This is a genomic window from Pseudoalteromonas sp. OFAV1 (genome assembly GCF_021532595.1).
GTDB classification, from domain to species: Bacteria; Pseudomonadota; Gammaproteobacteria; order Enterobacterales; family Alteromonadaceae; genus Pseudoalteromonas; species Pseudoalteromonas lipolytica_C.
Genome location: NZ_JAKGBG010000007.1, coordinates 1 through 57,671, shown reverse-complemented (window position 1 = coordinate 57,671; position 57,671 = coordinate 1). Strand labels below are relative to the sequence as shown.

The following is a 57,671-nucleotide window of genomic DNA, read 5'->3' as shown; positions in this document are numbered from 1 at the left end:
CATTGAGCAAAAAGTTCAACATAATCATGCGCCTCTTCTGTGAATGGTGCTGTAGATTGTGCCGCTGAAAAGTTAACCGTACCAAACACGCTTTTACCAATGTGGATAGGCGCACCAATATAAGATTCTAATTGGAAGTTCTTGTAGCAAGGGTGTTCAGCTATGTAGCTCTGTGATGCATGGTTAAATGATAATGCTTTATCTGCAGCTAATGTATGTGAACAATAGGTTCCTGCTACATCAAACTGAGACCCAACAGGGATCGCATCGTTTGGAGAAACCACGTGAATAACTGTATATACTTGTTCTTCAACACGACTCACAATTGCAAAATCAAGATTGAATATCGCTAAGCCAAAATGCAGCAATTGCGCCACTTTATCATCAAAATTAGTTTGCTGATTCGATACAATATCGTGAAATTGGCGCAGAAAGTTCACAGTCACTCCTTGTCATTTTTAAGCTGCGATTTTTAAGTTTTTAGCATACCAGTAAAATAGCTATTACACACTTTAAAACTTAGAATATAGAACTAAGATAATAACATTTAGCAACCCAAAAACATTATTAGTAGCCTTTGTTTTTATTATAAATTGGTAAAAGCCCGCATCTTAAACAATACTTTATACTTAAAAAATATAACTTTCTTGTCGTTGGTTTTTCTATGTCGCTTAGAACCCAGTTTTTAGCTTTACTAATACTATTGCTTTTATTGGTTACCACTAACACTGTTTTAGTTATGCTTTTAGATAAAGAAGGCAGGCAAAAGCACGAGGCAGTTGATCATACACACGAAATAATTGACGAATCAGAAAAACTTTACACCCAAATAGTTCATGCCGAAACAGGCCAGCGTGGTTATCTTCTTACACAAAATACATCTTATTTAACGCCCTACTACGACGGTATAAAAAAAGCAAAAACACACTTTTTAACCCTGACTAAAATTACAATACATCAGCGAGAGCAGCAAGAAAAACTATCTCAACTTGATGTTTTAATAAATAAAAAGTTTGACGAGTTAGATTTAACTATTAATTTAGTGATGCAAAACAGTCCCTCTGCAATCCAAGCAGCAATGGAGGTTGTACAAAGCAACGAAGGGAAAGAGTACATGGAGCAAATTCGCAAATTAATTTCTGAATTTCAAAATATACAACGTGAAAAGTTAGATATAGAGATGTCAGATTTTCAACAACACAGTTTGTTGTTAACGTATCTAATTTCAATTCAAATTCCACTGCTTATTTTATTATGCGTTTTTTCAGCAGTTTTTATTAATAAAAAACTCTTCATTCCGTTAAAGCAATTACTGCATATTACTGAACAATTAGAAAAAGGAGATAAACCTAACGTAAGTATTGTTTACAGGCATGATGAAATAGGTCACCTCCTTAAACGATTTCAACGTATGAGCAATATCATCCATAAACGAACTAAAAGATTAAATTTTCAAGCAAAACACGACCATTTAACAGGTGCTCTTAACCGCTCAGACCTAGAACCCCATTTACGCCAGGCCATTAATACTTGTTCAGTAGACAACAAACTGGCACTAATTTTTATTGATATAAATAAATTCAAACAATTAAACGATAATTATGGTCATAGTATTGGTGACAAGGTGTTAATTGAAACAGCAAAACGTATCAGCTCTACTTTTCGAGCCGATGACGCCATCTACCGTTATGGTGGAGATGAATTTATCATCATCGTAGAAAACATCTCAAAGATTGAATATATAGAACCTATGCTTAATCATTTATTAAAGAGTTTTGAAGTCTGTTTTGAAATAGAACAACATACTTTTGACATCGATTTAAGTATTGGTGTTGCTCTCGCTCCTGATCATAGTGACGATTGGAAAACGTTAATCAACCTAGCAGATAAAGCAATGTATAACGCAAAATTAAGCCACAACGCCTCATATTGTATTCATGGTCAAGCTTGAATGAAAAACTAATCGATTCAGCTACTTTTTACGTATAGTTTGCAAATATCATCATCACTATGTATAAAAAATAGACCAACTGTCTTCTAAGGTGTCACAATGCATATATTATTAACGGGTGGAACAGGTCTTATAGGCAAGCATTTGTGCCCATTTCTTTTAAACCATCATAAAGTGACTGTTCTTACTCGTAACCCTATCCAAGCGGCCGTCTTGCTTACTCACCAAGTTGTGGCTGTTAAGTCATTAGACGAGGTCGATTTTGAACAGATAGACGCAATCATTAATCTAGCAGGTGAGCCTATTGTTAATAAGCGCTGGAGTGATTCACAAAAACGAGAATTATTAGATAGTCGTATTAAGCTGACACAACAAATCACAAAAAAAATCAACCGCTGCAATTCACCACCGCACACTTTTATTTCTGGCAGTGCGATTGGCTTTTATGGTCGACAAGGCGACTGCAAAATAGATGAAAGCTTTAATGACATTTACCCCGAGTTTAGCCACGTACTATGCCGAGATTGGGAGCACGCAGCAACCAAAGCTGAATCGGAAAAAACGCGCGTGTGTCTACTCAGAACTGGTGTGGTGTTATCAAAACATGGCGGTGCGCTCGATAAAATGTTACCCGCATTCAAATTTGGTCTTGGCGGCCCTATAGGTCATGGTAAGCAAGGCATGTCTTGGATACATATAGATGATATGATCCAGCTCATTTTATTTGTACTGTCTCATCAAGACATCTGTGGCCCTATCAATGCAACAGCGCCTAACCCTGTTGATAATAATGAGTTTAGTCAAACCTTGGGTTCCGTTATTTCAAGACCAGCAATGCTAAGAATGCCTGCTTGGGTTTTAAAGCTAATGATGGGCGAAATGTCTGATTTATTACTTCATGGACAATTCGTGATCCCTGATAAACTTTTAAAACATAATTATCGTTTTCATTATCCAGAACTTAAACCAGCATTAGAGAGTTTAAGGCTTTAAGTAAAAATCATTAGTTGATTTAATCAGCGTGGTACATAATAATTAATTATGTCGTAAAGTGGAATTAGGGATATTCATGGTGGACTTACCCACCATAATCAGCATTTCGGTATTACTGAATGTGGTTATTGGTGCCTTCTTATTGTCTCTGTATTTTTTGAGACAGCAACAAAGCTATTTGTATTGGGGAAGTTCGTGCCTGATTTTTGTATTAGCCCAAATTACAGCCACCTCACGAGTGTTTATTGACCTTCCAATTTTGACACACTTTATAGCCAATTTACTTATAATAGCCGCTCCACTAGCTGCAGTCTTAGGTATTCATGCCTATAACAATAGAGAAAAATACTACTTAAAACGTTGCTTATATCTTCTACTAGCTACTGCAATGCTATTATTTCCCATGTTTCAACTTGGTTTTGATCAATTCGTCACGACTGCAATTCTTGCCTTTAGTTTTCTCTACGCAGCAAATGCTTTACGTAGACTAAATGTTGAGCGAATTATCCACTTGGTGCTCTTGCAGCTATGCTTTTTCATTCACAGCGCCATCATGTTTGTTCAATTTGGTCTTTTAGTGATGGAGCACTTTAACTACATAAAGGCAGACATATCACAAGTGTTTGCCATTATTCTAATTAGCCATATCATCATCACTACACTTACAGCAATGATCTGGCCATTACTCATGTTTTTAGAATCAGAACAAGTACTCAGTGATCTTGCTAATCGAGATTCATTAACTGGATTACTCAATAGACGAGCTTTTATAACTATTAGCAATAACTATTTGGAACAAGCAAACAATAGCCTCAGTGAATTATGCGCAGTCATGATTGATATAGATTTTTTCAAAAGAGTAAACGACAAGTATGGCCACGAAACTGGGGATGAGGCATTAAAGTGGGTCGCAAATAAAATAAAATCACAACTTAGAGAACACGACTTAGTAGCTCGAATTGGTGGAGAAGAATTTGCAGTTATACTTCCAAGCACTAACCAATTACAGGGTGAAAACTTATCAGAGCGAATTCGCTTAGCCATCAATAACGACTATTTTACTTTCAATGATCAACGCATAAAATTAACCATCAGCGTGGGCATAATCACCCATCAGTCAGGAAGCAATAATATAAACGAGTTACTTGCCCAAGCAGATAAAGGACTTTACAAAGCAAAAGTAAACGGTAGAAATCAAGTCGTTACTATGGCTTTTTAAAAATACTTTACGCTAAGCTTGTATTCAATGTACTTAATTCATTATTGACCCAGTTTTTGTCTAAACATTGCTCAAGGTTAAGCTCTGCGAACTTTAAGAAGCTACGAGCAGCATGAGAAAGATGACGATCAGTGCGCACCACGAAGTACCAGTGACTAGCAAGCTGAACATCAACTACATCAAGGATGCAAAAAGAGCTATCGTTTGTTGGCAATACATGGCGCGATACCACACCAAGCCCCATGCCAGAGCCTACAGCGACTCTAATCGCTTCGTTACTAGCCATTTGCACTGTATTACTCAATACTAAGCCACGACTTTGCAGCTCACTCTCAAATAGCATTCTAGTTGCAGAACCAGGCTCACGTAATAAAAAACGCTCCTTCATTAACTCTTTTAAAGTCACTTGCTGTTGCTGAGCAAGTGGATGGTGCATAGGAGCAATAAAGACAAGTGGATTTTGCAAAAATCGCCCAGCCTTTGCATGTTCTAGTGACGGCGGGTGACTAAATACATAAATGTCATCTTCTCCTCTTTCAAATCGAGCAAGTACTTCTGCCCTATTACCAATTTCCAGCGGTAATTCTACGTGAGGATGTAAATTACTGTATGGGCCCAGTAACTTAGGTAAAATATATTGTGCAGTGTTTACAATGGCTATTTTGCAACGCCCTCGCTCTCCTCCTCTAAGCTCAACTAAATAATCTTGATAATCATCAAATTGTCCAAATACTTGTAGGCACGTTTGATAAAGCGCGAAACCCGCTTCAGTAATATGAATTTTTTGCTGATTAACAATAATTAAAGGTTCACTAATACTTTCTTGTAAGCGCTTAATTTGTTGAGAAACCGTCGGCTGTGTTAAATGTAACTGCCTTGCTGTTTCACTGATCGAACGAGTTTTAACAACTTGCATAAACACTTCTAATAGCCGAAAAGAAATATGTCTTAGATCCATAACCACCACCCATAGATAAAAACCTATAAGATACTAGCATTTATTTAATTATTTACTATGCTTCTTTTTGTTTAAAATGACGACATTTTAAATTCAAAGGAGAATAAAGTGCCTGATATTGTTGTAATGTTTTTTATTTTGGGTCTAGCTGCAGGGTTATTGCGCTCAGATCTTAAAATTCCACAAGCAACTTACGAAACGCTGAGCCTACTGCTTATGCTAACAATTGGTTTAAAAGGTGGCATGGTGCTGCACGGCAGCTTGCATTGGAAATTACTGCCTGAAATGGGCGCGGTGATGCTTCTCGGTGCAGGTATTCCTCTTCTTGTTTATCCTATATTAAATAAATTGCTTGGTTTATCAGTAGCAAATAGTTCAAGTATTGCAGCACACTATGGTTCAGTAAGTGCCGGTACATTTGCTGTTGCTTTGGCTTATGCTGAGTCAAATGCTTTAGATGTTGGCGCTGAAGTAACACTGTATCTAGTCATGTTAGAACTGCCAGCAATTATTGTCGGTCTGCTGCTATTTCGCAGCCTTGGTAATGGCTCAAGTAAACATTTATCACTTAAAGCACTGTGGCATGAAACATTAACAAACAAAAGCGTCATATTGTTAGTCGGTGGCGTAATAATCGGCATGATGTATGGGACTCAACAAGGTAGTCAAGTAACCAGTTTATTAACCAACAGTTTCAAAGTCGTACTGGCCTTGTTTTTACTTGAAATGGGCTTAATGGCAGCTCAAACACTACGCCCTATCCCATGGCATCACTGGCGCTTAGCACTTTTTGCTCTTATTACTCCTAGTATTCTTGGCGCGATTGGAGTCGGTGTCGGAACCCTTTTACAGCTGGAACTTGGTTCAGTTGTTATTTTGGCAAGCTTAGTAGCAAGTGCATCATATATTGCCGCACCAGCAGCCATCAAAGCAGCCATCCCAGAGGCTGACATTGGGTTGGCTATGCTCTGCTCCTTGGGCATAACTTTCCCATTTAATGTATTAGTTGGTATTGGCTTGTATCACCATATGGCATTAAATATTTGATAAACGTGCACTTTATGAATGCGGTTTCAGAAAAAGTCGTTTACTATTGGTAGAAAATAATGTGCAAGGATATGCCATGTTCGATCAAGAGTTAAATTCTGAGCAGCAACATATAAGTGCAATTTTTCAACGCTTATGCGAAGTATACCAAGTAACCAATAACACTGAGCTTGAGCAAGCTTTAGCTCTCAATCAAGGCTATAGCAAAGAATGCATTCAAAGCGCTATTGTCCCATATGAAGTGATTGATAAAGCGAGTAAACACGCTCAGGTTAGTTTTGATTATCTACTAAGTGGTAAGAAAGATAATTTAATTAAACTAGAAGGCCCATTGTTACAGGCAATTAATAATGGGCTTTTAAAAAGTATCAAAAAAATGTCAATAGCGGGGTTAATCAAGGGTGAAAACCAAACTCAAGATGCACTCAAACAGCTAGCTGATATTCAAGTTAAACAGATAAAAAATGAACTAAAACTACAAAGCCAGATAAAATAATCTGGCTTTTAATTTTTTCCTTTATAGAGCTTGTTGTAGATCTCAGAAATATTATTTTGTTCATCGTAATACTTCTGCAACTCACCTAAAGATAGCTCTTTTAATTGCTGGTTTTTAAGATCAGTTGCTTCTACCCACTGAAACTTTTGAGGGCTTGTACTGTTATCCATCAGGCTACATATTTCGTTTTTCAGAGCCTCCGCTCTATTAAACAGTTTTATGGCTTTGTTGATATCCGTTTCTTGCTCTGCCTGTAGCGTACACCACACCACCTCAACAGATTTGCTTCTGATTTGTTCTTCAAAAATATTTTTGCGTGCTATTAGCCACGTGCTTACAGCTAGCAAAACTGCTAATACAACAATGGCTATGTAAATTAGTTCAAGCATGACGATCCCTCGGTAAACTAAATGTTACTATACACCCAAACTTAGTGCGCAAAACATCAGGAAAAAGCATGATAAATGAAAGTACAAGGCTGATATACAACACAATAAAACTGTAAAGATAATGTATATGGGCAAATTCTTGCTGCAAATCTAATACAACAAATTTAATCCAAATTATTAAATGGGAAAACGTTAAAATGAGGAAAAGCTTTGAAACCTTAAAGAATAATTCATTAAATCTATAACTAAAAACTATGTGAATTCTATACATTGCTAACAACATAATTGAATTTGCGATTACAAAGCCAACATATACATTTTGCGCTCCTGCTGCTGAATTATGATTTTTTACATACTCTAAAGCATATTCCATCATCAGCGCTGTTAATAAATAATTTACACAAACACTTGTTATAGTAATAAAGTTACTAAAGTACTCCCTCTCTTTTAAGGCCTTTCTCAAAGAGTTTAACAGAGCAATCAAATAACTTGTTGCTATTACAGCTTGAAATGAAAATGTATCCGTATATGGCTTAATTACTAACCATTTATTATAAAGCTCTTGCAGGAAGTCCACAGACGAAACTCTTTTTTCTTTCATATTAGAGTGTTAGGTACAAAAAAACCAGCTATATGCTGGTTTTATCTATTAATTTTCTTTCTTTTTTGGATTAAGAATAATAATTCCACCCGAGTTCTTTAAGTTTTCTTGTTTCTTCTTTGGGTTAAGAATGATTATACCTCCAGAATTGCCAAGTTTTTCAACAGAATAATTTGAAGCTGGAGTTGCGTCGAATGCTAAAGTAGATAGTAATAAAGCTGATAAAGTCATTTTTTTGTTCCTTCATTGTTAAAGATAGTTTTCGTTAGCAAATACCGAGCCACAGAATACAAAACAGCTCAAAAACTAACGACACCTCACTATATAAGCATAAAAATTAACCGCAAGGCCATTTTTTATACAGCTCGTGTTTATAAAAGTTACACTAAACAGCCACATTACGTTTTACTCTATAAACTAGCTAGGCTCTATGCCATAATTCTGACAATTCAGAAAATAACTCAAAACGGCTCGACGCTTAGCAAGGTTTAATGCATGGCTTATCCAGAACAACAACAACCAACAATTTACTGGCACGACTACGAAACATTTGGCGCAAGTCCGCAAAAAGATCGTCCAAGTCAGTTTGCTGGCATTCGTACCGATCTTGATTTAAATATTATTGGTGAACCGTTAATTGAGTATTGCAAGCCGGCGGCTGATTACTTACCCCACCCCGAAGCATGTTTAATAACAGGTATTACCCCGCAAATTGCGATGCAAAAAGGCTTAGTTGAAGCTGAGTTTATGGCAAAAATCCATGCTGAATTTAGCCAACCTAACACCTGTGTTGCGGGCTATAACAGCATCCGTTTTGATGATGAAGTCACACGTTACAGCTTATACCGTAACTTTTATGACCCATACGAACGTGAATACAAAAACAATAATAGCCGCTGGGATATTATTGATTTAGTGCGCGCCTGTTATGCACTGCGCCCAGAAGGCATTGAGTGGCCGCTTAAAGAAGACGGTACACCAAGCTTTAAACTCGAACACTTAACCGTTGCCAATGGCATTGAACATGCTGCCGCTCACGATGCTTTAAGTGATGTAACGGCAACTATAGCACTGGCTAAATTAATTAAAGAAAAACAACCAAAGTTGTATCAGTTTTTCTTTAGCTTACGTTCTAAAAAAGCACTGGCAGATTTAGTTGATGTGTTTAACATGACACCACTAGTGCACACTTCATCACGAATTCCAGCAAATCAAGGCTGCACCAGCTGGATTGCACCAATGAGCTTTCATCCAGTTAATAAAAACGCCATTATTTGCTTTAATTTAACTGAAGATCCGCAAGTCTTATTAGATTTATCTGTTGAAGAGCTACGCACGCGCCTTTATACAAAACACAGCGATCTTGGCGAAGACGAAGCACCAGTAGGCCTTAAACTAGTGCATTTAAATAAGTGCCCTATTCTTGCGCCAGCAAAAACCTTGTTACCAGAGAACGCGGCGCGATTAGGTATTGACCGCGAAAAATGTTTACAAAATCTCGCTATTTTAAAAGCCAACACAGAACTTCGCGACAAAGTAACCGAAGTATTTAACGAACAGCGTGATTACGGCGAAACTACCAACCCTGACTATCAACTTTATGATGGTTTTACCAGCCATGCTGATAAAGCTAAATTTGCCATTATTCGAGATGCAAGCCCTGAGCAATTAGCCTCAATGCAGCTTGATTTTGATGATAAAAAGTTTGCTACTTTGTTATTCAGATACCGAGCTCGAAACTGGCCACACACACTTAGCCAAGACGAGCTAGCAAAATGGCGCCAGTATTGCCAAAACAAGCTAATGCATGGCGAAGATAACCCTTCAATCAGTGGCCAAGATTTCATGATCACCCTTGAGAATCTGGCTCATGAAAATGATGATAACGAAAAAAATCTGCATATTTTAAAAGCGTTATACAATTATGCACAAAGCATGTAATAAAAAACGCGACAATAATTGTCGCGTTTTTTATTGATATTACTTTTTATGTAGCGCTTCAATACGCGCTAATAAACTTGAGGTGTCGTAGCGGCCGCCACCTAAAGCTTGTACATCGGCGTAATATTGATCAACTGTTGCCGTCATCGGCAAAGTTGCGCCGTTTGCCTTTGCCTCATCCAAAGCGATGCCTAAATCTTTACGCATCCAATCAACAGCAAAACCAAATTCGTATTCACCTGCCCACATTGTCTTGTAGCGGTTTTCCATCTGCCATGAACCTGCAGCACCTTTTGAGATGGTTTCAATCACTTTTTCACCATCAAGGCCCGCTTGTTTTGCAAAGTGTAACCCCTCAGCTAAGCCCTGCACCACACCAGCAATACAAATCTGATTTACCATTTTACAAAGTTGACCAGAGCCTACTTCACCTAATAATTGGCTAAAACGGCTAAACGCAGCCATTACAGGTTGAACAACATTAAAATCAGCTTCGTCGCCACCGACCATCACAGTTAATACGCCATTTTCTGCACCCGCTTGGCCGCCAGAAACAGGGGCATCTAAAAATGCAATACCTTGTAGTTTTGCCTGAGCGCCTACTTCACGTGCCACCTCAGCAGAGGTCGTGGTGTGGTCAACTAAATAGCTGCCCTCATGCATACTTGCCAGTACACCATTTTCACCATAAACAACTGAGCGTAAATCATCATCATTGCCTACACACATGAAAACGATATCAGCCCCTTTAGCGGCTTCACTTGGCGTTTCACAATAATTACCTTGATACTCTGAAACCCACTTTTGCGCTTTAGCCGTTGTGCGATTATAAACTGTCACGGTGTGACCTGCGTTGGCAAGGTGACCCGCCATTGGGTAACCCATTACACCTAATCCGATGAAGGCGACTTTCATTGACATAAAACTGACCTATTTGAGTGATAAATTAGTAACAATTTCATTATCTCAACCGAATAACTAAAAAGCGAATGAAAAAAAGTTCATTTAAACCGTTTAAAAACACACAGGTAAAACATGGATAGTATATATCGTTTCAATGCCCAGCTTACATCTGGTGAAAACTTTAGCCTTGAATCGTTACAAGGTAAAACAGCGCTTATTGTCAATATAGCCAGCAAATGTAATTTTTCAGTGCAAATGGCAAGCCTTGAAAAGCTTTATCAAGACTATAAACAGCAAGGATTTACCGTACTCGGTTTTGCCTGTAATCAATTTGGCCACAATGAACCTCTAGATGGCAATGAGCTACAAGCCTTTTATCAGCAACACTTTGATGTTAGCTTTCCCATTTTTAACAAAGTGTTAGTGAACGGCCCAGAGGCCCATCCTTTATTTAATTATTTAAAATGTCATACCCGTGGAATAGCACAAAACCGCGCAATTAAATGGAATTTCACCAAATTTCTTATAAACTCAGAGGGTCAACTCGTTGCGCGATATGCCCCGCGCACCAAACCCGAAACCCTCAAAATGGTGATAGAGAGTAATTTAAATGATGAAACTGGCCTTATTCAGTGCGCAAAAGTATGAGCAACCGTTTTTTGAAAGGAATCTAACTGAATACGCTGAGTCTGTTTCGCTCAGTTATTTTGAGCAATCCTTAAACATCAATACCACCCCCCTTTGCCAAGGCTTTGATGCTGTGTGCGTGTTTGTTAACGATACAGTCGACAAACACGTCATTGCTGATATGGCTGCCCTAGGCATAAAGGCAATCTTATTACGCTGTGCAGGCTTTAATAATGTTGATCTTGATGCTGCCAAAGAGCATAACATCAAGGTTTGCCGTGTGCCCGCTTATAGTCCAGAAGCCGTGGCAGAGCATTGTATTGCCCTTATGCTAACGCTCAACCGAAAAACCCATAAAGCCTTTAACCGAGTACGTGAAGGTAACTTTGATTTAAACGGCTTGCTTGGCTTTAACTTATTTAAAAAAACCATCGGGATTATAGGCTGCGGCAAAATCGGCCTAGCACTGGTAAATATCTTAAATGGCTTTGGAGCGAAAGTACTCGTGTGTGACCCAATGGCTGGTGAAGGCCCTTACACCCTATGTGATTTAGACACATTACTCACACAAAGTGATGTCATCTCATTGCACTGCCCGCTCAACGAGCATACCCATCATTTAATTGATGCTAGCGCATTTAAGAAGATGAAAGACGGTGTCATGCTGATTAACACCTCTCGTGGTGCACTTCTCGATACCCAAGCCTGTATTCAAGCGCTTAAGTCTAAAAAGCTGGGACACTTAGGGCTTGATGTGTATGAGCAAGAGTCAGAGTTATTCTTTAAAGATCACCGTGAAGAAATCATGCAAGACGATATTTTTTCACGCCTTATTAGCTTCCCGAATGTGTTAGTGACAGGCCATCAAGGCTTCTTCACCCAAGAAGCACTTAGCGAAATAGCCTGCACTACATTGCAGAGCGCCAATGAAATAAGCCAAGGTTTACCATTAACTAACGAAGTTATTTAAAGCAAGCGCACCTTAAATTAAAAAAGGCGTGAGGTTTAAACCCTGCGCCTTTTACTTTTCCCTTGAAACTAGAGACTTGTAACTCAAGTTTCTATTTCAACAACGCCACGTTCACAAATACCGCCGTCATTAATAGCGGACAGACAAAGCGAATGTACTGGGCAAACCAATAATGAGGGCCACTCGATACTCGATGCAATTTATTACCACGCTGCCATAACCAGCCAACAGTAATGAAGTAGAACAGTCCCATTAAAGGTAATTGGTACTGTGTAAGCACCATAATCACTAAGCCAAATAACCAGTCAAAGTTTAAGATGATTAGTGATGAAGCAATAAAGACGACTAGCGTCACAAATAAGGTCGCTTTTTTTCGCTCAATACTGTGATTCTCAACTAAAAATGCCACTGGAATTTCGGTCGATGAGATGGTTGATGTCACTGAGGCAATCGACATTAATACAAAGAATAATAAGCCAACGAGTAAACCCACTTGGCCCATAGTGCTAAACAGCTCAGGTAAAATCGCAAATATTAACTGCCCTTCACCAACCAATTTACCACCGCTAAATACCTCTACACCATTATGCTGAGCAACAAAAATAGCCGGAATAATTAATAAACCTGCTAAAAAGGCCACACCGGTATCAAGCAGTGCCACAGTGCCAGTTAATCTAGGTAGGTTCGCATCTGGTTTTAAATAAGAGCCATAAACCATCATACATCCTACACCTAACGACAATGAAAAGAACGCTTGCCCCATTGCCGCAATAATTAAGTTTGCATCAAGAATTTGACTAAAATCTGGTACTAAGTAGGCTGCAAAACCATCCATCGCACCATCAAGTGTAGCGATATAAGCAATTAAAGCCACTAATAACACTAGCAATAATGGCATTAAGCGGCGTGACCAAGTTTCGATACCTGATTTAACGCCTTTTAAAATAATACTCGCAGTGAGAATAAGCATCAGCGGTGTAAACACAAAGTTGCGTGCCATGGAGTCGCTGTGTAAAAAGTTACTTAACTCAGTAAAACCAAAGAAGTTTGCGATTGGCTCAAGCGCATAAGCGAGCATCCAGCCTGCGACAATCGAATAAAAGCTTAGCATTACAATCGCACCAAAGAGGCCAATATAGCCAGCTGCGGCCCCCACTTTAGGTGCTGTGTCTTGCCATGCATTTGATAATGCTTTTACCGGATTAGCTTGTGCTTGATGACCTAAATATAGCTCAGTATAAAGAGCCGGAAGCGCTAATAAGAAAATAACAATAAAATAAACAAGTAAGAATGCACCGCCGCCATGGTTTGCCGCTTGTGTTGGAAAGCCCCAAATATTACCTAAACCTACCGCCGCACCAGAAGCTGCTAAAACGAAACCTAATCGACTTTGAAAGCCGTCACGAACTTGTGCCATACATCTACAAATCTGTTATTATTTTTCCTCATTAAACCATAATTACAGTCAACTGCGTAAACTATTTACGTTTGTTCGTGCCTATAAATGTGCATCTGCTGTAAAAATAAACAAAACTAAATACGAGCCTTCGTGTAAGCGTTAAACCATGAGCAGCCACTACTTTTCGAATACTCTTATCATCGAGCAGCAAAGCCAAACAACGGCCAAAAAAATTATGCTGATGGATGCAGCACGTATTGATGTTGCAAGTTTACCCGTTGATAAATTACTCAGTGGGTTTGAATTGAGCGTACTTGAAAAACGCAAAGTTCCTAGCGCCAAGCAAGAGTACTTAGCGACTCGCCTAACGTTAAAGTATTTGTATCAACACGCTTACCCTAATGACGATTTAGCCCTTAATGAAATATCGAGCCAGTTTGATGACAAAGACAGTAAGCTCAAATTATATACAAAACGCAGAGAACCTGTGTGGGCCTGTTTATCACATTCAAATGGTTTAATTGGCGCTGCTCTTAACCCAGAACAGCAGCTATTTGGTTTTGATATTGAACAAAGCAGTAAACCTCGCCCTTTTCTCAAACTCGCAAAGCACTTTTATCATCAAGATGAAGTTGACTTAATTAGCCGTTTTGATGCTCCCGATGAACAAGCACAGTGCTTTTTTAGAATTTGGACATTAAAAGAGGCGCTTGCCAAAGCAAGTGCTCAGCCGATTGCGAAACTACTTGCTCCTAATGTATTCGAAGAATTGAGCAAACATAATTTCAGCGCGAGTAGTAACTCTATTGAAGGGTTTGATATAAGTGTTGTGGCACAAAAAAGCACTGACTGGCAGTGCTCTTTTATTAATTTTAACGACCTACGCCGCGACTTGGCTTTCTAATAGTCGGCTGTGAATAGCCTGCACGACTTCATCTGACTCACTTTGCTCAACTAAGAAGCACAGGTTATGTTTACTTGCACCGTGGCAAATTAAACGAATATTAAAATCACTCAATACCTGCATTAAGTTCATTTCTTGCTGACGTAATTGAATCTCAGAACCAATTAAAGCCACCAGCGTCAAGTTGTTCTCAACCGACACATGACAAAACTCAGAAAGCTTATCTAAACAGGCTTGATCAAGCTCAGGACGTGATGCATTTGGCGCATTATCTAAAGTAATTGCAACACTGATCTCTGAGGTAGTAACCAAATCAACCGAAATATTAAACTCACTTAAAATGGTGAATACACGCGCTAAGAAACCACTCGCAAGAAGCATTTCTGGGCTTTTAACGGTTAATAGAATTTGGTTTTTACGCTGCGTTACTGCACGAATACCCGGTTGCTGAGACTTTTCTTTTTCAATCCATGTACCGCCTAATTGCGGCTCACGGCTTGAACCAACAAACACACTAATATGGCTACGGCTCGCTGGTAAGATAGTTGCAGGATGCAGCACTTTTGCTCCAAACGTGGCCATTTCTGCCGCTTCATCAAAGCTTAAGCGAGCAATTGGGCTTGCTTTGGCGCATAAACGCGGATCAGTACTGAAAATACCCACAACATCGGTCCAAATATGCACGCTTTTTGCGTTAATTGCTTCAGCGAGTAATGCAGCACTGTAATCTGAACCACCACGCCCTAAAGTCGTTGTTTGATTATGTTCATTGCTACCAATAAAGCCTTGAGTTACAACAACTTGCTCATCAAGTAGCGGCACTAAATGCTCTTTAGCAGCCGCAGCGGTTGCTGCAACATTAGGTGTTGCTTTAGCAAATTGGCTATCTGTTTTTAGCACTTTACGTACATCAAAACGCACCGCATCAAGACCTTGACCACGTAATACTTGAGTGAACAAATACGATGATAAACGCTCACCAAAGCTCAGTAGCTCATCTTGCTCAGCTACTGACTTAACCCCTTCTGATGCCAAAGTTTGAAAAGCCTTAAGCGTTTCATTAAAGCCATGTGCTAAATCAGCATCGAGCGACAACTCTGCCAAAATTGCTTCTTGAATGGCGACTACGCCGGTAATGTGCTCATCACGCTCAACCGCGCTCAAATCACGTTTACACAATGCAACTAAATGATTGGTCACGCCAGCACTGGCACTCACAGCAACAATACGTACTTGGTTATCAGCACAAACGATTTCTGCGCAGCGGCTCATAGCATCAAAGTTAGCTACACTGGTACCGCCAAATTTTGCAACAACGTAATCTGATTTTGTATTGGCGGCTAATTGGGTATTCATGTCGTCTCCTTTTGTGGAAAACTATCCACAGTAAATCAAGAAGAACTCGGCAAGGGGGTGCTTTGAAAATAAAGAGTAGTCCATGCCAGAAGCTCTCCACCTAGTTTGGTGACAGTTTTGAGGATTCAGCCCCATAAACCGAAAAATAACCGTGACGTCCGGATAATTTTCTCGGCGAGTACTTCCCTCATTAATGGTCATCGGCGTTCGTCACCTCACATTAACTACCTAAGTATCGCACCTCTTCTGAATGTTAAGTTAACACCTGGTTAAAATAACAAAGCCTGCTGTTAAAAGCAGGCTTCGAAAGTTAACGTTTAGACGTCTAGCTGTCAAGTTGTTTTATGAAATTAAACTGCCCGCTAAGTGCGAACCGTAATAACCAACGGTATAAGCAATTAATAAATAAACCGACATTTTAAGATAGCTCATAAAGGTCAGTGCTTTGACCTTACTCATGGCAATAATACCTGCCGCAGAGCCGATAATAAGCATTGAGCCACCTACCCCTGTTGCGTAAGTAAATGATAGCCATTGCTGTGGACTCATCACAATATCTGCTTTTAAGAGTGCTGCAGTTAAAGGTACGTTATCTACCGCCGCCGATAATAGCCCCATTAAGTAATTGGCATATTCAGGCGCCATCAATTCATAAAGGTGAGTAAATTTAGCAAGCATGCCAACTTCTTTTAATGCGCCAACCAGCAATAACACACCCACGAAGAACAATAAGGTGTCGTACTCAATTTCACGAATATAATCGATGATTTTTTTGTTCACATCTTTTTTGCGCATTAAAAATTGCGCAACCAAAAACATCAGTGATAAACCAAATAAAAAGGTTAATAGCGGTGGCACACTATAAAGTACGCTTAAAGTTAACGTGGCTATGATGGTCGAGAAGAAGATAACCGCAATGGTAATATCGGTTTTTTCAATACGACGAGCTGTTTGCTTTTCAAATACCACATTACCCGACATACCCACCGATAACATTGCCGCTAACAATGCAACACTTGCAAGTGCAGGTACAATTAATAATAACAAGTTAGCAATGGTGACTTTATCGTCTAAGAAAATCATCAGTGTTGTAACATCACCGGTGATCAGCGACACCCCACCCGAGTTAACACTGAATACAATTAAGGTTGCGTATTTTATTAATTTTTTAGGATCTAACTTCAGTGACATCACTACCGCAAGCGAGATTAAAGTTGCCGTTATGTTGTCTGATATCGATGAAAATAAAAACGCAAAACCACCAATCAAAAACATCAGCTTTCGTTCACTGATTTGATTTGGCATAATTTTATGCACAATATTCTGGATAAAGCCTTTAGAGTTTAAATACGCTACAAAGGTCATCGCAGCCATTAAAAATAGCCACAAAGTCGCGATTTCTAATATATTGTGATCCAGTTGATGTTGCATGGTTTCTGGGCTTTGCCCATGAATCGGAGAGATAAATAAGATAATCCAGCATAAAGTGCCAAAAAAAAGCGTCGTTTTGGCCTTGTTTACATGGATAATATCCTCTATAACGATAAGCAAAAATGCCACCGCTATCAGGGTTAGGATAAGTGGGGTTACCATGGTGTTTGAACAACCTTTATAATAATGTAAAAATTGTAAGACGAGTGTTTCGGCGCGGATTCTAGCAGCATCGACAGCATAAAACTATTCTCAATTACATAATTTACTACTAATCGCTAACACCAAAGTCTGAATTTACTGGAGCCTTATGATCCCAGCTAAAAAGTTATTAAATACCCTTACAGAGCATTGGGGGGTGTTAGAACTATTATTTAAACGTTTTAAAATGGCTGATTTCAGCTTGAAAGACGTACAAAATGCGATAAAACAAAAACAACCTACTTGGTCAAATGAACGCATTTATAAAGAAACAAATCGTTTATTGAATCAAGACATCATTATTCCACTGGCTAAGTCATCGCAGTTAGAAATCAACCGCGCGATCGCCGATTTTGCAACTTTCTTGCTACAAGAAGAGCACCTAGGTCTTGCCCAAGAAATTAGTGTGCTCGTTGATGACCTTGCTCGCCTTGGTAACCGCCTTGCTAAAGCGGGTGAAATTGAAGATTACGACGAGCTACGCCGCTTTAGCCGCATTATGGATGATCGGGTTCGCAAAATAATGAAATTGTTTGCCCATAATGAAAACGCAATTTTAAATATTGTTGAACAAGCCAAAGCTAACAACGCAGTGCAATCTTTGCAAAAGCGCTATCAAGCAGTCATTGAAGCGTTCGATGAATACATCGAGCCTATGCTGGAAATGGTGGATATTCGTGGTGACTTTCATGCTTGCTTTCATACCATCGAATTGCAAATTAGCACGCAAATAGAGCAAATTGACCGCCTAGGTAAGTCATATCAAGACAAGCGCATGCTTGAACAATTACGTACCCGTATTTTAGAAATGCATTTAATTGGTCGTGAAAGCTTACGTAAAAGCGCCGATATGCTGATGCCGCTGCGTGAAGAATTACGCCGCAATAACCTAATTACTCGCCAAGCAGCTAAAGTGCTTGGTTTAGTGCGTAAAAATGGCGTCGATAACATGTTAAGTGCAGTACAGCCTAACTTTGTTTCAGACGCGCAACGTTTTTCACTTGGTCAGCAACGTCATATCGTGGCCTATATGGCAGGCTTAGTTGACTTTGAGCACGATGAATATCAGCTTCCTGAACAGGATGATGTACCTGCGTATCAAAGTCCGCATATTCCTGATTACAACGATGCTAAAACCCAATTTAGAAGACGCTTTAAAAAAGCCAGCAAAAAAGCTCAGCCACTCCTTAGTTTTTTAGATGAAAGCTACCCAGATCTTGAGGCTGACGAAATGCTGTTCTTGTATCAAAAACTAATTAGCGATGGCGACCTTGAGATTAGCCAAAGCCAAGAGAAAGTAAAAATAAAAATTGCCCAGCAACACTTCTCTCTTTACCCATTTAACTCATCGATTGCTGACGATAAAAAAGCAACAGAGCAATAACCATGACAGATATTAATTTAGATGATTTAACGCATCTGCAAGCTATTAATAAAAAGCTCACATCAGGCTACCACATTAGCGAACAAGACACGCTGATGTGGCAAGAGCTTGATCAACACATTGATGCTTATCGCGCGTTATTTAACACCCTTGGCCATGACTTACAACATGATAGCCGTGGCTTTTACTATTTTGGCAGCGACGAAAGCACCCCAAATATGGGTAAAATTTCGCGTGCCATCGCACTGACTATCTACATCTTGATTGAGCACTATGCCAATACTGGTAAAGATCCAATGCGGGCCTTGTTTGACGAAGTAAACGACCTTGAACTAATGCAAACCTTAGTGCAAATCAACAAGCACCTGTTTGATCAATTAGAAATCTTTTCAGGCTCAGATTTACGCAAAGACGTTTACCTTCGTATGGTACGTTTAGGTCTTGCTCGCGAAGTAGAAAATGGCTTTATGCTGCAAGCACCTATTTATCGTTATATCGATGCATTAATGGAAGTAAACGAAGAAACCTACCTAGGAGATGACGAATAATGCAAAGCCAAAGCCTATACGGACTCAGCAAACTTGCGCTTTTAAATACCGCTGGCTATGCAAAATGCGTGATCCCGCTGGATAAAAGTAGTTCAATCTGTGCACCTAATAATACCGGTAAAAGCTCGGTAATTAATGCCCTGCAATTTCCACTGATCAATGATTTACGTTTAACAGAATGGGATGGCCACGATTTAGACGAAACCCGAAAATTCTACTTTTCGTCAGACCAATCCTATATTTTACTCGAAGCTGACCTACCTAATGGCCCTGTGGTGATTGGTGTTGCCGGCCTTGGTAAAATTGCTGGTTACGCGCATCAGTTTTTTTGCTACCAAGGTAAGTTGAACCTTGAACACTACACTCAAGGCAAAACCATTGTAAAATTCACCAAGCTTTTTAATCACTTAAAAGAGCAAGGCTTCAATCCAATTGAATTAAAAGCGCAGGAGCTAAACGCCCTACTCACTGGCGGCGCAACCCCATTTGATGGCGATATCAACTTAAAGATGATCCCCCTCAATAACGTGCAAGATTCAGCAATTTACAAAGAAATTTTCCGCCGTATCCTTAACTTGCATAAGTTAGGTGCCAGCGATGTTAAACGCTTTATGTTACGCGTATTTGAGCGTCATATGTCAAACTCACGGGTCGACTTTTATGAAGTGTGGCGACGTTCATTCGATAAAGTGAATCGCGCTAAACGTGAATTAAAAGCCCTTGAGTCAATGCAAGAGCCTATCGCAGCTCTTGAGTCTATGCTTGAAAACCAAACAGTTTTAAAAGGTAAGCTTGCTGCCTATGCGCCAAAAATTGACCAAGCACTGATTGACTTTGAAACCTATCAACAAGAGCAACTATCTGAGCTAAATATTGCCCTTGAAGATATCGAACACGAAAAGCATGAGTTCGAACAAAAGCAGCAGCTGTATATTCAGCAATCACGTGATATTGAACGTAAGCAAACACAAATTGAACAATGGTTTTTAGACTATCGAGCGCTTAAATCTGAGTTTGAATTGGTGAATAAAGCCACTTTAAAAGTAAGCCTTACGCAACTTAAGCAAGATTATGAATCGCTATCGCATTCATTAAGCAGTGCCCAAGGTCAAAGCTTACACACCCTTGATTACCGCATTAGCGAAACACAAAAGCAAATTAAGAGCTTAAAACTGCAGTTAAAGAATCTCGAGTTCAATTTATTCACTCGTATGCGTGAAGATTTATCTTTGAAAGAAGTTGAAGAGATTTCGCGTATTCTAAACCCAGATATCTTATCGTTTGCCACCACCAGCAATGGTGATGTTGAGATCACAGACGAAGATGCCTTTGGTGAGTTTTTAGAGCAGTTATCGGCCAATGTTAAAGGCGGTGTACTGACTCTTCCTGGCGCGACGATTAAACTTAAAAAGCTAAGTCCTGTGCAGATGCAAACGGGCGAAAATAAAGAGCAATTAACCGCGCAACTCGCTGCTCTTGAAAACTCACTGAAAGAGTTTAAACAGCAGCGTGAAGTCGCTGCGAATGTCGCCGAAAAGCAAAAAGAAAAAGATGCCCTATATGATGAGCTAATGGCCTCTGAAGAAGCATTAAAACGCTTTGAACAATTTGAAGTGATGCAGCAATCTGTCGATGCACAAACTCTACTAAAAGAGCAATTAAATGCAGAGCGCGAACAAGTTGACGACTACCTGCAAGACATTCAAAAGAACAGTGGTTCAATCAGCGACCGTCGCTCAATTATTAAATCGAAAAAAGATCTGCTTGCGCGTCAAGCTGACCGTTTACGCCAAGTTAAATCAGAACGTATTGATCACACGCTTGATTTTTATTCAGGCAAAGTGACGCCATACATGATTGAAATCAGTATTGATTTTGATAATTTAAGTGATCTTATTCATCACTTTAACAAAGACTGCCAAGAACTACGCAACTTTGATATCAACGTACGTAACACCTACATGCATATTTATAATGCGGGTATTACTAAGTTTGATAACGAAAACGATGAGTTTACTAAATACGAAAAGCTTATTAGCGCGTTTCATAACATTGATAACGAGCGCGATGCTGTTGAGCGTCAAGGCCGAGTTGCGTTAACCGAAGTAGCCGCCACCATTAAAGGATTGCGTGAAGACTTAGACCGCCTACGCCGCGAAATGAACAGCTTTAATAAAGGCATCAGTCAGCATCGGATCTCTAACCTTCAAGCATTCAAAATTAATGTTATTCCGCGCAAGATGTTAGTTGATAGCATTGATACCATTATCAGTACCTCAAACCAGTTTGAGCAAGGCGATACTCTAGACCTATTAAGTCAAGAGCCTTATAGCGAGTCTGCGGTAAACGAAGCGAAAGATCATTTAATTAAACTTGCCTCAGAAAAAGCAGGTTTAACACTGACCGACTTATTTGATATTCGTTTTGAAGTAGTAAATCGTGCTGGCGAAACTGAACACTTCGAAAAAATAGACTCAGCCGGCTCTAACGGTACTCGTATCACCATTAAGCTACTTTGTGGCATGCTGTTTATTCGTTATTTATTAAGTGATCAAGAGCAAAACCTGTATCGTATTCCGATTTATATCGATGAAGCAGCTGATATCGACCCACAAAACCAAAAAGCAATTATCGAAACCGCTCTTAGCTTTGGCTTTGTGCCGATTTTTGCCTCAGTTAAACCACAAGTCAGCTGTGATTACATCGTCCCAATTCGTACAGTGAAAGATGGTGCGCAAAACTGGGTTGATGAAAAAGACTGGATAGAAGTTGAACACAGTGCTTAATTGCAAAAATTAATCATTGCTGTAGTCAAGGATGGTTATACCCAAGCCACCTTAAGATGCAGCATTCAGCGTTTCACAGGTGCTTAATATCAAGGCGTTACTTTGCAACAATGGCAGTCCCTTTTAAGAAGTAACAACGATGAGAGTAAGTGCCTGAGAAGCGCCCAAAGGGTTGCTTTAAAAGCGATTTATAACTGCGTTATTGATTTTACTATTACTTGCAATCAATGCCTTGCCTAAATCGCTTTTAATCCCAACTGAAACTCGCACTTTGAGGTGGTTTGGGTATTTATTACAAACTATTACTGACTCTTTTGTAAATTTACCGTAAATCATTTAGTTGAATTATTACTGTTTTATGTTATTAATTTAAATGATGGAAATTTTGCCAAGGAGCAAACAATATGAAGAACTTATTAATCGCGACGGCTGTATTATTTTTAGCGGCCTGTGCTAAAACGCCTGACTGGGATTACGACAAATCAGCAGATTTTAGTAATTATAAAACCTTCTCATGGGTACCTAATGCGAGCCTAACTGAAAACGTAATAAACTATCAAATTAGCCCTTTAACGGAAAAACGTGTGCGTGAGGCCGTAAATGCTCAGCTTGAAAAAAATGGCATGAAGTTAGTTGATATGGCACAAGCTGATGTACTTTTAAACTACCATGCCTCGGTTGATACCAAAATTAATGTTCAAACAATGAACATGGGGTATAACTATTGGGGTGTTGGCCACAACACGTATACTGTTACGAATGAATATGATGTTGGCACATTGATTTTAGATGTTGTTGACAAATCATCAAATCAACTTGTTTGGCGTGGAGCTAAAGAAGGTCGTTTAAAAAAGAAACAGTCACCACAAGAGCGCACTGATGCAATCGTAGATACAGTTGCAGATATTCTTAGTAGCTTCCCACCACAAAAAACTGATAACATCTAAATTCTGTTTTAGTTGAAAAACCGTGCGCCTAGCACGGTTTTTTATTGTCGTTTGAAAAGTTCACCTTTTTCTCCTACATCGTGCTTTATAAGTCAAAATAACTATAAATAATTCGCAATACTTTCTGGACGAATGAGTTAGATAGAGCTCAAACACAGCATTCAATCCGAAAATTAATCATTGATTCAGTCAAGGATAATTATACCCAAGCCACCTCAAGATGCAGAATTCAGCGTTTCACAGGTGCTTAATATCAAGGCGTTACTTTGCAACAATGGCAATCCCTTTTAAGAAGTAACAACGATGAGAGTAAGTGCCTGTGAAGCGCCCAAAGGGTTGGTTTAAAAACGATTTATACTGCGTTATTGATTTTAACAATAGAACCACTATTACTTGCAATCAATGCCTTGCCTAAATCGCTTTTAATTCCAACTGAAACTCGCATCTTGAGGTTGTTTGGGTATTTATTACAAACTATTACAGTACTTTTTTGTAAATGTGCCATAGTTTTTAAATAATCATTCCGTTGAATTATTTTTATGTTATGTTATCAATCAAGTAGTGGAAATTTGCCAAGGAGCAAACAATATGAAGAACTTATTAATCGCGACGGCTGTATTATTTTTAGCGGCCTGTGCTAAAACGCCTGACTGGGATTACGACAAATCAGCAGATTTTAGTAATTATAAAACCTTCTCTTGGGTACCTAATGCGAGCTTAACTAAAAACGTAGCGAACTACCAAATTAGTCCTTTAATGGAAAAACGTGTGCGTGAAGCCGTTAATGCTGAACTTGAAAAAAGCGGTATGAAGCTTGTTGATATGGCACAAGCAGATGTACTGATTAACTATCATGCGTCAGTTGATACAAAAATTGATGTAGATACCTTCAACGTAGGTTACGGTGCACGCTGGAATTACTGGGGCATGGGTTATAACACGCAAACAACGACTCGCGAATACGAAGTGGGTACATTAATTTTAGACGTAGTTGACCGCGCTTCTAACCAGTTAGTTTGGCGTGGCGCTAAAGAAGGTCGTTTGCAAAAGAATCAATCACCTGAAAAGCGCACTGAAGTTATCAATGAAACCGTTGCTAACATTCTAAGTAACTTCCCACCGCAATCTATTAATCAAAACTAAACACCGTTTTAGTAAAAAGACCGCGCAATAATTAGCGCGGTTTTTTATTGCCTGCTGAAATCTGGTTGGAGTGGTATAACTCAGTGATTCAGATACAATACCCGCAATTTTCAGTGCGCCTAACTAGCCCACTACCCCAGATTAAACAAAATCAAGAGAGTTTTAGATGGTACGCGCAGTACAGCTTACACTTCCCGCTTTATTCGTCACTTGCTCAGTGCTAGCAGAAGACACCAACAACATTGAACAAATCACCGTTGAAGTTTCAGCAACCGCAAATAAAGAACCTGTAGGTACTTTTGATGCGCCGGTATCAAATTTAGAATATGACCCACGTGTCGATTTGCAATCGCGCAATATGGCTGAAGCACAAGCTGATGTAACCATTCGTGGTGGTATCTTTGAAAATACCGGCTTTCGTGTTGGTAGCAGTACGTTATTTGACCCTCAATCTGGCCACTACTTTGCTGAAATTCCAATTGCCCCACAGATGCTAACAGGCCCTTCAGTACTTACAGGTGCTGATAATGCCCTTTATGGTATGAATAGCTCGGTTGGCACAGTTTCATTTGGCTGGCGCCCTATCACAAGCACTGGCAGCGTTTCACTTGGCACAGGTACGAATGGCTTTAATTTACAAAGCATTCATGCTGCCCATAGCCAAAAGCTGGATAGTAAACCAGATTGGCGATTAGGTTTTGAGGGTGAATACTCACACTCAAAAAGCGATGGCTCAATTGAGAATGGCGACCACGACTTTGAACGTGCCTCAGCGCGTATTCAACTTGCAAGCTCTACCTCGCAAACCGATTTTATGTTTGGACGCCAAGAGAAGTTTTTTGGTTGGCCAAACCTTTACACACCATTTAATTTTAACGAAACCGAAGATCTTGAAACCAAGCTTTTCATGCTCAATCACAAGCAAATTTATGGTAAGGGCAATAGCCTTGAAGTGACTGGTTATTATCGCAAACATAACGACCATTATGTATTATCTCGTGAAAACCCAGCTATTTTTGAAGCGTTTCACGAAACCACGGTTAAGTCATTGGCACTCTCTGGGCGTCACCGCTTAAATAACCGCTATGCTATTAATTATGCTGGCCAATTTATTGCTGATGAAATTGAATCAACGTCTCTTGAAAACAACTTTACGTCACGCAATTACACTAAGCTCAGTATCTTACCTGAGTACAAGGCGGCCCTTGCAGCTAACAAAGAGCTTACTATTCGTATTGGTGCTGCATTTGATGATACAAACCGTGATAGCTCAGCTACCTCATTTATTGCCGATGCAAGTCTGAAAGTAGCTCATCAAAATGGCAGTGAACATACCTGGTATGCATCATACGCCGAAGCAACACAAGTTCCTGGTTATACAGCAATTGGCGGCAGTGAAACGGGCGGATTATTCAGAAGTAACTACAGCCTTGAGCGCGAAACCACCGATAACCTTGAACTAGGTTTACTGATTGAACAGTCTTCGTGGCGTTTAGATTCAGCTATTTTCTACCGCAAAGATAAAAACCTTACCGATTGGACATATCGCTTTGATGCAACCTCAGCTCGTTTTGCAAACCCGGTTGATATAGACACCTTCGGTGTTGAGTTTTTAGCGAATAAATCGTTTGAAAGCACTGAGTTGATTGCCAGCTACACCTATTTAGAGAAGTCAGAAGACTATGGTACGGCAGATATTGATGCGAGCTTTTATGCGCTGAACTACCCTGATCACCGTGTAACACTGGGCGCAGTATGGCAACCGATGGATGTGCTTGAGCTACGTATCGATAACGAATGGCGTAAACAACACAGTAACCGCCTACGTAGCTCTGATGATGAAGCCTTCTTTACACAGTTAACGATAAAATTCACACCTGCCCAGCTTGATAATGTGTTTGTTACCTTTGCAGCTGACAATATTTGGGATGAATCATTCGAAGAAGTACCGGGTACCCCCGGTCGCGGCGAGCAATATACTCTTAGCGCTACTTATACGTGGTAAGCAAAAACAATAATGCCAGTCAATTGACTGGCATTATTACTATTCATAAATAATATTATCTAGCTAAAAATTACTCACAAGCTTCGGTATTAAGCTCAAATAAGAAAGGATATTTTCTTTGTGGCTAAATTCATTCACACTTTGTTGATCAAAAAATTGTAAGCCCGAAAGCTCATTCTCAACTCGGCCTTCGAATGATTTTAACAACTGGCCTTTATCTACATTTAGTTTGATATTAAAAACTATAACGACACTCATCGTATTAGTTAGAAGAAATGAATTAAGGTCTACCCAATCAATCATTGAACTGGATATATTCGCTTCTTCAAATGCTTCTTTTAGTATGTTCTTTTTAATATCATCGGCCTGCATTACTTCTAACTCATCCCTTTGAAGGCCACCGCCAATAAGGCCAAGAAAATAAGTGTCTGACTTTGTTGATTTTTTACCAAACACAAAAAAGTCATCACTTGTCGAAATTAACGATCCTGTATTTATATGGTATGGAAAGTAACAACTCGCTAGGCTCTGCTGTTTGCTTAATTTCATTAAAGAGCGAATTGTAGAATATGAGATAGTGCTCAGCTTTAATTGCAATGAACCTTGTTGTATTTCATCGATATTTTCTAATCGATAATACTGCCCATCCCAAATATCAGTACCTGCGCTTTGCGCATCTGCTATAACCTCATGCCAATAATCTTTTAGAACTTGTTCGTAAAGGGCTATATTTAGGCTCTATTCCGATGCAATAACATCATAAGTTTCAATCTCCGAAACATTTTTTATTAGTATTTTAGAATTAGGTATCACAATTAATATTCCAAAAATTGTTACTCTATGAAGAATGCATATAAGCTGATAACAAGCTCACTTAATCTCTGAGTTTGGCGGCCGTTAGCATAGAGTTAAGGCTGGATGATATCCACACACTTAAAAATATATCCATGATCATGATTCTTCATTCTACAAGCATCTATAAAATGACTTCTTCGATTACTATTAAGCAAATGGTAATAGCTTGGTTCATATATAGAAAGTTTTTTAATAACTATCTTACCCTTCGGGTAATTTGAAGCCTTGACATTTTTATCGCCCGCGGTCATAAGGTTAAAATTAATGTTACTGCGTGACTGCTCAGCGGAGATTTCTCCTTTTAAAATATACTCTGTATTTTCATAAAAATTCTTAGCTAAAAATGACAAATTAGCGTGGGGTAATTTTATACTAAAAAAGCCATATTCATCGGTAACTACTTTTTTAAACAGCTTTTTTCTATTTAAAAAATAAGAGAAGGTGATTTCAACATTACCAACTGCAACATTACTATTTGAAGTTGGAGCGGTCAGTTTTCCATCTAACCTATAAGTATCCAAATAGAAATTAACTTCTCCAAAATAATCAACGTCCACTTTTTTACCTCTAGCAGAAACCATTAAAGTGAGTTCGCCAAATATAGCCCTTGAACTAAAAAATGATTTAAACTCCTCGAAAGACTTAGGTGTAAGTATGCCATCCTCAACATGGAAATAATGTGATATATCAACAGATGATTGTTTTTCTAGATTTATTTCTCTACCGTCAACTCTGGCTAAATTAATGATAAAAGAGGGATTTTCATCTATATCTATCGGTAATTTATTATGTGAGAACGAAATGTCAAAACTCGAGAAGTTTTTATCTATCGTATTTTCTGTAATACTGGAGACAGACATATTTGCCCACTCAGCATAACCATGATTTTCATTAAGGGGAATATACACTGAATTAGTTTGGTAGTTCTCTTCAGTTAAAGTCACCTCGCCAAATGAAGACACCCTGCCAATTAACGAAATTCTATTTTCTATAGTTGGGTCAACATTGAGTGTGATATTAACCGTATCAACCATTTCACCGACAAAATCACCATTAATGAAAACAAGCATATCATCAAAAAGGCTTTCTGAATCATCTATCGAGTCCCCATAATAGCCATTGTTATAGCCCATAGTTACATCAACTGTTACTGTCTCTATAGATGAAGAATTACATGTAATAGGCAAAAGAAAACAGGTAAAGCATAGAAAAGCTGAAATACAATTGACCATTATTTAATCCTTTAAACTAATGTCATTTTTTAACGTTAAACTCATAAAGATGAAAGAGCAATTATAATTTATTTATTTATTTAGAAACCCTTTCTCCCGTCGGTGGCGAACAATATACTCTTAGCGCTACCTATACTCGCTGTTTAACCAGCACTCCTTGGTGACTCCTTCCTAGATAAGTAAGCGGCTAGTCCTGAATACACATCCATCAATATATGAATCAAAATAACTAAGATAATACTTTCAAAATAAAGGTATAAACCACAAAATACTAAGCCTATTAATGCTGTTTTAATTACATGCTGCCAGCCTAAGTAAACATGCCATAATCCAAAAACGAGACTGCTTCCAATAGCTGCTGTGATCCAATAGCTGTGTAATTCAATAACGCTTAATAGATACCAACGGAAAATAAGTTCTTCACAGACGCCCACAGTCACTGAAACAACAAAGGTGAACATAAAAAGTTCTGAACGAGACTTCGGCATTAAATCATTAAGATTGTCGCTGCTATGCTGTAAAGAAGTTACAATTTCATTCCTTATCTTTTCACTTTGTACAATTGTGTACATCACATAAATCATATAGAAAATAAATAAAAAAATAAGTGTGCCTGCAATTACAGTCTTCCATATAGTGCTCGGCAAAATGATTGGAGGAGTTACTGGGAGCTCACCTTGATAATATAAGAAAATTAGCAATCCAGTCAGGCACCACAGTACAGCTGATGTCTTACAATATTCAAAGTTTTTATTATTCGATTTATATTTTTCTAATACTAAATCTATAACGGGGAAAATAAGAAAAATAACGAGTAAAATAATTTCAATCGCTGACATCTAAAAATCCTTTTATGCAAATAGAATTGTTAACTAGTAAAGCACAACTTTTTAATTAGACAGCGATTTTACAAAACTTTAAGCAAAACTAAGTCATCTGCTCAAGTTCAGTAATTAAATAAAGTGCTTGTTCGTTAGTGGTGCCACACACATCAATAGTGGCAGAAAAGTCACTACACACCTTAGGCCTTGATTCATCGCCAAATAATTTACATAGATTATTATCATCAAGTTGAATACAGCGCTCTCCCGCCGCTTTCCCGTTGGGCATCCCAGGAATTGGAGAGCTAATACTGGGTGCAATACAACAGGCGCCACAGCCTAATCTACATGCCATTTTATCTGTCATTGAGTACCTCTTATAGAACCTTTGTAGCGCCTTTGTAATATGTGTAATGGTTTGTTACATCTTCGAACGCCTTGTAAACACTTTATTGCGTATGCTTAGCCTATCAAATTTATTTTTAATTACCGTCAACCGTGAGGGACTATCCCGTGGCTAGTAAAAAACAAATCATTCTCCCAATCGCCGTATTAGTCGGCGGACTAGGAATGGCATTCGCATTTGCTTCAATGAAGCAGCCGCCAGCAGAAAAACCAGAACAAGATACGCGTCCGCTTGTATCAATTAAACCTTTAAGTTTTGATGCTGTAACACTCGATGTAAAATCATACGGCATTGTCAAACCAAAAAACCACACAGACCTAGTTGCACAAGTGAGTGGCCAGGTTGTCTCGCTGTCTGAACAGTTTGTACAAGGCGGATTTGTTAAGCAAGGCGATATTCTAGCACGTATTGACCCAAATGATTACGAAGCTGCACTCATTGAGGCAGAAGCAGGTCTAGCGCAAGCAAGCTCTGCTCTTGAAATTGAACGCGCACAAGTCTCTGTTGCACAAGCTGAGTGGGACCGCATCAAAGGTGACTCAAACCAAGTTATCCCTTCTGAGCTTTATTTACGTAAACCTCAACTTGCGGAAAAACTTGCAAACTACCGTGCAGCACAAGCCAGTGTTAAACGCGCCAAACGCAACCTTGAGCGCACTTACATTAAAGCGCCATACGATGCGATTATTGACGAGCGACTAATTAGTTTAGGCAGTGTAGTAAACCCAGGCAATAGCTTTGGTAGCCTAAGCTCAACATCACTGGCTGAAATTCGCTTACCTGTTGCAGATAAAGACCTACAATACCTAAACAATCAAGGTATTGGTGCTAACGTATCAATTAACGCTGAATTTGCAGGTAAACAAACAACGTGGCAAGCGACTATTGTTCGTAGCGAAGGGGTTGTTGACCAACGCAGCCGTATGAATTACCTAGTAGCACAAGTAGCAACGCCTTATGAGCAAAAGCAACCTCTGCGTTTTGGCTCGTACATTAATGCCACCATTGAAGGCCATGCATTAGACAACGCAATTGTTGTTCCGCATCACTTAGTTAAAGACAATAAAGTAGCCGTTTTACAAGATGGCGAAACCCTTACTTTTAAAACACTTAACATAGTGCGCGAACAAAATGGCATGGTAATCGCCGATAATGGCCTTGCTAATGGTGAACAACTTATTACCTCTGCTCTTGAATACCCAACTGAAGGCATGGCAGTCAAGCTAGATAATGCAAAACTAAGTGTGCCAACAACGCAGTTAGCGTTAAAAGAGGAATAAGCCATGACCACGCACAGAGAAAAAGGGCTTATTGCCTGGTTTGCTCGCAACCCAGTTGCTGCAAACCTACTTATGATCTTCATTTTAGTGGGCGGCTTATTGACAGCAATGTCGGTGCGTAAACAAATGTTCCCACAGTTTGAAAGTAACTGGATCAGTATTCAAGCTGTTTACCCTGGGGCTGCGCCACAAGAGGTAGAAGAAGGTATAACCATTAAGGTCGAAGAGTCTTTAGAGGGCCTCGAAGGCATTAAACGTTTAATTACTTATTCAAACCGTGGCTTTTCACAAGCTTGGATAGAAATCGAAGAAAAATACGACCCGCAAGAAGTACTCGACGAAATCAAGATGCAGGTTGATTCAATCAATACCTTCCCTGCTGAGATGGAACGCCCTATTGTTCGCCGCGAAAAGTTTGAGCAAGAAGTCATGATACTCGCTTTGTATGGCGATATGAGTAACTACCAGCTCAAAGAGCTTGGTAACGACATAAAAGATGAGCTACAAGCTTTACCACAAATAAACTTGGTCAACTTTTACAGTGGCTTAAACTACGAAATTGGCATTGAAATCAGCCCAGATAAACTACGTGAGTATGGTTTAACTTTCCGTGATATTGCCACAGCCGTGCGTAGCTTCTCTGCCAATATGTCAGCGGGTCAAATTCGCTCTGAAAATGGCTACATTTCAATGCGTGTTGAAAACCAAGCATATCGTGGTAAAGAGTTCGAAAATCTGCCTTTATTACACCTACCTGATGGCGCACAGGTGTTATTAGGTGATGTAGCAACAATTAACGATGGCTTTGAAGAAGGCTTACAATACTCTAAGTACAACGGTAAAAATTCACTGACTTTTGAAGTAAATGCATCAAAAGATCAAGACATCACTAAAGTTGCTGCGGTATTAAAAAAATACCTAGCAGATAAAGCGCCACAGCTTCCTGCTGGTGTAAAACTATCACCGATTGTTGATTTAACTTACTACCTTGAAGGTCGTCTAAACATGATGATCGACAACATGGTGTGGGGTGGTATTTTAGTAATGGTGGTACTTGCCCTATTCTTGCCACTGCGCTTAGCATTTTGGGTCATGATGGGTTTACCTGTGTCATTCCTAGGTGCATTTTTAATGATGCCTCTGGGCTTTATAGACATCACAGTTAACTTAGCTTCTTTATTCGCATTTATACTGGTGCTGGGGATTGTGGTTGATGACGCCATCGTGGTTGGTGAGTCAGCCAGTGCTGAAATTGAAAAACACGGTCACAGCCTCGATAACGTAGTACGCGGCGTAAAACGCGTTGCTATTCCAGCAACCTTTGGGGTGTTAACCACAATTGCCGCATTCTTACCGCAAACATTGGCATCAGGCCCTGGCTCTGCGTTTTCTAAAGCCATTGGTGGTGTAATTATCCTTTGCTTAATTTTCTCATTGATTGAGTCAAAACTAATTTTACCGGCTCACTTAGCGGCTATGAAAAATAAACCTGCGAATCCTAAAAACCCGTTACACCGTTTACGCTTAGGTATGGATAAAGGCCTGAAAAACTTTGTTGATAATTACTACACTCCATTTATTGGTCGCTGTATTCACTATCGCTACACAGTGATTGTTGGTTTTATCTGTGTACTTATTGTCAGTGGCGGTATGTTTGCGGGTGGTTTAGTGAAATTTGTTGCGAACCCTAAAATTCCGCATGATTTCCCTCGTATCTCTGTTGAAATGAACTTATCGTCATCTGAGCAAGCAACTCTTGAGACAGCACAAACAATTGAAAAGCTGATTTTAGATGTCGATAAACAACTTGAAGAGCAATATGGTCAAGCAATGATCCGCGACTTATCGGTTAGTTTACGCGGTCGTACAAGTGCTCGTATCATGGCAATTTTAGTTGAACCCGATTTACGCCCTATTGATACATTCCAATTAAGTGCTATGTGGCGCGAACAAATGCCACCATTACCGGGGGTGAAAACACTTAATATTGAAGATAGTATCATGAACGGAGGTCGTGATGACGGCGATGTGAGCTTCCGCCTTGAAGGCAAAGATATCAACAAGCTAAAAGAGGTTGCGGCTAAGTTAAAAGAGAAATTAAATAGCATGGAAGGTGTGGGTGATGTTAATGACTCACTACAATCAGCAACCGATGAAGTACAACTTGAACTTAAACCGCTTGCTTACAGCTTAGGCTTAACGCTTTCGGATGTGGCATCACAAGTCAGCTTTAGTTACTACGGCCTTGAAGCACAACGTATTTTACGTGATGGTGAAGAAATTAAAGTAATGATCCGCTACCCTCGTGAATCTCGTGATGCAGTAAGTGACATTACAGATGCACGTATCATTACACCCACTGGCGTGGAAGTGCCGCTTGCTGAAGTCGCTAAGGTTAATATTGTTGATGGCGTAAACCGCATTCGCCGTGAAAATGCTAAACGTACCGTAAACGTATGGGCTGCGGTAAATACTGACCAAGCAGAGCCGTTTGCCATTGCTAAAGAAATTCGTGACGACTACTTACCTAGCCTATTGAAAAGTTACCCAGGTGTAGAAAGTAATGTAGCTGGCCGTATTCAAGAAGAAATGGACAGTGTCGCAGAGCAAGTACGTGATTTTGCTTTATCAATGATGATTATCTTTGCGTTACTTGCTATTCCACTACGCTCATACTCGCAACCATTCATTATTATGTCGGTTATTCCATTTGGCGTAATTGGTGCGATGTTCGGTCACATGATCTTAGGTATGACGATGAGTAGCCTATCGGTATTCGGTATCATCGCAGTTGCCGGGGTTGTAGTGAATGACTCGCTAGTAATGGTCGACTTTGTTAATAAAGCCCGCGCTGAAGGTGTAGCAATTAAAGAGGCTGTGATGCAGGCTGGTGGCCGACGTTTTAGAGCTATTTTATTAACCTCAATCACCACATTCATTGGTGTATTACCAATCATTATGGAAACAAGCTTACAGGCTAAAATAGTTATTCCAATGGCCGTTTCACTTGCTTTTGGTGTGTTATTTGCGACCGTTATTACACTGATATTAATTCCATGTCAGTACGTTGCACTTGAGGACTTTAAACGCCTAATAAGTAAGCTGAAAGGTAAAAAAACACCAACTGAATCTGAGTTACAGACAAGTAGTAACTAATAATATTCCACTATCCCAACCTAACGCTTGGCAAAGTAGTTTGCCAAGCGTTTTTATATCTATTCACTTAATTAACAGGTCTATTTTGAAACAATAAAACCTCGTTGATTACAAAGCAAAAACTTTGTTATTGAGTTGTTCTTGCATTGCTATTGCTCTGGTATTCATGCTGTCGTAATAAGTAATTTTTAACGATAGATTTAATTCATCAAAATGACTAAGAATTACTGCTTGGTAATATATCTACTCACTAGGTAAAGTGTTCTGTTTTTAATATTAATACGGATTACTATTACTAAAAAATAAGTAAATTTGTTCCTATATTTTGTATTGCTTTGCTAAGCTTAAATTAGCATTTAATAAATGAGTCTCTGGCTCAAACCTAATACGTTATAAGGACATAGCTATGAAATTTTTTCGTCAAACGGCTTTGGTTAGTTGTTTTTTATTAGGCACACCTGTATTAGCCGAAAACCAATACTTGCAACAACAGCTTGAACCTATTCTCATTGGTGAATCACACACCATTGAAGAACAGCAGATCCACTCCCCTGAAATGACCATTGCCACATACAAGGCAAATGGCTTTGAGCAAGTTTGGGCTGACATTAAATATGCAAAGCAAGTACTCAACTTAGTCGCACAGTCAGAACTTGAAGGTCTTTCACCCAACGATTATCACTTTGATACATTACTGGCACTTATAGATGAAGTAGATAAACGTGGCACTGATGCAGCCGAGGCACAGTTTGACGTACTAATGACTGACGCAATTATGACCTATGCGAAACATTTGATCCGCGGTAAAGTTAACCCAAAACAGCTAGCATCTACATGGAACTATGAACAATTTGATGTCAGCCCTGATGCTGCAGCAGCTTCTTTACTCAAACATGTAAAATCTAAGAGTCTTGATAAAGGATTAAACAACCTTAAGCCCGTATTACCCCATTATCAAAGGTTAAAGAAAGCGCTAGTATTTTACCGAGAGCTTGATGCAAAAGGTGAGCTACCTGCAATTTCCTTGCAAAGTAAAGCACTTAAACCGGGTCAAACAGACCCAGCAGTGCCGCTCTTAAAACAAAAACTACATCGCTTAAATTATTATACTGGTAACCTATCAGATGCTCACGAGTATGATGATGAACTTGTTGATGCTGTCAAAAAATTTCAATACGCTCATCAAGTTGATGACGATGGTATTATTGGCGGTGCAACTTTAAAACTTCTCAATAAAGACTACAGCGAATATGTGAATGATATTTTAGTTAATTTAGAACGCATTCGCTGGGTTGATAATACGCTCACAGAACGTTTTTTGATCGTAAATATAGCTGGTTATAAGTTGTATTTATTTGAAGATAACAAGCTTAAATGGCAAACCAACGTAGTAGTAGGTCGAAATTACACAAAAACGCCTATTTTTAAAGGTCAAATGAGTTATATCGTGATGAACCCAACTTGGACTGTTCCACGCAGTATTTCAGGTGGCATTATCAAAAAAATGAAAGAAAATCCTAACTACCTAAATGAAAAAGACTTTGTTGTGGTTGATAGCCGTCGTAACCCAGTTGATAGTGAGAGTATTGATTGGGCAAATGCAAGCCGGAAGAACTTTCCGTACTGGTTTGTACAACAACCATCAGAGAATAACTCGCTAGGCCAAATTAAATTTATGTTTCCCAATAAATACTCAATTTATTTGCACGATACACCAGCAAAAAGCCTATTTCAGCAAGACCAACGTGCATTTAGTCACGGTTGTGTAAGAGTCGATGATCCTTTCACCTTAGCTGAAAAAATCTTAGGAACCTCAGATAATTGGTCTCGCAGTGACATTGATGACACTATTGCCGCAAAAGAAACTAAAAAAGTTAGCTTATCTAAACCATTAGACGTGCTATTAATGTACTGGACTGTCTCAGGGAACGATCAGGAAGGTCTTCATTTTTATAGCGATGTTTATAACCGCGATGCAGAACTATTAAAAAAGTTAACTACGCCATTAGCTAATAATTCAATTTAAGGAAAATTATGAAATTAAGCCGTGTTATTTTTTATCTATTTTTCGTTATCAATGCCCAGCGGACTCTAGCCATTGAGCTAAGTGACACGTTACATAGTTTAATTTTAGATGCAAACCAAGTTCTGACTCTTGATAACACGGCTGATTTTACTCCTACTGCTGTTTCAGATGTTGAAACAGCACGACTAGGACCAACCAGCATTGCCATAAATGCGCCCAACAATGCGGGTTTCTACAACCTAGTACTGAGTAATGGTAAAGTCACTAAACACTTGCTCATTATCGTGAAAAAACCTTTCAATTCAGGCAATAAACAATTGAATAATTACCAAATAGGGCTATACCCTGCCCCTTATAAGAATTACCCACAGTACACTGCGCCAAACGGATTTATCGAAATTTTTGAAAAAGACTTATCACGTCAGCTTACTCCTCATGTACAAATTAAAAATGTAATTTGTAAGCAAGTGAGTAGCTTTCCAAAATATTTATATATAAATAACGACGGCTTGATGATGCTCGAAGAGTTACTCACGTTTGTACAAAGTGAAGGGATTAAAGTCAGCAAATTTGCCTTTATTAGTGGCTATCGAACTCCCCACTACAACCGCTCTATTGGTAATGGCAAACACAGCCGACACCAATATGGTGATGCCTTTGACTTATATATAGATGAGAATGGCGATGGCCGAATGGACGACTTAAATGGCGATGGAAAACTAACGATTGCTGATGTTGATGTACTTTATAAAGTGTTCGAAAAATTTCAAAAACAGAGCCGCTATAACGGCGGTATCGGTCGCTATAAACCCGCCTCTCACCACGGTGGTTTTGTTCACATAGATAATCGAGGATTTACCGCTAGGTGGTAATACAATCTTCATATAATCCTTGTTTATATATTATCCAATTGCATTACTGCTGCTTGATTGCTAAGTTATTGTGAGGAAGGGAAAATCACTGTGAAGAGGTGATTTGAGACAGTGGTATTGAAGAAATTTAATCACCCTACTCAATTACACACAACCATCAGTTAGAACAACACTCTATCTCAGCAACGGAGATCCAATAAGCCCCGCTGGTTATTGGCAAGCACTTCAAAATGGGAGTGTATCTGTAGTGCATTACAGTAATTTAGACCACACCAGAATGGTAAGCCTTATCAATCAAGCCATGCGCAATGAGGTTTTACATAGGTTAATGTAACCAACAAATAACAAGGACAGTAATGAACATATTCTGTAAGAAATTAAGGTTGCTTGTAGTTTTTTATTTACTCGCAACTTCAAGCATTGCACACAGCCAAAACAAGCAGGAAGAGATGGCTGATTTTATCCAAGGCTTTCATGACTACAAGCAGTTTAATGGTAATGTATTAGTCGCAAAAGATGGAAAAGTACTGTTTGAACAAAGCTTTGGCTATGCCAACTTTGAATGGGATATAAAGCATAGTGATAAAAGTAAATTTAGAGTTGGTTCAATTACCAAACAATTTACCGCTATGTTAATTCTGCAATTAGCACAAGATGGTAAACTTAAACTCGATGATCACCTTGCAAAATACCTACCTGACTACAGACATGATATAGCCACTAAAATTACTCTTCGCCAAATACTTAATCATACCTCTGGTCTTGGTAATTATACTCAAGCAAAATCGTTTCGTGATGAGTACAGCCGAAACCCCTACAGTGTTGATGAATTTATTCGCTTGCTATGTAGTGATGATCTAGTGTTCGAGCCTGGCACTGAATTTCGTTATAGCAATTCTGGCTACTTTATTTTAGGGGCGGTAATCGAAAAGGTAACAGGTCAAAAATATCAAGACGTATTACAGAAGAACATTTTAGATCCACTCGATATGAAGGATACAGGCTATGATTCTCACAATAAAATCATTAAATTTCGCGTATCGGGTTACGACAACGGCCTAGCAGGCTATAGCAATACTGATTATTTAGATATGTCTATCCCGTATGCTGCTGGGTCTATGTATTCAACAGCACGAGATTTACTAAAATGGGATCAAGCTCTTTACTCGGATAAGTTATTGAACAAAGAGTATAAGAGGCAGATGTATCAAGTTTCTGAGCAAAGAAATTATGCGCTTGGATGGGAAGTAACAAATCTTGATAAAAGCACCTATGGAAAAGCCCTAACACGTATTCAACATGGTGGTGGCATCAATGGTTTTAATGCATTTATAAGTAGGATAATCGAAGACAAATTACTGGTTATCATTTTAAATAACACCGGTGGTGCGCCACTCACTCCCATGACTAATGGCTTACTTGCAATCTACTATGGCAAACCCTACGAAAAAGCGACAGAGCATGCAGATAGTAAACTTTATAACGCATTTAAACATGAAGGTATTGCAGGGTTAAAGAAAACCTATCAGCAAATGGTGAGTGATGATAATACGCCAAGAGAAAGGTCGCTAAACTACTTTGGCTATGAATTAATGCAGATGGGTGAGCTAGACGCCGCAATAACAGTGTTTGAACTCAACAACCAATCTTATCCAGAGTCCGCAAATACGTTTGACAGTTTAGGTGAAGCATATTTAGCTGCCGGTGATAAACAAAAGGCATTAGCAAGTTACAAAAGTGCGTTAAAACTAAACCCTGACAGTGAAAGTGCCAAACAAGCAATTGAGAAATTACAATAAACAAGCTCAGCTACTCTATACCTAAAATAATTAGTTATCGAGTACCCGCTTATCTAAAATCCCTTTTTCAATCAGTTGATTGAGAATCGCCTTGGTTTTTTCTCGGCATATATCACGAACTAAACGAACTGCGGGTGTTATTGACTGACGGCTTGGGCATATTAGCCAAAGCTCTGCACATAAGTGAGGGTAATTTTGCATTACTGGCACTACCCGCCCACTTAGCAAATCATCACTGATATCAATACATGATTTAACCGCAAGGCCTTTACCAGCCACACACCAACGCCTTACCAAGTCACCATCGTTAGATGCTCGGCGGCCTTGCATTTTTACCTTAAAACGTTCGGTTCCATCGGTAAAATCCCAGACATTATTAATGATATCTTGAAGTTGATAAAATAAACCTTGATGCTGGGTTAATTCATCAGGATGTGTTGGCGCGCCATATTCGGCAATGTACTCTGGGGTCGCACATAACAGTCGTGGCACATTACAAATTTTAAAACCATATAAGTTTGAATCAGATGGCGAGCCATACCTAAGTGCGAAATCAACGGAGTCTCGGTAAAAGTCGACATTACTATCGCTAATATGCGGGCGCATACTCAACTTTGGATATTCATCGAGTAACTCATCTAACCAAGGAATAATAATATTGCGGCCTAAATCTGACGATAGTGCGACTCTTAGCTCCCCTTCGATTTCATCATGCTCACCTTTTAAAGCAAGTGTCGCTTGCTCAAGCATGAGCACTGCTTGCTGACACTGAGGTAAAAAGCGCTCCCCAGCCGCAGATAAGCGCAAATGACGAGTTGTACGAACAAATAACTCAGCACCCAGCGCTGCTTCAACACGTTTAATTGCCGCACTGGCGGTAGCGGCTCGCATGTCTAACTTTGCTGCTGCGGTTGTAATACTGCGAAACTCAGCAACCTTGAGGATTAATTTGAGATCTTCAACCAGCATATTAACTAAAATTTTTTGATAATGTTTATTCGATTATGCGCTTTATCGCAAAGTATGCAAGGCGTAAACTGCACCTAATTGTTATACATGCGGGAGCAAATCATGACACACCCTATTATTTCTGACTTACAACGCCGTTACACAAGTAAACGTTACGACGCTTCAAAGCACATTAGCCAAGCAGACTTAGCTGTAATTTTAGAAGCATTACGCTTATCGCCATCGTCTATTAATTCTCAACCTTGGAAATTTGTAGTCATCGAATCAGATCAAGCTAAGCAACGTTTGCATGATAGTTTTGCAAATAAGTTTCAGTTTAACCAACTACATGCTAAAACAGCATCACACACCATTTTATTTGCTTATAACCCAAGCTATAAACGTGCTGATTATGAAAAGGTAATCGATGCTGATATTGCCAATGGTCGTACAAAAGCAGAAAACAAAGAGCAAGCATTTGGCGCATTCGCTTTCGTTGATTTAAATACTGATGAGCAAGGAGTTAACGCACATTGGACAAAAGCTCAAACTTACATTGCTTTAGGTAATACCATGCATACTGTCGCTCGTTTAGGTATAGATTCAACCCCAATGGAAGGCGTAGATAAAGACTTACTTGGTGAGCTTTTTGCTGATGAGTTAGATGGTTATGTATGTGAAGTGGCACTCGCTATTGGTTATCACGAGCCAGAGCAAGATTATAATGCTGCATTACCAAAATCGCGTTTAGATAAAGATGCGGTGATTACTGTAGTTTAAAGCCTAAAGATTATGCAGGCTTTGCCTGCATAATTGTTATTTTAGGTCAGTCTTCACAACCACATTACTCGCCATACCTTCACACAAATCTGCTGTTATTGTGGCAACAGCACCATTAATTAATGCTAAATTAGGGGCTACGTGGCCAATGTCGGCATCAACAATAACTGGGAATAAATTACCTTTAAATGCGAGCTCTATTGCTTGGTATTCATCAAAGTAGCAGTCGTTATTAATTGCAGGGCTGCGGCCAAATACCACCGCATTTACATCAGTAAAAACATCATTCAACTTTAACGATAACAAACAACGTGCAAGAGCCATCGGACTAAGCTCTGCATTTTCTAGGTATAAAATTAATCCCTCAGGCGCATACTGCTTTTTAAATTCATGCAATGCATAGTAATTTGAGGGTAACAACAGACCTAACGTATCTAAACAGCCGCCAATTAAGCGTCCAGACACTTCAATTTGGCGTTTATCTTTATAGTTAATACATCGCCATTGGCTTGGAGCGGTATAGTCAAATTGAGCCTCAGGCTTAGCTTTATAATCAATAGGCTTTTGCTGATAAAAAGGCGACGCGACTTGATGCAGTTGCTGTTTTTCTTCAAGTGACATGGCACTGAATATATTTGCTAAATAAACATCGGGATCGTCAGGGTGAATTTGCATTAAATTTGCAGCGTGCAAGGTTGCCCAGCCACAACGAGTTGTTAATGCACACGCAAACGTGCTGATATCTGAAAAGCCAACCAACCATTTAGGCCTTGCTTTACTTATGGCATTGAAATCCAGAAGAGGTAAAATTTCCATGGTAAGATCACCGCCCCATGGCGGCATAATGGCTGCTATTGAATCATCAGTTAAATACTGCATTAGCTCATCAGCACGTTGCTTTGCACTATTGTGTGAATGACGTAAACAGGCACCTTCAATAACAGTAAAACCTTTGGCAGTTAAGCCATTAAGTACTATGTCTAAGCGTTCATGAAAGACTTTATCAACACCTGATGAAAAAGCACATATGGCTATTTTATCACCTTGCTCAAGCGGTTTAGGATATTGAATTTTTGCCATTATTACTCCTTCATTACGACTGTATAATAGCCAACGTACCGAATAAATCCACGCCTGTAAACAGGCATAAAAAAACCGCGGTAGTAAACCGCGGTTTTTATCAATGCTTGGTTAAGCTATTAAATATACTCAACTTCAATGATTTCGTACTCTACCTCACCGTTTGGTGTTTTAATGATAACGGCATCGTCTACCTCTTTACCAATTAAACCTCGTGCGATTGGCGAGTTAACAGAGATCAAGTTATTTTTGATATCTGCCTCATCATCACCTACGATTTGGTATTTCACCTCAGCGTCGGTTTCAACATTAACGATAGTCACTGTAGTGCCAAAAATAACCTTGCCAGTTTTTGGCATTTTAGTTACATCGATGATTTGCACATTTGAAAGCTTCGCTTCGATTTCTTGAATACGGCCTTCGCAGAAACCTTGTTGCTCACGAGCAGCATGGTATTCAGCGTTTTCTTTCAAATCACCATGTTCACGCGCTTCAGCGATATCAGCAATAATTTTTGGGCGTGTAACTGTTTTTAATTCGTTAAGTTCTTCGCGCAGTAATGCTGCACCACGAACTGTCATCGGAATTGATTGCATATTATTCTCACTTAATCCAAGGGTGAATGTATCACCCTTGGCACATTTCCTTAGTTCATTCGCTGGTGTAATTCCTGAACTGACGTCACACTGCTACGGTCGTCTGCTTGATTAGCAGTACAGTTAGCAAATGCCGCGTTCAGTGTCGTTGTGTAGTTTGTCTTGTGCTGTAATGCACCACGACGTAACACCTTCGAATCTTCAATCGCTTGGCGACCTTCAGTAGTGTTTACAATATAGCTGTATTCACCATTTTTAATTCTATCAAGAATATGAGGGCGGCCTTCGAATACCTTGTTCACGCGACGAACTGCAATACCTGCTTCTTCAAGGGCTTTAGCAGTACCACCTGTTGCATCTAACTCAAAACCAAGGTCAGTCATGGTTTTAGCTAGTTCAACAATACGTGGCTTGTCACTGTTGCGTACCGATAGTAACGCGCGACCACCGCGTGGTAAAGTGTTGCTTGCACCTAATTGTGCTTTAGCGAATGCTTCGGCGAAAGTTTCACCAACACCCATTACCTCACCCGTTGAGCGCATTTCTGGGCCACGGATTGGATCAACACCTTGGAACTTAGCAAATGGCAATACCACTTCTTTAACACTGTAGTAAGGAGGAATTACTTCTTTAGTAATACCTTGGCTCGCCAGCGACTGACCCGCCATACAACGTGCCGCTACTTTAGCAAGCGCGATACCTGTCGCTTTAGAAACAAACGGTACTGTACGTGCAGCACGTGGGTTTACTTCGATTAAGTAAACTTTACCGTCTTTCACAGCAAACTGTGTATTCATTAGACCTACTACGCCAAGCTCAAGTGCCATATCAGTCACTTGCTTACGCATCACGTCTTGAACTTCAGCTGTTAATGAGTGCGCTGGTAATGAACATGCTGAGTCACCAGAGTGAACACCTGCTTGCTCAATGTGCTCCATGATACCACCGATGATTACTTGCTCACCGTCACAGATTGCATCAACGTCAACTTCGATTGCGTTATCTAAGAAATGGTCAAGTAGTACTGGCGCTTCATTTGACGCTGATACTGCTTCAGTCATGTAACGACGTAAATCGTCTTCATCATATACCACTTCCATCGCGCGGCCACCTAGTACGTATGAAGGACGTACAACAAGTGGGAAACCGATTTCAGCTGATTTTGCAATCGCTTCTTCCATTGAAGTTACTGTTGCATTCTCTGGCTGAAGAAGGTTTAAACGCTCAACTAATTGTTGGAAACGCTCACGGTCTTCTGCACGGTCGATAGCATCTGGTGAAGTACCAATAACTGGCACACCGTTCGCTTCAAGTGCACGAGCAAGTTTAAGCGGCGTTTGACCACCGTACTGAACGATAACACCTTTAGGCTTTTCAACACGTACGATTTCTAATACGTCTTCTAGCGTGATTGGCTCGAAGAATAAGCGATCAGATGTATCATAGTCAGTTGAAACAGTTTCAGGGTTACAGTTAACCATGATTGTTTCGTAGCCGTCTTCACGTAAAGCTAATGCTGCGTGAACACAGCAGTAATCGAATTCAATACCTTGACCGATACGGTTAGGGCCACCACCGATTACCATGATTTTATCTTTGTCAGATGGGTTCGCTTCACACTCTTCATCGTATGTTGAGTACATGTAAGCTGTGTCTGAGCTAAATTCGGCAGCACAGGTATCAACGCGCTTGTAAACAGGCACGATATCTAACTGGTGACGCTTTTTACGAATTTCTGCTTCAGAGACACCAGCAATTTCTGCGATACGCGCATCAGCGAAACCTTTACGCTTAAGCTTACGTAAGAACTCAGCATTTAAACCAGCCATACCAACTTCGCTGATTGTTGCTTCGTCTTTTAAGATGTCTTCGATTTGCACTAGGTACCAAGGGTCAATCTTAGTTAGTTCGAAAACTTCTTCTACGCTCATACCGTGACGCATTGCATCTGCTACATACCAAATACGCTCTGCACCTGGCTCACGTAATTCACGGATGATTTTTTCTTTCGCTTTCGGGTCATCAAGAGCAACGATTGGGTTAAAACCCGTTGCGCCTACTTCAAGACCACGTAATGCTTTATGTAATGACTCTTGTTGGTTACGACCAATCGCCATAACTTCACCCACAGACTTCATCTGTGTTGTAAGACGGTCGTTTGAACCGGCGAATTTTTCGAAGTTAAAACGTGGGATCTTAGTCACAACGTAGTCAATTGACGGCTCGAAAGACGCTGGTGTTTTACCGCCAGTGATGTCGTTTTGTAGCTCATCAAGGGTGTAACCTACTGCTAGTTTTGCAGCGATTTTCGCAATTGGGAAACCGGTTGCTTTTGATGCTAGAGCAGATGAACGCGATACACGTGGGTTCATCTCAATGATAACCATACGGCCATCGACTGGATTCACACCAAACTGTACGTTTGAACCACCTGTTTCAACGCCGATTTCACGAAGTACCGCCATCGATGCATTACGCATGATTTGGTATTCTTTGTCTGTTAGCGTTTGCGCTGGTGCAACCGTAATTGAGTCACCAGTATGAACACCCATTGGGTCAAAGTTTTCGATAGAACATACGATGATACAGTTGTCGTTTTTGTCACGAACAACTTCCATTTCGTACTCTTTCCAACCGATTAATGATTCATCGATTAGAAGCTCATTTGTTGGTGATAAATCTAAACCACGCTCACAAATTTCATCAAATTCTTCTTGGTTGTATGCAACACCACCACCGGTACCCCCCATAGTGAATGATGGACGAATGATACATGGGAAACCTATGCGGCTTAGTACATCGTGTGCTTCTTCCATTGAGTGAGCGATTTCTGCACGCGGACACTCAAGACCAATGTTTTTCATTGCAGCGTCAAAACGCTCACGGTTTTCAGCTTTATCGATTGCATCAGCAGTTGCACCGATTAACTCAACGCCGTGTTTAGCCAATACACCGTGCTTATCTAAATCAAGTGCACAGTTTAATGCAGTTTGACCACCCATAGTAGGAAGTACTGCATCTGGCTTTTCTTTTTCAATGATTTTCTCTACCACTTCCCAGTGAATTGGTTCGATGTACGTCGCATCAGCCATTTCAGGGTCAGTCATGATAGTTGCAGGATTCGAGTTTACAAGAATAACTCGATAGCCTTCTTCTCGTAGTGCTTTACACGCTTGTGCACCAGAGTAGTCAAATTCACAAGCTTGACCGATTACAATCGGGCCTGCGCCTAAGATAAGAATGCTTTTTATGTCGGTACGTTTTGGCATTGTTACTCCGGTTAAATTAGTTTGAACGTGCTTGCATCAAATCGATGAAGTGGTCGAATAATGGTGCCGCGTCGTGTGGACCAGGGCTTGCTTCTGGGTGACCTTGGAAGCTAAATGCTGGTTTATCTGTGCGGTGAATACCTTGTAGCGTGCCATCGAATAGTGAAACGTGCGTTGCACGTAAATTCGCTGGTAATGTTGCTTCATCAGCTGCGAAACCGTGGTTTTGCGCTGTGATCATAACAACATTGCGGTCAAGATCTTTAACTGGGTGGTTACCACCGTGGTGACCGAACTTCATTTTTACTGTTTGTGCACCTGAGGCAAGAGCAAGTAATTGGTGACCTAAACAAATACCAAAAATTGGCGTGTCTGTTTCAAGGAAAGTTTTAATTGCTTCAATCGCGTATGTACACGGCTCAGGGTCACCAGGGCCATTTGATAAGAAGATACCGTCTGGGTTAAGTGCTAATACATCTTCTGCTGATGTTTGTGCAGGCACTACGGTTAATTTACAACCGCGGTCTACTAACATACGTAAGATATTACGTTTAACACCGAAGTCATAAGCAACAACGTGGAACTTCTCGTCTGCTGCTTCTAGCGTTTTAAAGCCTGAACCTAATGTCCAGCTTGATTCACGCCACTCAAAATTTTCCTTGGTTGAGACAACTTTTGCTAAATCCATGCCTTTTAAGCCTGGGAAGGCTTGCGCAGCTTCAAGCGCTTTTTTCTCATCTAACTCGTCGCCCGCGATGATACAACCATTTTGAGCGCCTTTATCACGTAAGATACGTGTTAATTTACGAGTGTCGATGTCTGCAATACCTAAGATATTGCGTTCTTTTAAGTAATCACTTAACGATTGCTCGTTACGGAAATTACTTGCTAGCAGTGGCAAATCACGGATCACTAGGCCTTTAGCCCAGATTTGACCCGCTTCTTCGTCTTCGCTGTTAGTACCCGTATTACCGATATGTGGGTACGTCAAAGTTACGATTTGTTCCGCGTATGAAGGGTCAGTCAAAATTTCTTGATAACCAGTCATAGACGTATTGAATACTACTTCGCCCACTGACATGCCGTCAGCGCCGATTGCAGTACCGCGAAACACTGTGCCGTCTTCTAGGACTAACAGAGCGGATTTAGTCAAGTTAACCTCCTAACAGTAAAAAACGGGAGTAAAGTCATTTGCTCTACTGCCCGTTTATAGCGATTGGAAACACGCATTTATGAATTTTTGGCAAATTGGCGCTATTCTACAGTAATTTAGCTTGTAGATCTAATCTTAATTAATAAAATAGTAAAAATAAGCGCTATTAACTAAAAACTCGCTGAAACTGCCAAAAATCAAACTAAACTACTTCAAGTCAAGCACATCTTGCATATCATAAAGTCCAGCTGGTTTATTTTTCAACCAGCCCGCAGCTCTTACAGCTCCTAATGCAAAGGTCATTCTTGAACTTGCTTTATGAGTTAATTCTAGCCTTTCGCCAGAAGTTGCGAAATATGCGGTGTGTTCACCTACTATATCCCCGCCTCTCATGACCGAATAACCTATTTCATTTTGCGATTTTGCATGTTCGTCATTGCTTCTGTCAAATCGTGCAACTTCATCGTGTTGCCAGCCTTTTGCCTCAGCAATTGCTTCTCCAATTGCCAGCGCGGTGCCCGAAGGTGCATCAATTTTGTGACGATGATGAGCTTCAAATATTTCGATGTCCATGTCATCGCCAAACTTCACAGCCGCAGTCTGCACTAAGTTAAGCAGTAAATTCACACCTACGCTATAATTGCGCGCAAAAACAATCGGAATATGCTTTGCTGCTTCATTTAAAGCATCAATGTCGTCTTGATTAAGACCCGTGGTACCAATTACCATCGCGATATTTTTTTCTACGGCTGTTTTTAAATGACTACGCATACCTGCAGGTAAGGTAAAATCAATCAGTACATCAGTATCTTTTACATCTGACTCTTTACTAAATGACACATCAGCTGTTGCGGCACTGTTTAATTGATTAACGGCAATATCTAAAAGTGGCGAGTTGTCACGAACATACGCGCCCGTTAAAGTTGCATCTTCTTTTTTTGTGACAGCTTCTAAAAGTGCCAGCCCCATACGGCCGTTTGCACCAAATACACCTATACGATTCATACTATTACCTTACCTATTCTTATTAGCTGGCTAGATTTTATCGAAAACTCATGTAATAGTCAGGTTAGCTTATAAAAAACACTGAGCTAATTTATGCTGAGTTTATGTTTTATAAAATAACAACAATAATAACAGATAGTCTTTGCATTTAGCCATCTATACATTTAAACTTCTTCCTTTGCGCCGATTTGGTCTTTGGCTTGCGGGCGCTGTTGATGTCTTTTAGACACAACTAAATACAGCTAAAAGAAGTCTTTGGCTGTGTTATTGGTTATCTAACGAGGAATATGATGCAGCCATCATTTAATAAAACAAAAGCAAAATTATCTTTGCTGCCGCTTTTGGTGTTTGTCGGCTTATTTTTAGGCGCTGGCTTATACTTACAATCTCAAGGTGTTGATTACGCTTTTTATCAATTACCTGCTCCAGTGGCAATTTTACCTGCCATCATGCTGGCGTTTATCTTAAATAAAAATACCATCAACCACAGTGTTGAAACCTTTATTAAAGGTGCTGGCCACAGCAATATCATCACGATGTGTTTGATATATCTTCTCGCTGGTGCGTTTTCTGCGGTTGCCGGTGCAACAGGTGGTGTTGATGCCGTTGTTAATGCAGGTTTATCACTTATACCGCCAGCATTATTACTACCGGGATTATTTTTAATCGCCGCTGTTGTGTCGACTGCAATGGGTACTTCAATGGGTACTATTGGTGCTATTGGTCCGATTGCTTATGCCGTCGCCCAAAAAACAGGTATTGATCCATCACTGATGGCAGGCACGATTGTATCGGGTGCCATGTTTGGTGATAACTTATCAATTATCTCTGACACAACGATTGCTGCAACCCGCACGCAAGGCTGTGAAATGAAAGATAAATTCCGCGAAAATTTAAAAATTGCACTGCCTGCTGCAGCATTAACAATCGGTTTGTTATTTTTCTTAACACCTACTGCAGAAGCTGTAGAAACTCAAGACTTCGATATTTTATTAGTATTGCCTTATGCCTTTATCTTGGTACTCGCGGTAATGGGCTTTAACGTATTTGTGGTGCTATTTAGCGGTATTATCTTTGCTGCACTCATGGGCTTTACTGGCAGCTATGAAGGGGCGAGTTTTGTTAAAGATGTTTATAAAGGCTTTACCGATATGCAGGAAATTTTCTTGCTATCGATGTTTATTGGTGGACTTTCAGAATTTATCCGTATTAATGGTGGTCTTGATTATATTGCTAACAAAATTCAAGCAATTACTAAAGTTATCGCTAAATGGCACCGTAAAGTTGCTGATCAATTAGGGATTGCAGCCCTCGTTATGACCAGCAACCTATGTATTGCTAATAATACGGTATCAATTATTGTTGCAGGCCCAATTGCTAAAAAATTAGCGGATGATGGCGAAATTACAGGTAAGCGTTCAGCAAGCTTGCTTGATATTTTTGCTTGTGTAACACAAGGCTCACTGCCTTATGGCGCACAAGCGCTATTGTTGGGTGCTACTTTTAAAATTAGCCCATGGGAAGTATCAACATCATCTTATTATTGTTTTATTCTTGCTTTTACTGCAGTAGCGGTAATTTGCTTACGTCGGAATAAAGCATAAGTTAAATAATTTTTGCCAAGATACGCCCAATTTAGGGCGTATCTGCTATAATCCTCCTGTATATACCCAAACCACCTCAAGATGCGAGTTTCAGTTGGAATTAAAAGCGATTTAGGCAAGGCATTGATTGCAAGTAATAGTGGTTCTATTGTTAAAATCAATAACGCAGTATAAATCGCTTTTAAACCAACCCTTTGGGCGCTTCACAGGCACTTACTCTCATCGTTGTTACTTCTTAAAAGGGATTGCCATTGTTGCAAAGTAACGCCTTGATATTAAGCACCTGTGAAACGCTGAATTCTGCATCTTGAGGTGGCTTGGGTATATAACCCTTTACACCATCAATATTGAGATATGAACTTGAAAAAGATCCTTTCTGTTGCTGCGCTATGTGCAGTAAGTACTTCAGGCTATGCCGCTAATTGGAGCTCTACGCAATTACACGTTAATAACGGTGAACACAAAAATCCGTTTTCATTAACTAAGTCAAATACCACGGTTGTTTCATTGCAACACGCTTCTGGTTACGACTATGGCGATAACTTCTTTTTTATTGATTACAGCAATGACGACCGTCAAGATGGCTATCAAGACAAAGACTTTTATGGCGAGTGGTATTCAACATTTAGCTTATCAAAAATCTCTGGCAATGACTTTTCATACGGCGCAATTGCCGATGTAGGCTTAACAGCAGGTTTTAATGCAGCGGGTGACGCAAAAGTACTGAAGTATTTACCAGGTGTAAAATTGAACTGGCAAGCTCCGGGCTTTAGCTTTTTATCTACCCTATTCACCGCTTACATTGATGACAGTGAAGGCGTAGCACGTGGTGGCGCACCAACTGAATCAAACAGCTGGATGATTGATGTTGCATGGGGTTACCCATTTACTATTGGCTCACAAAAGTTCAATGTAACAGGCCATGTTGAATACATCGCTGAACGTGAAAATGAATTTGGTGAAGATGTAAAAGCGTGGATTTTAGCACAGCCAATCATTACTTGGGATTTAGGTCATGCAATGAGCATGAAAGAAAATACCCTACTGCTAGGTCTTGAGTGGCAATACTGGCACAACAAGCTAGGTACAGACACTACTGAGTCAGTACCACAACTTCACGTTGAGTGGACGTTTTAACGAGTTGCTAGTTGCTAGTTGCTAGTTGCTAGTTGCTAGTTATCAAATTAAAGCCTGCAGTTATCTAAACTACAGGCTTTTTAAATTTTAGAGTAAAATTTGACATACATTCGATCGTGGTTCTACAGTTAGATTTTAGGAGAACCTCATGAATAAATCATTTATCATTAGTAGCTTACTAGCTTTAACTACTTCTTTCCTAGCCAATACAACTGAGCTTAAACCTGCAATAAAATGCGGTTTACCAAAACCTTACTCAATGCCAAAACTTGATCAAGTTACTTACGACGGAAAAGCCTGTTTTTGCCAAGAAAATGATTGTAATTGGAAAGATATAGATATTACTCTTTTAATTGAGGGTATAGCTATGGTTAGTCTGGCGCAAAAATGTGGTATTCCTGAGCAGCTATCCGCTCCTTCAATCGAGCAGACAACTTACCCAGGAAAAGTGTGTATTTATGAGAATAAAAAATATTATTGGCAAAATGTTGATATTCAACCTTTGCTCTATTGATCATAATTTACACTGCGGGGTTTTCCCTTTCGCTCTAGCCGCTTGTTGAGCTTTTAATGCATCTGACATGTGCTTTTGAAGCTCTTTAATTCGGTTACCCGGAGCTGGGTGAGTCGACATAAACTCGGGTGTACCACTACTACCTGCTGCACTCATATTTTGCCAAAGAGATACTGATTGCTCTGGGTTAAATCCTGCTTTTGCCATTAAATCTAGACCTACAATATCTGCCTCTGATTCATGTGAGCGACTAAATGGTAATACCACCCCATATTGTGCGCCTAAACCCAAAGCCTGCATGATTTCGCCTCGATATTGCACATTCCCCATATCAAGTGCCGCACCACCAACTTGTAAGCCAGTTTGTAAAAGTGCATTCTGTGAAACACGTTCATTTGAATGTTCAGCTATCACGTGTGCAACTTCATGACCTAAAACAGTAGCAAGTTGGTCTTGGTTTACCGCTACTTTTAATAAACCAGTATGAACCCCGATATAACCACCCGGTAAGGCGAATGCATTTGCAGAATCGTCTTCAAATACTACAACTTCCCAAGACTGTTTTGCATACTCATTTGGCAGTACAGAAATTACATCATCGGCAATACACTTAACATAGCTATTAACTCGTGGGTCTTTATTAACAGGCTGCGTTTTTTTCATTTCTGCAAAACTGGCTTGTCCCATTTGATTCATTTGTTGATCAGAGTAAAGCGCAATTTGCGTGCGTCCTGTTGGTGAGGTTTTACAACCAGCTAAAACAGCGGTAGCTAACACTGCCATCAATAACTTTTTCATACGAATCCTTGAAATACTTGGTGCAATAATCGCTAATATAGCAAAGCATTGCTTAATTTTATATGAAAATGAACGACCTCATTATCAGTTGTTGTTTTTTCGTTAATTCTTTTACTTAGCAGGCAAACTAAGTTCACCACAGGGGTTCACACTGCTACAATAGTGACCTAACTTTCGATTAATGAGTAACCAATGCCTTCCCCAGAGATTTTAAATAAACGCATTTTATTACCGTTACTGGCAAGTATTGTTGCAATTACCCCTCTTGCCATAGATTTATACCTACCTGCAATGCTGGTAATTGCAAACGACTTGCAAACGACGATGCCAAATGTGCAAATTTCACTGAGCATTTATCTTGCAGGTTACGCCCTTGGCATGTTGTTTTTTGGTCCAATTGCCGATGAGCTTGGTAGGCGACTACTTGCTAAAGTAGGCTTAAGTTTATTCGGTATTAGCTCATTGGCTCTGGCATTTTGCCAAAATATTGAATTGTTTTGGTCTTTAAGAGCCATTCAAGCTTTTACCGGAGCTGCTGCGACGGTTGTAGTGCCCGGGATCATTCGCCATATTTACCGCGAAAATACTGCTAAAGGTATGTCGTATGTGTCTATGATTATGATGGTGGCTCCACTGATAGCCCCTACCCTTGGCTCACTCATTATGGGCATCTCAACCTGGCAGGTTATTTTTATCGTTCTAGCAGGCTATAGCTTTACAATTTTAGCCTTAGTCCAAATACATCTGATCGATATTCCTATATTTAAAAGTAAACAGCGCGGTTTAGCATTGTTTTTCAATAGTTATAAAACGGTATTTTCACGCCGCAGCGCACTTGCCGATATTGCCAGCTCTATGTTTGCCTCATTCGCATTCTTTTGCTTTTTAACATCAGTGCCTTATGTATATCTCGATTTCTTCAAAGTAGATGAGCAATTGTTCGGTGTGCTATTTGCTTTTAACGTGTTGGCTTTAATGTTCGGTAACTTTATGAATACACGTTTAGTGCCACGTTTAGGCTCTCGTAAACTTTTATTTATTGGCCTTGGCATTGGCTTTGTTGCTGGCGGGGCATTGTTATTATTCAGTGTGATGCATTTATCGCTATATTTCATCGTTGCCACCATTGCACCATTAATGATGAGCTTAGGTATTGTAGCAAGTAATGCAGACTCATTGATTCTTATGCAATTTGAAGAAAAGTCAGGTACTGCAACAGCTGTTATTGGTACACTGAGATTCGGTAGTGGTGCTTTAGTTGGGCCTATCCTTGCTTTTGTTCATCCACAAAGTGCTATTCCATTTTCTGCGATGATGTTCAGCGCACTGATACTGATATTACTTGTACAGCTTTGGCATCGAAAACGATACCAATCGACTTAAATCTTGAACACAATTTTAATAAAAAAAATGCCTGTAATTTACAGGCATTTTTTCTATCTCTTTAAAGCTTATTCAGCTTCTTTCGATACCATAACCATTGCAGGACGTAATAAACGGCCATTTAATGTGTAACCTTTCTGCATTACTGCAAGAACAGTGTTAGGTGCTACGTCATTGCTTGGCTGAATTGACATTGCTTGATGAAATTCAGGATTAAATTGTTCACCCTGAGGATTAACAATTTCAACACCGAATTTTGATACCGCATCATTAAAACTCTTAACGGTCATTTCGATACCTTCAAGCACAGGTTTAAGCTGTTCATTTTCTTTATCAGAAAACTCAATTGCACGCTCTAGGTTATCGATAACAGGTAGTAATTCGTTGGCAAACTTTTCAAGTGCAAACTTATGTGCTTTTTCTACATCTTGAGCGGCACGACGACGCATGTTCTCAACATCTGCTGCAGCGCGAACAACACTGTCTTTTTGATCGTTTATAGTTTGCTTAGCAGCTTCTAACTCGCTGTGCAGTAGCGCGATTTCTGCTTCAGGGCTCATTTCTTCGCCTTCAACTTGCTCTGCTGCTTCAACGGCTGCATCAACATCCGCTTGCATTTGTTCAAATTCTTCGTTTAGTTCAACTTCTTGCTCTGGTGATTTTGTCTGCTCAGACATAGCTTACATGCTCCAATTCTTTACAACTGCGGTAATTATGGGGATTGAATAAAAAGATTCAAGAGGCTGATGAGCCGATTAACTCAAATTCTTGGATGATTGCTTCTATTTGTGCTGATTTTGGACAAATAACACAAAATCGACTCTGATATTCTTGGTTATTAAAGTATGGAACGCTGATAACCATTAGCTCATCACAATCAGTAAATGGTAGTTGTTCTGTATTAAGAACCGATAAACCATTTTTAAATGCCAACTTATCTTCAACGAAATTTAAAAATGATACGCCAATATTAAGACTGGTTTGGCAATCAACTTGGCGATAAAGATAATTTTCGCCCACCACAATGCTATTATCAGAGCCCAGTTTTTGACTTAACTGTCTTGTCCATTGTGTGAGTGAATCATGACAATTATGCGGTGCAGTGTTGGCCATCGCCTTCATGCGATACAATCCTTCCATCAGGGTTTGTTGACTGAACACCGTGTTTAGCCAAGTCGCAAATTGATAACGCACAGCATCACTTGAATCCTCAGGTTTAGTGATACAAATATTGTGGCTTTGCCCTGCTCTATCAAGCAACAAAATAAGCCAGTTGCTAGCATCAAAATCAAGTACTTCAACACGGAAAACCAGTTGTGAACTTACCTGTGGCAAGCCAACACAACAACAGACCTTGTAACGTTGACTCAAGCCATGAGCTAATTCAACAAGCTGGGCTTGCTGTGGTTGCCAATAAGTTGCAATTTGCGGTAACTCAAAAAACTCTGACAGCCAATATTCAAACCCTTCATTGGTGGGTACACGGCCAGCAGATGTATGAGGTGAATATAATAAGCCCTCTTTTTCGAGACGTGCCATCGCATTACGCACCGTAGCTGAGCACACAGCCATGCCTTTTTGTTTAGCAATTCGTGATGAAGCAACAGGCAACCCTTCACCATTACAATAAAGGCTCATTACTGCTGAAAATATTTGTTGGTCACGCGGATTTAATTTCATAATTAATACATCTTGCTCCTTGACCTTTGATATTTGGGCGCTGCAAGTTTATTTCAAGTTATTTTCAAAGCATTAATTTTTAATGTAATCTATTGCTATGAAAGTTTAAGTGCAATTAACATGGATTCACCGTTCAAGACCATAGGTTTGATTGGCAAACCTAATCACAGCGCCGCAGCCACGACCCTGCAACGCCTTCATACTTTTTTACTTGCCTTAGGCTTTGAAGTGCTCGTCGAGCAACGAACTGGACGCCAACTTGACAACGTACCAGCCGAAAACTTAGTTAAGTTAGTTGATTTAGGTGAACGGGCAGATTTAGCCATTGTTGTTGGCGGCGATGGAAACATGCTTGGTGCTGCTCGCGTTCTTGCGCGCTTTGATGTTGCAGTTATTGGTGTAAACAGAGGTAACTTAGGCTTTTTAACTGATTTAAACCCAGAAGGTTTTGAAGCAAGTCTTGAACACGTCCTGAGCGGACAATTTATCGAAGAAAAACGCTTTTTATTAGAAGTTGAAGTCTATCGTCATGCCGAACTTAAGAGTGCGAATTTGGCGGTTAATGAAGCTGTTCTTCATGCCGATAAAGTTGCCCATATGATTGAGTTTGAAGCCTTTATTAACAACGATTTTGTGTTCTCACAGCGCTCAGACGGCTTAATTGTCTCAACACCAACAGGCTCAACTGCTTATTCATTATCGGGTGGCGGGCCTATTCTAACACCTGAGCTGAACGCAATTTCATTAGTACCTATGTTCCCACATACTTTATCAAGTCGTCCCCTAGTGGTTGATGCCGATAACGAAGTGCGCTTAAAGCTCAGCCTCGAAAATACCGACAGTCTGCAAGTAAGCTGCGACAGTCATGTGGTTTTGGCGGTATTGCCCGGAGATGAAGTGGTTATCAAAAAGGCCGATAAACACTTGCGCTTAATTCACCCTAAAGACTATTCCTACTATGATGTTTTGAGAAAAAAACTTAATTGGGGAAGTCGGCTATTTTAAATAGCAATTTTTATCTTAAATAATTGCCAAGGCAGATTGATTAGCGCAAAATAATCATACTTAATGCTGTAATTTTTTAAGGATACTTCACCGAAATGAGCTATATCGTTTTTCTTGCTCTGTTATTACTTATCACCTTGCTAGGGTGTTACTGGATGGTTGAAAGCAACCGTCGTAAAGCGATTGAGGCTGAAAAGAAACGTTTTAACCAACGTGTAAAAGAAATTAATAATGACTTTAAAAGCAAGTTGATTGACTTTAGCGAAGGCAAACTTATTCGTCCGAAAAATGTTTCGCGTTTAAGTCAAATTACGAGTAACTTTTTTGTTGTTCAAGCTCATAATGAAGAAAACCTTGCTCACCTTGAATACATCAGTGATTTATTGATAAATACCATCATAATGGAAGCGAGCAAAGCGCAGACACCAGAAGAATTAGATCAATTAGCTGACCGCCTTCAATATTTCATGGCTGAACTTCCTTACAATGGCATCGAGTACAACAAGTCATTTTATCAGGAATCTTTGCCGTCGCTAATTGAAGTCATCAAGTATCAGCCGCCGACAATGCCCTCAGATGAACAAGCAAAAGAGCTGAACTCATCGAATCCAAAAGACATAAACCAAGAAAATCAGAACGCAGAATTAAGCAAAGTTTAAAATTTAATTTGCAAAACCCAAAAACACTGTATAAATTAACAGTTAATTAGCTGGATGGATAAACAGTATGTTAATTGGGTTAGAAATTAAAAATTTTGCCATCGTCAGTAACTTGAGTACTGAGTGGCACAATGGCATGACCGCCATTACAGGTGAAACCGGCGCAGGTAAATCAATTGCCATCGACGCGCTATCATTGTGCCTTGGTGAACGAGCTGATGCAGCTGCGGTTCGCCCAGGCTCTGAACGCGCAGAGATCTGCGCTGAGTTTGATATTAGCCAACTTCCGCTCGCCCAACAGTTTTTAGAACAGCATTTACTTTCAAATAACGACGGTGAATGTTTGCTGCGTCGAGTTATTTGTAAAAATGGCCGCAGCAAAAGCTATATTAATGGCAGCTCAGTAACCGCTGCGCAATTAAAAGAGTTAGGTCAGTATTTAATTTCAATTCATGGCCAACACGCCCATCAGCACTTGTTAAAGTCTGAGCATCAATTACATTTACTTGATGCTTATGCAGGCCACAACCAGCTATTAACTGATGTTAAAGAGCGCTACAAAGCTTACCAAGCATTACTCAAAGAATTTAATCATTTAGAGCAGCAGCAACAGCAACAAGCAGCTCAAAAGCAGTTATTAGAGTATCAGGTGGCTGAACTTGATGAATTTGCTTTACAGCCGGGTGAATTTGAGGAGATTGAAGCTGAGCATCACAAACTAAGTCATAGCCAAACTATCTTAGAGTCATGCCAGCGTGAGCTACAACACTTATACGAAAGTGACGAGCTAAGTGCTTGTTCAATGTTACAACACAGTGCGCAGCAATTTGCTGAGCTTGCTAGTTATGATGAAAGTTTATCGAGCATTGCAGCGCTACTTAGCGAGGCTGCTGTACAAGTTGAAGAAGCAAGCCGTGAAATTCGTAGTTATGTCGATGTAACTGACTTAGACCCCGCTCGCTTAGATGAAGTTGAAACACGGTTAACAGGTATTATGGACCTTGCCCGCAAGCACCATATAAAACCAGAAGAGTTAGTTGAGTTTCATCAATCTATCAGTGAAGAGTTAGCATCAATCAGTTATAACAGTGACCGTTTAGGTGCGCTTGAAAGTGAAATTGATGATGCGCTTGAGCAATACAAACAGGCAGCACAATTATTAAGTGAAAGCCGTCATAGTTACGCACAAACACTTAACCAATTAATTAGCGATAGCATGGCGAACTTATCGATGGAAAATGGCAAGTTTGCGATTGATATTCAGCAAGCTACCGATAAAGCGCCAAGCTCAATGGGCTTTGATATGGTTTCGTTTTTAGTATCAACTAACCCAGGTCAACCAATGCAAGCACTTTCTAAGGTGGCCTCGGGTGGTGAACTATCACGTATTAGTTTAGCGATTCAGGTTATTATT

The 57,671-nt window shown here is 39.8% G+C and carries 50 protein-coding genes and 1 riboswitch (1 of these 51 running past the window's edge); of the genes, 28 read left to right on the top strand and 22 right to left on the bottom strand.

The features are described 5' to 3' along the window. Nucleotides 1–440: the start of a GAF domain-containing hybrid sensor histidine kinase/response regulator gene (locus tag L1267_RS05890; protein ID WP_235382350.1), read on the bottom strand. It extends 1,579 nt beyond the left edge of the window; the window shows 440 of its 2,019 coding nt (coding positions 1–440); the start codon lies at nt 438–440; the stop codon falls past the left edge of the window. Between the two features lie 224 nt (nt 441–664). Here L1267_RS05890 and L1267_RS05885 point away from each other — a divergent pair, with 224 nt between their 5' ends. From L1267_RS05885 to L1267_RS23735, 3 genes are all read left to right on the top strand, one after another. Continuing rightward, nucleotides 665–1,951 carry a diguanylate cyclase domain-containing protein gene (locus L1267_RS05885; protein ID WP_135924285.1) on the top strand — a complete coding sequence of 429 codons (1,287 nt, stop codon included), beginning with the start codon at nt 665–667 and terminating at the stop codon, nt 1,949–1,951. A 99-nt stretch (nt 1,952–2,050) separates the two neighbouring features. Further along, on the top strand, nt 2,051–2,944 hold the full coding sequence (locus tag L1267_RS05880; RefSeq protein WP_235382349.1) for a TIGR01777 family oxidoreductase: 894 nt from the start codon (nt 2,051–2,053) through the stop codon (nt 2,942–2,944). Between the two features lie 58 nt (nt 2,945–3,002). Continuing rightward, a complete protein-coding gene (locus L1267_RS23735; RefSeq protein WP_199526605.1) occupies nt 3,003–4,163 on the top strand; it encodes a GGDEF domain-containing protein in 1,161 nt (386 codons plus the stop codon). Between the two features lie 7 nt (nt 4,164–4,170). On the opposite strand, the gene L1267_RS05870 is transcribed toward L1267_RS23735, so the two are convergent. Further along, nucleotides 4,171–5,121 carry a LysR family transcriptional regulator gene (locus tag L1267_RS05870; RefSeq protein ID WP_135924282.1) on the bottom strand — a complete coding sequence of 317 codons (951 nt, stop codon included), beginning with the start codon at nt 5,119–5,121 and terminating at the stop codon, nt 4,171–4,173. A gap of 108 nt (nt 5,122–5,229) precedes the next feature. Here L1267_RS05870 and L1267_RS05865 point away from each other — a divergent pair, with 108 nt between their 5' ends. Both L1267_RS05865 and L1267_RS05860 read left to right on the top strand, forming a co-directional pair. Then, nucleotides 5,230–6,168, top strand: a complete 939-nt coding sequence (locus L1267_RS05865) for a sodium-dependent bicarbonate transport family permease (protein ID WP_135924281.1) — start codon at nt 5,230–5,232, stop codon at nt 6,166–6,168. Between the two features lie 76 nt (nt 6,169–6,244). Further along, nucleotides 6,245–6,664, top strand: coding sequence for a hypothetical protein (locus tag L1267_RS05860; RefSeq protein ID WP_135924280.1), 420 nt, complete (start codon nt 6,245–6,247; stop codon nt 6,662–6,664). A gap of 8 nt (nt 6,665–6,672) precedes the next feature. Here L1267_RS05860 and L1267_RS05855 read toward each other — a convergent pair whose 3' ends face one another. The 3 genes from L1267_RS05855 to L1267_RS05845 are packed head-to-tail and all read right to left on the bottom strand — an operon-like array spanning nt 6,673 to nt 7,885. Beyond that, on the bottom strand, nt 6,673–7,053 hold the full coding sequence (locus tag L1267_RS05855) for a hypothetical protein (protein ID WP_235382348.1): 381 nt from the start codon (nt 7,051–7,053) through the stop codon (nt 6,673–6,675). Next, the gene (locus tag L1267_RS05850; protein ID WP_235382347.1) at nt 7,046–7,654 is read right to left on the bottom strand and encodes a hypothetical protein; all 609 of its coding nucleotides are present in this window, start codon (nt 7,652–7,654) and stop codon (nt 7,046–7,048) included. Before L1267_RS05850 ends, L1267_RS05855 begins: the two co-directional genes overlap by 8 nt. Nucleotides 7,655–7,702: 48 nt before the next feature. Next, the gene (locus L1267_RS05845; protein ID WP_199526607.1) at nt 7,703–7,885 is read right to left on the bottom strand and encodes a hypothetical protein; all 183 of its coding nucleotides are present in this window, start codon (nt 7,883–7,885) and stop codon (nt 7,703–7,705) included. A 264-nt stretch (nt 7,886–8,149) separates the two neighbouring features. Between L1267_RS05845 and sbcB the strand changes: the two genes are divergently transcribed. After that, complete coding sequence (sbcB, locus tag L1267_RS05840; protein WP_235382346.1) at nt 8,150–9,595, top strand: exodeoxyribonuclease I; 1,446 nt, start codon at nt 8,150–8,152, stop codon at nt 9,593–9,595. A 39-nt stretch (nt 9,596–9,634) separates the two neighbouring features. Here sbcB and L1267_RS05835 read toward each other — a convergent pair whose 3' ends face one another. Beyond that, complete coding sequence (locus L1267_RS05835; protein ID WP_135924275.1) at nt 9,635–10,516, bottom strand: NAD(P)-dependent oxidoreductase; 882 nt, start codon at nt 10,514–10,516, stop codon at nt 9,635–9,637. A gap of 114 nt (nt 10,517–10,630) precedes the next feature. Between L1267_RS05835 and L1267_RS05830 the strand changes: the two genes are divergently transcribed. Beyond that, on the top strand, nt 10,631–11,146 hold the full coding sequence (locus L1267_RS05830) for a glutathione peroxidase (RefSeq protein WP_235382345.1): 516 nt from the start codon (nt 10,631–10,633) through the stop codon (nt 11,144–11,146). Next, a complete protein-coding gene (locus tag L1267_RS05825) occupies nt 11,112–12,095 on the top strand; it encodes a 2-hydroxyacid dehydrogenase (RefSeq protein WP_235382401.1) in 984 nt (327 codons plus the stop codon). The genes L1267_RS05830 and L1267_RS05825 overlap by 35 nt, the downstream gene beginning before the upstream one ends. A 91-nt stretch (nt 12,096–12,186) precedes the next feature. Here the strand turns inward: L1267_RS05825 and L1267_RS05820 are convergent, their stop codons facing one another. After that, nucleotides 12,187–13,512 (bottom strand): sodium-dependent transporter, encoded by a 1,326-nt coding sequence (locus tag L1267_RS05820; RefSeq protein WP_235382344.1) that lies wholly within the window; start codon nt 13,510–13,512, stop codon nt 12,187–12,189. A 148-nt stretch (nt 13,513–13,660) separates the two neighbouring features. On the opposite strand from L1267_RS05820, the gene L1267_RS05815 reads away from it, so the two are divergent. Further along, nucleotides 13,661–14,398 (top strand): 4'-phosphopantetheinyl transferase family protein, encoded by a 738-nt coding sequence (locus tag L1267_RS05815; RefSeq protein WP_235382343.1) that lies wholly within the window; start codon nt 13,661–13,663, stop codon nt 14,396–14,398. Here L1267_RS05815 and lysC read toward each other — a convergent pair. Further along, complete coding sequence (gene lysC, locus L1267_RS05810; protein WP_135924272.1) at nt 14,375–15,754, bottom strand: lysine-sensitive aspartokinase 3; 1,380 nt, start codon at nt 15,752–15,754, stop codon at nt 14,375–14,377. The two genes, L1267_RS05815 and lysC, sit on opposite strands and share 24 nt — an antisense overlap. Nucleotides 15,755–15,835: 81 nt before the next feature. Next, a riboswitch (Lysine riboswitch) is annotated at nt 15,836–16,008 on the bottom strand. Nucleotides 16,009–16,096: 88 nt separating this feature from the next. Further along, nucleotides 16,097–17,347: a sodium:proton antiporter NhaD gene (gene nhaD / locus L1267_RS05805; protein WP_235382342.1), complete on the bottom strand. Its 1,251-nt coding sequence runs from the start codon at nt 17,345–17,347 to the stop codon at nt 16,097–16,099. A 148-nt stretch (nt 17,348–17,495) separates the two neighbouring features. Between nhaD and L1267_RS05800 the strand changes: the two genes are divergently transcribed. From L1267_RS05800 to L1267_RS05775, 6 genes are all read left to right on the top strand, one after another. Continuing rightward, nucleotides 17,496–18,770: a hypothetical protein gene (locus L1267_RS05800; RefSeq protein WP_235382341.1), complete on the top strand. Its 1,275-nt coding sequence runs from the start codon at nt 17,496–17,498 to the stop codon at nt 18,768–18,770. Nucleotides 18,771–18,772: 2 nt separating this feature from the next. Continuing rightward, entirely contained in the window at nt 18,773–19,318 is a 546-nt protein-coding gene (locus L1267_RS05795) for a condensin complex protein MksE (RefSeq protein WP_235382340.1), read from the top strand. Beyond that, nucleotides 19,318–22,104, top strand: coding sequence for an ATPase (locus L1267_RS05790; RefSeq protein WP_138558566.1), 2,787 nt, complete (start codon nt 19,318–19,320; stop codon nt 22,102–22,104). Before L1267_RS05795 ends, L1267_RS05790 begins: the two co-directional genes overlap by 1 nt. A 404-nt stretch (nt 22,105–22,508) precedes the next feature. Further along, nucleotides 22,509–23,051, top strand: coding sequence for a DUF4136 domain-containing protein (locus tag L1267_RS05785; RefSeq protein WP_235382339.1), 543 nt, complete (start codon nt 22,509–22,511; stop codon nt 23,049–23,051). 588 nt (nt 23,052–23,639) lie between these two features. Then, on the top strand, nt 23,640–24,194 hold the full coding sequence (locus L1267_RS05780; RefSeq protein ID WP_135924267.1) for a DUF4136 domain-containing protein: 555 nt from the start codon (nt 23,640–23,642) through the stop codon (nt 24,192–24,194). Between the two features lie 166 nt (nt 24,195–24,360). Then, nucleotides 24,361–26,199, top strand: a complete 1,839-nt coding sequence (locus L1267_RS05775) for a TonB-dependent receptor plug domain-containing protein (protein ID WP_235382338.1) — start codon at nt 24,361–24,363, stop codon at nt 26,197–26,199. 63 nt (nt 26,200–26,262) lie between these two features. On the opposite strand, the gene L1267_RS05770 is transcribed toward L1267_RS05775, so the two are convergent. From L1267_RS05770 to L1267_RS05755, 4 genes are all read right to left on the bottom strand, one after another. Further along, on the bottom strand, nt 26,263–26,748 hold the full coding sequence (locus L1267_RS05770; protein ID WP_235382337.1) for a hypothetical protein: 486 nt from the start codon (nt 26,746–26,748) through the stop codon (nt 26,263–26,265). Between the two features lie 359 nt (nt 26,749–27,107). Beyond that, nucleotides 27,108–28,286: a hypothetical protein gene (locus L1267_RS05765; RefSeq protein ID WP_235382336.1), complete on the bottom strand. Its 1,179-nt coding sequence runs from the start codon at nt 28,284–28,286 to the stop codon at nt 27,108–27,110. Nucleotides 28,287–28,429: 143 nt separating this feature from the next. Next, nucleotides 28,430–29,125, bottom strand: a complete 696-nt coding sequence (locus L1267_RS05760) for a CPBP family intramembrane glutamic endopeptidase (RefSeq protein ID WP_235382335.1) — start codon at nt 29,123–29,125, stop codon at nt 28,430–28,432. Nucleotides 29,126–29,213: 88 nt separating this feature from the next. Further along, entirely contained in the window at nt 29,214–29,462 is a 249-nt protein-coding gene (locus L1267_RS05755) for a YkgJ family cysteine cluster protein (RefSeq protein ID WP_054562006.1), read from the bottom strand. 158 nt (nt 29,463–29,620) lie between these two features. Here L1267_RS05755 and L1267_RS05750 point away from each other — a divergent pair, with 158 nt between their 5' ends. The 5 genes from L1267_RS05750 to L1267_RS05730 all read left to right on the top strand — a co-directional run bounded on the left by L1267_RS05750 (nt 29,621) and on the right by L1267_RS05730 (nt 38,646). Further along, nucleotides 29,621–30,793 (top strand): efflux RND transporter periplasmic adaptor subunit, encoded by a 1,173-nt coding sequence (locus tag L1267_RS05750; RefSeq protein ID WP_235382334.1) that lies wholly within the window; start codon nt 29,621–29,623, stop codon nt 30,791–30,793. A 3-nt stretch (nt 30,794–30,796) separates the two neighbouring features. Then, nucleotides 30,797–33,949 carry an efflux RND transporter permease subunit gene (locus L1267_RS05745; RefSeq protein WP_138557649.1) on the top strand — a complete coding sequence of 1,051 codons (3,153 nt, stop codon included), beginning with the start codon at nt 30,797–30,799 and terminating at the stop codon, nt 33,947–33,949. Nucleotides 33,950–34,355: 406 nt separating this feature from the next. Continuing rightward, nucleotides 34,356–35,975, top strand: a complete 1,620-nt coding sequence (locus tag L1267_RS05740) for a L,D-transpeptidase family protein (protein WP_235382333.1) — start codon at nt 34,356–34,358, stop codon at nt 35,973–35,975. An 8-nt stretch (nt 35,976–35,983) separates the two neighbouring features. After that, nucleotides 35,984–36,847, top strand: a complete 864-nt coding sequence (locus L1267_RS05735; protein WP_235382332.1) for a D-Ala-D-Ala carboxypeptidase family metallohydrolase — start codon at nt 35,984–35,986, stop codon at nt 36,845–36,847. A gap of 449 nt (nt 36,848–37,296) precedes the next feature. Then, on the top strand, nt 37,297–38,646 hold the full coding sequence (locus L1267_RS05730; RefSeq protein WP_235382331.1) for a serine hydrolase: 1,350 nt from the start codon (nt 37,297–37,299) through the stop codon (nt 38,644–38,646). Nucleotides 38,647–38,676: 30 nt separating this feature from the next. Here L1267_RS05730 and L1267_RS05725 read toward each other — a convergent pair whose 3' ends face one another. Continuing rightward, a complete protein-coding gene (locus L1267_RS05725) occupies nt 38,677–39,615 on the bottom strand; it encodes a LysR family transcriptional regulator (RefSeq protein ID WP_138557653.1) in 939 nt (312 codons plus the stop codon). Between the two features lie 102 nt (nt 39,616–39,717). Here L1267_RS05725 and L1267_RS05720 point away from each other — a divergent pair, with 102 nt between their 5' ends. Further along, nucleotides 39,718–40,374: a nitroreductase family protein gene (locus L1267_RS05720; protein ID WP_235382330.1), complete on the top strand. Its 657-nt coding sequence runs from the start codon at nt 39,718–39,720 to the stop codon at nt 40,372–40,374. Between the two features lie 36 nt (nt 40,375–40,410). Here L1267_RS05720 and L1267_RS05715 read toward each other — a convergent pair whose 3' ends face one another. The 5 genes from L1267_RS05715 to dapB all read right to left on the bottom strand — a co-directional run bounded on the left by L1267_RS05715 (nt 40,411) and on the right by dapB (nt 47,477). Continuing rightward, nucleotides 40,411–41,454, bottom strand: coding sequence for a S66 family peptidase (locus tag L1267_RS05715; protein WP_235382329.1), 1,044 nt, complete (start codon nt 41,452–41,454; stop codon nt 40,411–40,413). Between the two features lie 119 nt (nt 41,455–41,573). Beyond that, a complete protein-coding gene (gene greA / locus L1267_RS05710; RefSeq protein ID WP_135924257.1) occupies nt 41,574–42,050 on the bottom strand; it encodes a transcription elongation factor GreA in 477 nt (158 codons plus the stop codon). A gap of 50 nt (nt 42,051–42,100) precedes the next feature. After that, a complete protein-coding gene (gene carB, locus L1267_RS05705; protein ID WP_135924256.1) occupies nt 42,101–45,319 on the bottom strand; it encodes a carbamoyl-phosphate synthase large subunit in 3,219 nt (1,072 codons plus the stop codon). A gap of 16 nt (nt 45,320–45,335) precedes the next feature. Beyond that, complete coding sequence (gene carA / locus L1267_RS05700; protein ID WP_130151430.1) at nt 45,336–46,472, bottom strand: glutamine-hydrolyzing carbamoyl-phosphate synthase small subunit; 1,137 nt, start codon at nt 46,470–46,472, stop codon at nt 45,336–45,338. A 207-nt stretch (nt 46,473–46,679) separates the two neighbouring features. Beyond that, the gene (dapB, locus tag L1267_RS05695; protein WP_135924254.1) at nt 46,680–47,477 is read right to left on the bottom strand and encodes a 4-hydroxy-tetrahydrodipicolinate reductase; all 798 of its coding nucleotides are present in this window, start codon (nt 47,475–47,477) and stop codon (nt 46,680–46,682) included. A gap of 290 nt (nt 47,478–47,767) precedes the next feature. Here dapB and L1267_RS05690 point away from each other — a divergent pair, with 290 nt between their 5' ends. The 3 genes from L1267_RS05690 to L1267_RS05680 all read left to right on the top strand — a co-directional run bounded on the left by L1267_RS05690 (nt 47,768) and on the right by L1267_RS05680 (nt 50,732). Next, nucleotides 47,768–49,081: a Na+/H+ antiporter NhaC family protein gene (locus L1267_RS05690; RefSeq protein ID WP_235382328.1), complete on the top strand. Its 1,314-nt coding sequence runs from the start codon at nt 47,768–47,770 to the stop codon at nt 49,079–49,081. A gap of 354 nt (nt 49,082–49,435) precedes the next feature. Beyond that, nucleotides 49,436–50,218 (top strand): outer membrane protein OmpK, encoded by a 783-nt coding sequence (locus L1267_RS05685; RefSeq protein WP_235382327.1) that lies wholly within the window; start codon nt 49,436–49,438, stop codon nt 50,216–50,218. 148 nt (nt 50,219–50,366) lie between these two features. After that, nucleotides 50,367–50,732 (top strand): hypothetical protein, encoded by a 366-nt coding sequence (locus tag L1267_RS05680; protein ID WP_138557657.1) that lies wholly within the window; start codon nt 50,367–50,369, stop codon nt 50,730–50,732. Here L1267_RS05680 and L1267_RS05675 read toward each other — a convergent pair whose 3' ends face one another. Beyond that, nucleotides 50,733–51,530 carry a M48 family metallopeptidase gene (locus L1267_RS05675; protein ID WP_135924251.1) on the bottom strand — a complete coding sequence of 266 codons (798 nt, stop codon included), beginning with the start codon at nt 51,528–51,530 and terminating at the stop codon, nt 50,733–50,735. Between the two features lie 192 nt (nt 51,531–51,722). Between L1267_RS05675 and L1267_RS05670 the strand changes: the two genes are divergently transcribed. Then, on the top strand, nt 51,723–52,913 hold the full coding sequence (locus L1267_RS05670; RefSeq protein WP_235382326.1) for a Bcr/CflA family efflux MFS transporter: 1,191 nt from the start codon (nt 51,723–51,725) through the stop codon (nt 52,911–52,913). 68 nt (nt 52,914–52,981) lie between these two features. Here L1267_RS05670 and grpE read toward each other — a convergent pair whose 3' ends face one another. After that, on the bottom strand, nt 52,982–53,590 hold the full coding sequence (gene grpE, locus L1267_RS05665; RefSeq protein ID WP_135924249.1) for a nucleotide exchange factor GrpE: 609 nt from the start codon (nt 53,588–53,590) through the stop codon (nt 52,982–52,984). A 58-nt stretch (nt 53,591–53,648) separates the two neighbouring features. Next, nucleotides 53,649–54,593 carry an HrcA family transcriptional regulator gene (locus L1267_RS05660; RefSeq protein ID WP_235382325.1) on the bottom strand — a complete coding sequence of 315 codons (945 nt, stop codon included), beginning with the start codon at nt 54,591–54,593 and terminating at the stop codon, nt 53,649–53,651. A 120-nt stretch (nt 54,594–54,713) separates the two neighbouring features. Between L1267_RS05660 and nadK the strand changes: the two genes are divergently transcribed. The 3 genes from nadK to recN all read left to right on the top strand — a co-directional run. Beyond that, entirely contained in the window at nt 54,714–55,598 is an 885-nt protein-coding gene (nadK, locus tag L1267_RS05655; protein ID WP_135924247.1) for an NAD(+) kinase, read from the top strand. A 95-nt stretch (nt 55,599–55,693) separates the two neighbouring features. Then, a complete protein-coding gene (locus tag L1267_RS05650) occupies nt 55,694–56,257 on the top strand; it encodes a hypothetical protein (RefSeq protein ID WP_135924246.1) in 564 nt (187 codons plus the stop codon). A gap of 67 nt (nt 56,258–56,324) precedes the next feature. After that, nucleotides 56,325–57,671, top strand: a 1,347-nt coding sequence (recN, locus tag L1267_RS05645; protein ID WP_235382324.1) for a DNA repair protein RecN, incomplete at its 3' end; no start/stop codon positions are given.

What these genes read in the sequence shown, in the direction of transcription:
- L1267_RS05650 (WP_135924246.1), top strand. Translation starts at nt 55,694, where the DNA reads ATGAGCTATATCGTTTTTCTTGCTCTGTTATTACTTATCACCTTGCTA.
- L1267_RS05870 (WP_135924282.1), bottom strand. Translation starts at nt 5,121, where the DNA reads ATGGATCTAAGACATATTTCTTTTCGGCTATTAGAAGTGTTTATGCAA.
- L1267_RS05690 (WP_235382328.1), top strand. Translation starts at nt 47,768, where the DNA reads ATGCAGCCATCATTTAATAAAACAAAAGCAAAATTATCTTTGCTGCCG.
- dapB (WP_135924254.1), bottom strand. Translation starts at nt 47,477, where the DNA reads ATGAATCGTATAGGTGTATTTGGTGCAAACGGCCGTATGGGGCTGGCA.
- L1267_RS05850 (WP_235382347.1), bottom strand. Translation starts at nt 7,654, where the DNA reads ATGAAAGAAAAAAGAGTTTCGTCTGTGGACTTCCTGCAAGAGCTTTAT.
- L1267_RS05885 (WP_135924285.1), top strand. Translation starts at nt 665, where the DNA reads ATGTCGCTTAGAACCCAGTTTTTAGCTTTACTAATACTATTGCTTTTA.
- L1267_RS05675 (WP_135924251.1), bottom strand. Translation starts at nt 51,530, where the DNA reads ATGAAAAAGTTATTGATGGCAGTGTTAGCTACCGCTGTTTTAGCTGGT.
- nhaD (WP_235382342.1), bottom strand. Translation starts at nt 17,347, where the DNA reads ATGGTAACCCCACTTATCCTAACCCTGATAGCGGTGGCATTTTTGCTT.
- L1267_RS05775 (WP_235382338.1), top strand. Translation starts at nt 24,361, where the DNA reads ATGGTACGCGCAGTACAGCTTACACTTCCCGCTTTATTCGTCACTTGC.
- L1267_RS05800 (WP_235382341.1), top strand. Translation starts at nt 17,496, where the DNA reads ATGATCCCAGCTAAAAAGTTATTAAATACCCTTACAGAGCATTGGGGG.
- L1267_RS05670 (WP_235382326.1), top strand. Translation starts at nt 51,723, where the DNA reads ATGCCTTCCCCAGAGATTTTAAATAAACGCATTTTATTACCGTTACTG.
- L1267_RS05780 (WP_135924267.1), top strand. Translation starts at nt 23,640, where the DNA reads ATGAAGAACTTATTAATCGCGACGGCTGTATTATTTTTAGCGGCCTGT.
- L1267_RS05770 (WP_235382337.1), bottom strand. Translation starts at nt 26,748, where the DNA reads ATGAAATTAAGCAAACAGCAGAGCCTAGCGAGTTGTTACTTTCCATAC.
- L1267_RS05680 (WP_138557657.1), top strand. Translation starts at nt 50,367, where the DNA reads ATGAATAAATCATTTATCATTAGTAGCTTACTAGCTTTAACTACTTCT.
- nadK (WP_135924247.1), top strand. Translation starts at nt 54,714, where the DNA reads ATGGATTCACCGTTCAAGACCATAGGTTTGATTGGCAAACCTAATCAC.
- greA (WP_135924257.1), bottom strand. Translation starts at nt 42,050, where the DNA reads ATGCAATCAATTCCGATGACAGTTCGTGGTGCAGCATTACTGCGCGAA.
- L1267_RS05660 (WP_235382325.1), bottom strand. Translation starts at nt 54,593, where the DNA reads ATGAAATTAAATCCGCGTGACCAACAAATATTTTCAGCAGTAATGAGC.
- L1267_RS05845 (WP_199526607.1), bottom strand. Translation starts at nt 7,885, where the DNA reads ATGACTTTATCAGCTTTATTACTATCTACTTTAGCATTCGACGCAACT.
- L1267_RS05730 (WP_235382331.1), top strand. Translation starts at nt 37,297, where the DNA reads ATGGCTGATTTTATCCAAGGCTTTCATGACTACAAGCAGTTTAATGGT.
- L1267_RS05715 (WP_235382329.1), bottom strand. Translation starts at nt 41,454, where the DNA reads ATGGCAAAAATTCAATATCCTAAACCGCTTGAGCAAGGTGATAAAATA.
- L1267_RS05860 (WP_135924280.1), top strand. Translation starts at nt 6,245, where the DNA reads ATGTTCGATCAAGAGTTAAATTCTGAGCAGCAACATATAAGTGCAATT.
- L1267_RS05785 (WP_235382339.1), top strand. Translation starts at nt 22,509, where the DNA reads ATGAAGAACTTATTAATCGCGACGGCTGTATTATTTTTAGCGGCCTGT.
- lysC (WP_135924272.1), bottom strand. Translation starts at nt 15,754, where the DNA reads ATGAATACCCAATTAGCCGCCAATACAAAATCAGATTACGTTGTTGCA.
- L1267_RS05855 (WP_235382348.1), bottom strand. Translation starts at nt 7,053, where the DNA reads ATGCTTGAACTAATTTACATAGCCATTGTTGTATTAGCAGTTTTGCTA.
- L1267_RS05755 (WP_054562006.1), bottom strand. Translation starts at nt 29,462, where the DNA reads ATGGCATGTAGATTAGGCTGTGGCGCCTGTTGTATTGCACCCAGTATT.
- L1267_RS05815 (WP_235382343.1), top strand. Translation starts at nt 13,661, where the DNA reads ATGAGCAGCCACTACTTTTCGAATACTCTTATCATCGAGCAGCAAAGC.
- L1267_RS05735 (WP_235382332.1), top strand. Translation starts at nt 35,984, where the DNA reads ATGAAATTAAGCCGTGTTATTTTTTATCTATTTTTCGTTATCAATGCC.
- grpE (WP_135924249.1), bottom strand. Translation starts at nt 53,590, where the DNA reads ATGTCTGAGCAGACAAAATCACCAGAGCAAGAAGTTGAACTAAACGAA.
- L1267_RS05880 (WP_235382349.1), top strand. Translation starts at nt 2,051, where the DNA reads ATGCATATATTATTAACGGGTGGAACAGGTCTTATAGGCAAGCATTTG.
- L1267_RS05825 (WP_235382401.1), top strand. Translation starts at nt 11,112, where the DNA reads ATGAAACTGGCCTTATTCAGTGCGCAAAAGTATGAGCAACCGTTTTTT.
- L1267_RS05760 (WP_235382335.1), bottom strand. Translation starts at nt 29,125, where the DNA reads ATGTCAGCGATTGAAATTATTTTACTCGTTATTTTTCTTATTTTCCCC.
- L1267_RS05765 (WP_235382336.1), bottom strand. Translation starts at nt 28,286, where the DNA reads ATGGTCAATTGTATTTCAGCTTTTCTATGCTTTACCTGTTTTCTTTTG.
- carB (WP_135924256.1), bottom strand. Translation starts at nt 45,319, where the DNA reads ATGCCAAAACGTACCGACATAAAAAGCATTCTTATCTTAGGCGCAGGC.
- L1267_RS05795 (WP_235382340.1), top strand. Translation starts at nt 18,773, where the DNA reads ATGACAGATATTAATTTAGATGATTTAACGCATCTGCAAGCTATTAAT.
- L1267_RS05745 (WP_138557649.1), top strand. Translation starts at nt 30,797, where the DNA reads ATGACCACGCACAGAGAAAAAGGGCTTATTGCCTGGTTTGCTCGCAAC.
- L1267_RS05720 (WP_235382330.1), top strand. Translation starts at nt 39,718, where the DNA reads ATGACACACCCTATTATTTCTGACTTACAACGCCGTTACACAAGTAAA.
- L1267_RS05685 (WP_235382327.1), top strand. Translation starts at nt 49,436, where the DNA reads ATGAACTTGAAAAAGATCCTTTCTGTTGCTGCGCTATGTGCAGTAAGT.
- L1267_RS05835 (WP_135924275.1), bottom strand. Translation starts at nt 10,516, where the DNA reads ATGTCAATGAAAGTCGCCTTCATCGGATTAGGTGTAATGGGTTACCCA.
- sbcB (WP_235382346.1), top strand. Translation starts at nt 8,150, where the DNA reads ATGGCTTATCCAGAACAACAACAACCAACAATTTACTGGCACGACTAC.
- L1267_RS05820 (WP_235382344.1), bottom strand. Translation starts at nt 13,512, where the DNA reads ATGGCACAAGTTCGTGACGGCTTTCAAAGTCGATTAGGTTTCGTTTTA.
- L1267_RS05740 (WP_235382333.1), top strand. Translation starts at nt 34,356, where the DNA reads ATGAAATTTTTTCGTCAAACGGCTTTGGTTAGTTGTTTTTTATTAGGC.
- L1267_RS05790 (WP_138558566.1), top strand. Translation starts at nt 19,318, where the DNA reads ATGCAAAGCCAAAGCCTATACGGACTCAGCAAACTTGCGCTTTTAAAT.
- L1267_RS05830 (WP_235382345.1), top strand. Translation starts at nt 10,631, where the DNA reads ATGGATAGTATATATCGTTTCAATGCCCAGCTTACATCTGGTGAAAAC.
- L1267_RS05725 (WP_138557653.1), bottom strand. Translation starts at nt 39,615, where the DNA reads ATGCTGGTTGAAGATCTCAAATTAATCCTCAAGGTTGCTGAGTTTCGC.